Source organism: Corynebacterium sp. ES2794-CONJ1 (genome assembly GCF_025660615.1).
GTDB lineage: Bacteria > Actinomycetota > Actinomycetes > Mycobacteriales > Mycobacteriaceae > Corynebacterium.
The window spans coordinates 115,343-173,013 of the sequence record NZ_JAOTIM010000001.1 but is presented as its reverse complement, the minus strand read 5'-3'; the positions used below and the strand labels follow the sequence as shown (position 1 = coordinate 173,013).

Sequence of the window (57,671 nt, the reverse complement as noted above, 5' to 3'; positions counted from 1 at the left end):
AAAACATAGATGTCTGATTCAGTTCATTATCCTGCCACGGGTGAGCTCGCACCGGCGGCTCCTGGAACCTTATTGCTCAAAAACATACGCCCCTATGGCGAAGGCAAACCCCAAAATATTCTCATTGACAACGGGGTCATCATCGAACTCGATTCGCAACAAACCCAAGCTGATCGGATCATCGATGGTCAGGGTGCTGTTCTACTGCCTGGGCTGGTAGATATTCACGTGCACTTACGTGAACCAGGTCGAGAAGATACCGAAACCATCGCGACGGGATCGCTCGCAGCCGCCCGCGGTGGCTTCACTGCAGTATTTACTATGGCTAATACTCAACCCGTGATGGACCAGTCGATCATCGCTGAGGCCGTGTGGGCTAAAGGCCAAGACATAGGTCTGTGCGATGTTCACCCCGTCGGATCGATTACGCAGGGCCTTGAAGGCAAGGTACTGACCGAATTTGGGATGATGGCGCGTTCACAAGCCAAGGTGCGGCTATTCTCCGATGACGGAAAATGTGTGGACAATCCGTTATTGATGCGCCGGGCTATTGAATACGCTAAGGGTACGGACGTACTCCTTGCTCAGCATTGTGAGGATCCGCGACTAACAGATGGAGCGTCGGCACATGAAGGAAAACGAGCTGCCACATTAGGTTTGCAGGGCTGGCCACGTGTTGCCGAGGAGTCCATAGTGGCTCGCGATGCTCTACTCTGTCGGGATTATGGCACCCGGATGCATATTTGTCATGCTTCCACTAAGGGCACCGTTGAGTTGGTGCGCTGGGCCAAGAGTCAGGATATTCCCATATCCGCCGAGGTTACCCCGCATCACCTGTTGCTCACCGACGAGCGTTTAGAAACTTATGATGGCGTGAATAAAGTCAACCCTCCGCTACGTGAGGAATCAGATACGGTGGCGTTACGCGATGCCCTGCTGGATGGCACCATTGATATAGTTGCTACCGATCACGCTCCTCATGGTTCTGAGGAGAAATGCTGTGAGTTTGAGAACGCTCGCCCAGGAATGCTGGGGTTGGAAACCTCGCTTGCCATCATTGCTCAACTCTTTGTCTCTTCCGGCTTGGCTAACTGGCGTTTTGTCGCAAAAGTCATGTCTGAACGGCCCGCCGAACTCGTCCGGCTTCCGGGCCACGGTCGCCCCATCGCTGAAGGCGAACCCGCGAATCTCACGCTCATTGCCGAGAATCAGCCGTGGACAGTCGATCCATTGGCCCTGGCTTCGAAGTCTTCCAATACGCCCTATGCGGGGATGACTTTTGACGCTAGGGTTATTGCCACCATTTTACGCGGTACCATCACGCAGCTTAGGGCGCCCGAAGCTCAATAAGCAGGAAAATTCTCGAAAGGCTCATATAGTGAATAACCCTATGCGCACCCCAGCGCTCCTTGTTCTAGCTGACGGCAAGGTTTTCCGCGGCTTAAGCTTCGGATCTCTTGGCCGCACTTTAGGTGAAGCGGTCTTCACCACTGCGATGACCGGATATCAGGAGACCATGACAGATCCTTCTTATCATCGACAGATCGTGGTGACCACCGCCCCTCAGATTGGAAATACTGGGTGGAATGACGAAGACGGTGAATCTCGCGATGACCGCATTTGGGTCGCTGGTCTCGTGATTCGCGATCTCTCCACCACCGTTTCCAGCTGGCGTGCTCGTCGTTCCCTGGAAGAGGAAATGGTCGCTCAGAATATCGTGGGTATCCAGGGCGTCGATACCCGTGCCATAGTGCGGCATCTACGGCATTTCGGTTCATTGACGGCTGGTATCTTCTCCGGTGACGATGCCGACAAGGCACTTGACGAACTCATCCAGATCGTCAAATCCCAACCTGAGATGGTTGGGCAGAGCCTGGCGGAGCAAGTCAGTACCGATGATGTGTATACCGTGGATAGTGAGGGAGACCCCCAGTTTACGGTGGTTGCCTACGATATGGGTATCAAATCGAATACACCACGTAATTTTGCCCGCCGCGGTATTAAAACTGTTGTTGTTCCAGCTAATACTTCCTTTGCAGATATTATGGCCCATCAGCCTGACGGTATTTTTATCTCCAATGGACCAGGGGACCCTGCTACCGCAGATATCATGGTCGGAATTGTCAAAGAGATCCTCAAACACGAAATACCTCTCTTTGGCATATGTTTCGGGAATCAAATCCTCGGCCGTGCGCTGGGACTTGAGACATATAAATTGAAGTTCGGTCACCGGGGTATCAATGTTCCCGTTCTTAATCACCTCACCGGCAAGATCGATATCACCTCCCAGAATCACGGATTCGCTCTAAAGGGGTCACCGGGTGAAAGTTTCGATACCCCCTTTGGACGAGCGCAGATAACACATACGTGCTTAAACGACGGCACTGTTGAGGGTGTAGCTCTTGTCAATGGCCGCGCTTTTTCTGTGCAGTATCACCCCGAGGCCGCAGCCGGCCCCACGGATGCCCAGCCGCTTTTTGACCAATTCGTTGCCGTGATGGCAGCGCAGCAGAAAAACTAACCAGGAGGAAGCGTACAATGCCAAAACGCCAAGATATCAAGCACGTCCTGGTTATCGGATCAGGTCCAATCGTCATTGGTCAAGCCTGCGAATTTGACTACTCGGGCACCCAAGCCTGCCGCGTTTTAAAGGACGAGGGCTTGAGAGTTAGCCTGGTTAATTCTAATCCGGCCACGATTATGACCGACCCAGAGTTTGCCGATCATACCTACGTTGAGCCGATTGAACCCGAATATATAGAGGCGATCTTCGAAAAAGAGCGTGCTCAAGGACACCCCATCGATGCAGTGCTGGCGACCCTCGGAGGCCAAACTGCGCTGAATGCCGCCATCGCGCTAGATCGGCGCGGTTCCTTCGACGCATACGGTGTTGAGCTCATCGGCGCTGATATAGCAGCCATCGAACGGGGTGAAGACCGTCAGAAATTCAAAGATATTGTAGCGAAGATTGGCGGAGAGTCTGCCCGTTCACGAGTCTGCCACAATATGGAACAAGTGCATGAAACCGTTGCAGAACTTGGTCTCCCTGTCGTTGTGCGACCCTCCTTTACTATGGGTGGTTTAGGTTCTGGTTTGGCTTATAACGAGGACGATCTTGAGCGTATAGCCGGTGGCGGCCTAGCTGCATCTCCTGAGGCCAATGTGTTGATCGAAGAATCCATCCTGGGATGGAAAGAATATGAGCTCGAATTGATGCGTGACAGCGCCGATAACGTCGTTGTTGTTTGTTCGATTGAGAATGTCGATGCTCTCGGTGTGCACACAGGTGACTCCGTGACGGTGGCCCCCGCCATGACTTTGACCGACCGCGAATTCCAGAAAATGCGCGATCAGGGTATCGCAATCATCCGCGAAGTGGGTGTTGATACTGGTGGATGTAATATCCAGTTCGCGCTCAATCCAAAGGATGGGCGCCTGATCACCATCGAGATGAATCCCAGAGTGTCGCGATCCTCGGCATTGGCCTCGAAGGCAACGGGATTTCCTATTGCCAAAATAGCAGCCAAATTAGCCATTGGTTATACCCTCGATGAGATCGATAATGATATCACCAAGGTAACGCCAGCAGCTTTCGAACCTACCTTAGATTATGTGGTCGTTAAGGCTCCTCGCTTTGCATTCGAGAAATTCGTAGGATCCGACGATACGCTTACGACCACCATGAAATCCGTAGGCGAAGCCATGAGTCTCGGGCGCAATTATATCGCAGCCTTAGGAAAGGTCATGCGGTCTTTGGAAAATAAGCAGGCTGGCTTTTGGGCCGTAGACGATGAAGTATTCGCCGGCGATCGCGCCCGAGACCTCCAGGCCGTCCTCGAGGACCTCGTTCGTCCGACCGAAGGCCGTTTATATGACGCGGAATTGGCGCTTCGTCTTGGTGCCACAATCGCGCAGGTTCACGAAAAGTCCGGAATAGATCCGTGGTTCCTGGGTGAATTGAAATCACTAGTAGATTTCCGCGAAGAAATGATCGCCGCAAAAACTCTGTCAGAAGACTTGTTGCGCCGAGCTAAGTTCTATGGCCTCTCCGACCGTCAGATTGCCCAGTTGCGACCAGAATTCGCTGGTGAGGCGGGGATTCGCCGCTTGCGTTGGTCGCTAGGAATTCGTCCGGTGTTCAAAACTGTTGATACCTGCGCGGCAGAATTTGAGGCCCAGACCCCGTATTATTATTCGGCATATGAACTCGATCCAGCCGCCGAGTCCGAGGTGAGCCCACAGAGGGAAAAGCCGAAAATTATCATCTTGGGCTCCGGCCCGAACCGCATCGGCCAGGGTATTGAGTTTGACTATTCCTGTGTGCACGCGGCTCTTGAATTATCACGGGTGGGCTACGAAACCGTGATGATCAATTGCAATCCGGAGACTGTTTCCACAGACTACGATACGGCCGACCGGCTATACTTTGAGCCACTGACCTTCGAAGACGTTATGGAGGTTTACCATGCTGAGTCCCAGTCGGGCACCGTTGCAGGTGTGATCGTGCAACTGGGGGGTCAAACTCCTCTGGGTCTCGCGGCCCAACTACGCGATGCTGGGGTTCCCGTTATCGGCACCAGCCCCGAGGCTATCGATCTCGCGGAGGATCGCGGCGAGTTTGGCGAAGTCTTGCGAAAAGCGGAACTACCAGCTCCGGAATTCGGTACCGCAACCTCCTTTAAGGAAGCCCGCGCGGTAGCCGCCGAAATTGGTTATCCCGTACTTGTGCGCCCTTCGTATGTACTGGGCGGGCGAGGTATGGAAATCGTCTACGATGAAAAATCTCTCGAGAGCTATATAGACCGAGCCACGGAAATTACGAACGATCATCCTGTTCTCGTAGACCGCTTCCTAGATAATGCTATCGAAATCGACGTTGACGCTTTGTGTGATGGCGAGAATGTCTATCTAGCAGGTGTTATGGAGCATATCGAGGAGGCTGGAATTCACTCTGGTGATTCGGCCTGTGCTCTCCCGCCAATGACTTTGGGTGCCGAGGATATCGAAAATGTGCGACGTTCCACGACGGCCCTTGCCCATGGGATTGGGGTCAAGGGATTGATGAATGTTCAGTTCGCTCTGAAGGACGATATTTTGTACGTCATCGAAGCCAATCCACGTGCCTCTCGTACAGTGCCCTTCGTATCAAAAGCAACCGGGGTCCATCTAGCCAAAGCGGCGGCACGAATCATGACAGGTGCTAGCATCGCGGAGCTGCAAGAAGAGGGAATGATCCCTACCGACCATGATGGTGGATCGCTCCCCTTAGAAAGCCCAATCGCAGTGAAGGAGGCGGTGCTTCCCTTTACTCGCTTTAGGCGCCCCGATGGCACCATGCTCGATACCTTGCTCTCTCCCGAGATGAAGTCCACGGGTGAGGTGATGGGACTGGCTGATAATTTCGGTGCGGCCTACGCCAAAGCTGAGCAAGCAGCCTTCGGAGCGCTACCAACTCAGGGTACCGTTTTCGTGTCAGTTGCCAACCGCGATAAGCGAACCCTGATTTTCCCAATTCAGCGTTTAGCATCCCTCGGATTCAAACTTTTAGCCACCTCTGGTACCGCAGCCATGTTGCGCCGTAATGGCGTTGAATGCGAGCAGGTGCTCAAACGCTCCGAAGTAGACCAGCCAGGCTACGAAGGACGTAAGTCGATTGTGGACTTAATTCACGAGGGCAAGGTAGACCTTATTCTCAATACTCCAGCGGGATCCGCAGGGGCTCTTCACGATGGCTATGAGATTCGTGTCGCCGCAGTGGGTGCAGGTGTTGCATTAGTGACCACTGTTCAAGGCGTCACGGCGGCAGTGCAGGGGATAGAGGCTAGACGTCGCGGCACTCTCTCGGTGCGAGCTTTGCAAGAACTTGATCACGCAGTGGGCCGCCATGAATCCAATTGATATGGAACAAGGTGCTGGTTTTGGTTACCGGTTGCGTGAAGCGGGGCGACGGTGGGGCCGTTTATGTGTGGGGATCGACCCACACCCTGAGTTACTGAGCGCGTGGAGTTTAGAGTACTCCCCATCTGGTATCGAGAAATTCTCTGAGATCTGCGTTGAAGCCTTCGCCGGCCATGTGGCTTTGATCAAGCCTCAAGTTGCCTTCTACGAGGCTTTCGGAGCTGCTGGTATCTCGGTGCTAGAAACTGTTCTGAGTGAGCTTAGGCAGGCTGGAACTCTAGTGCTTGCCGACGCCAAACGAGGCGATATTGGTTCCACTATGGCAGGATATGCTCGGGCGTGGTTGGATCCCTCCTCGCCGCTGGGAACCGATTCCGTAACGGTCTCCCCATATCTAGGTTTTGGCTCTCTCCAGCCTGTTATCGAGCTCGCTCACCACCATAAGGGCGGCCTTTTCGTCCTGGCTGCAACAAGCAACCCAGAGGCTCGACACCTTCAAAACCACTGTGACGCCCACGGCGTTAGGGTTTCCCAACAGATCGTTAACGCGGCCGCATCAGTCAATAACCAGCACCATACTCACTCCGTGGGTGATATCGGCGTGGTTATTGGAGCAACAGTGGATAACCCTCCTGATCTCAGTGAGTTCAACGGGCCAGTTTTGCTCCCGGGAGTGGGTGCTCAGGGAGCACAGGCGAGTGATGTTGCTCGCATTACAAAGGGGGTAACCGATTTAAGTTTCCCTAATATCTCGCGGGCGATCCTCAGATATGGGCCGAGTGCTAGCAAACTCCGCGACGAGGCTCGAAAATGTGCTGAGGAATTCTCATAACACCAGTTCAGAGGGTTTATTCAGACCGCAGGTCTACACGTTGTTGACCTGCGGTTTTAACCGAGAAATAGGGTAGTACCAGAAGATTTGCAAATTACCGTGAAGCGGGCAGAACAGCATTATTAATTTCAACGTTGTAATACAAATATTTTGTGGTAGATTTTCGCATGAGCCTTTGCGTGATCTGTGCAAAGGCGCACTACAAGAATTTTAATCCAGTATTTCCCTAACGATTTGGAGGCTCCAACGTGGCACTCCCACAGTTGACCAACGAGCAGCGTAAAGAAGCCCTGGCAAAGGCTGCAGAAGCACGTAAAGCTCGCGCTAAGCTCAAGGAAGAACTCAAGCGCGGCGACATCACTTTGAAGGAAGTCCTCGAGAAGGCTTCCGAGAACGAAATTATCGGAAAGACCAAGGTTTCTGCGCTGTTGGAGTCCCTGCCCAAGGTTGGTAAGGTCAAGGCCAAGGAAATCATGGAAGAGCTCGAAATTGCTCAGACGCGTCGTCTACGTGGTCTCGGCGATCGTCAGCGCCGTGCGCTCCTGGAGCGTTTCGGATTCTCCGAGGATTAATCACATGAGTGGCGCCAGCGCCCGTGGTCGGTTGGTTGTTTTGCTCGGTCCCTCCGCAGTGGGCAAATCCACGGTGGTGAAAAGGCTGCGCGAGGAACTACCCGACCTTTATTTTTCCGTATCGATGACAACACGGGGGCCTCGCCCTGGCGAGCAGGATGGCAGGGACTACTTCTTTGTCACTGCTGAGTACTTCCAAGAGTGCATCGACAAGGGTGAAATGCTGGAGTGGGCTGATATCCATGGAGGATTGCAGCGCTCCGGGACTCCTGCTCAACCCGTCAAGAACGCGCTTGCAGCCGGACGCCCTGTTCTCATCGAGGTCGACCTCGTAGGGGCGCGCAACGTAGTGGCTATGATGCCTGAGGCTGAATCTGTATTTTTGGCCCCACCTAGTTGGGACACACTTGTTGAGCGCCTTACTAGTCGTGGCACCGAAGATGAAGCTGCCGTCAATCGGCGCTTAGAGACCGCCCGGGTAGAGATGGAAGCGCAGCACGAATTCCGCCATATTGTTGTTAACGACGACCTCGAAGAAGCGGTTACTCGGCTGGTGCGCATCTTTCGAAGCTGAGTATCATGCCTGACTGCTCAGGCTGAGTACTTTTTGTATGCAATACCCAAGCCGGCTAATCTAAGTGCAGGGCAGGGAAAATTTATCAACACAATGAAGGTGAAGAGAAACTAACGTGAGCAACGCTAACGAGAAAAATCAGGGCGTCTACGACAAGCCTACGGGCATTACGGCACCTCCTATCGATGAGCTGCTCGGACGGGTATCTTCCAAATACGCCCTTGTCATATTTGCGGCCAAACGTGCCCGCCAAATTAACTCCTACTTTCAGCAGGAAGACGAGGGAGTGTTCGAATTTGTTGGGCCTCTAGTCACTCCGGAGCACCAAGAAAAGCCACTATCAATCGCTCTGCGAGAAATTGAATCTGGACTTCTTGACCACGAGGAAGGCTAGACGATTCCGCTGTGGGGAGTTCTCAGCGGCTTCCGCCAGCTAGCACCTTCGGCAGATTTTGTCGGAGGTGCTTTCGGTTATTATTGACCACTATCGCAGCCATCTAATTTAATAGAAGATCGTGGATATCCAAGCGAGAGGATTTTAGGTGAGTACACCGCGCACCATCGTCATTGGCGTCGCCGGAGGCATAGCTGCCTATAAGGCATGTGCCTTGATTCGTCATTTCAAGGAATGTGGGGACGATGTCATCGTGGTTCCTACTGAGGCCGCTTTGCAATTTGTCGGCTCAGCCACCTTCGAGGCGCTCAGTGGTAATCCCGTAGCTACCTCAGTTTTTGAAAATGTCGCTGGTGTCCAGCATATACGCATTGGCCAGCAGGCGGATCTGATCATCGTAGCGCCAGCAACAGCTGATTTGCTGGCTCGGGTTGCTAGTGGCCGAGCTGATGATTTGCTCGCAGCTACCATTTTAGTTTCCACATGCCCAGTGGTCTTTGCTCCTGCCATGCATACCGAGATGTGGGAGAATGCCGCCACTGTCGACAATGTCGCGGTGCTGCGATCTCGTGGTTACGTCGTGCTCAATCCAGCCCATGGACGGTTGACAGGTAAGGACTCAGGTCCGGGGCGATTGCTGGAGCCGCTCCAAATCGCCGAGCTCGCACGCAGTGTTGGTGCCGGGGTTCACCTCGAGCAGAGCTTAGTTAACCGGAAAATCGTCATCACAGCGGGGGGGACTAAAGAGGCCATCGATCCAGTGCGGTTCATCAGCAACCATTCCTCCGGGCGTCAAGGCTATGCTTTGGGCGAGATTGCCGCCCAGCGCGGCGCCAACGTGGTGATCATCGCTGGCAATACCCAAGAACTACCAGTGCCCGCCGGTGCCCGCCTGATCATCGTGGAATCTGCGCTCGATATGCATCAGGCATTAACTGAAGAGTTAGCAGATGCGGATGTGCTCATCATGGCAGCGGCGGTCTCGGACTATCGCCCAGCTCAGCTGGCGACAACAAAATTAAAAAAAGACGGCTCTGCGGCCGCACGGCTAACCACCATCGAGATGGTTGAGAATCCCGATATTCTGGCCTCGGTGGTGGAGCAGCGCGACCAAGGCACCCTACCGCAATCGCTTGTTATAGTGGGTTTTGCTGCAGAAACCGGTGATAGCACATATACAGCGCTAGACTACGGGCTGCGCAAACTGGCTAAAAAAGGCTGTGACCTGATGATGCTCAACGAAGTTGGGAGCGGGAAAGTATTCGGTCAAACAACAAATGCTGGTTATATCTTGCACCGCGACGGGCATACGAGTGAGTTAGCCCAGGCATCCAAGGCCGTTATTGCCGCAGCCATTCTCGACAGCGTCGAGTCCCATCTGGAGACCAGGTCTTTGTGATTTTAGACAGCTTGGTCTATATTAGGGTGAGTTCATTCGCATCGCTGAATCTATGTGTGACGCGATCCTATGTAAAAGTAAAGGCCGACGCATAGGCCCCTAAAATTGAACTAGAGGAAAATTATATGTCTGAGACCACCGCACTTCGGTACTTCACAAGTGAATCCGTGACTGAGGGGCACCCAGATAAAATCTGTGATGCCATCTCGGATGGCATTCTCGATGCCATGCTCGCTAGCGACAAGGATTCTCGCGTTGCAGTGGAAACACTCGTCACCACTGGACAGGTCCACGTGGTGGGGGAAGTACGAACCCAGTCCTATGTTGATATTGCCACCCTAGTTCGCTCTACGCTCAGAGAGATTGGCTTCGTATCCTCTCATGTAGGCTTCGACGGAAGTACCTGCGGCGTCAATATAGCCATCGGCGAGCAAAGTCCAGAAATTGGCGGCTCGGTCTCAGTGTCACAAGAAGCGCGAAGCGGCGAAATTGAAGATCAAAATGATCAAGCTGGAGCGGGCGATCAAGGTCTGATGTTTGGATACGCCTCAGACGAAACTCCCGATTATATGCCGTTGCCGATTTACTTAGCGCATCGACTTGCGCGACGCCTTACCCAGGTGCGAAAGGAATCAATCGTAGGACACCTGAGACCCGATGGTAAGACTCAAGTAACACTCGCTTATGACGAAAACGATCGTCCAGTGGCACTTGACACGGTTGTGGTATCGGCGCAACACGATCCTGAGATTACGCAGGAATGGCTGGCCGAACAGATCACGACCCATGTCATCGACTGGGTGATTGCAGAAACCCAGCTCGATCAGTTGATCACAACCGCGGATAAGAAAGTACTGGTAAACCCCTCGGGGTCCTTTGTTATCGGCGGCCCCATGGGGGATGCAGGTCTGACGGGGCGCAAAATTATCGTTGATACCTACGGTGGCATGGCTCGCCATGGTGGTGGAGCTTTCTCGGGTAAAGATCCCAGTAAGGTTGACCGGTCTGCGGCCTATGCCATGCGATGGGTTGCTAAGAATATTGTGGCAGCGGGCTTGGCTCGACGGGCAGAAGTGCAGGTAGCCTATGCAATCGGCCGAGCTAACCCAGTAGGATTATACGTCGAGACATTCGGAACGGCTCTCAACGGACTCAGCGATGCAGATATCCAATATGCAGTAACGGAGGTTTTCGATCTCAGACCCGCCGCCATCATCCACGACCTCGATCTGCTGCGCCCAATCTACCGGCAGACAGCAGCCTACGGTCATTTCGGCCGTGAGGATCTGGATCTTCCATGGGAAAGGCTTGATCGGGTTGATCAACTCTCCGAGGTGGCAAACCGAATTCTAGCAGCCCGAGCCTAACAGCCGAGCGTCGCACCTATCGTATATATTTCTACTATGGCTAAAACTCGCGAACCAGCACCCTATGCTCCGGTGGCGCGGGTTTTGCCTTTATTGGGTCTATCTCAACTCGACCGAATATTCGAGTATCGTATCGACGCTGAACAATCCGAAGACTGCCAGCCAGGGGTCATGGTAAGGGTCCGATTTGCTCACCGCCTAGTTAACGCGGTGGTAATCGACCGCGTTTCTGACCCCGATCACCCAGGACAACTGAAATGGCTCGAGCGAGTGATTTCTCCCGAGGTTGTGTACACCGAGAAGTTGCGAGCCTTAATTGCCGCCTTAGCAGCGCGATATGGGGGGATCACCAGCGATCTCATACGTGCTGCCATTCCGAGCCGCCATGCAGCAGCTGAAACTTCTGATACCACAACAGCATGGGAAGACTGCGGTGAGGTTAGCGAGCCTGACCTGAGCGCATTCGCTAAATACTCTCACGGAACTAGTTTCGTCGATGCGGTACTCGCTCAGAAAATAGCTCGGGCAGCATGGCAATTTGCGCCCCAGGAGGACTGGGCGCTAGCTATGGCCAATCTAGCGGTAAAAGTCGCACTCGAGGGGCGAGGGGCACTCATCGTGGTGCCACACCAGCGTGACGTGGACCGCCTTGAGAAGGCTCTGCGTACCCTTGTTGGAACCAAGCAAATTACTATTCTTACGTCATCCTTAGGTAAGCAGGCGCGATACCGCCGCTTTCTCTCGGTCCTGCACGGCCAAGGCCGCTTAGTCATAGGTACTCGGAGTGCGGCTTTTGCACCGGTTAATAAATTATCGCTGATTATATTAAAGGATGATGGTGATGAGAATCTCGTCGACCCGCGTGCTCCCTATATACACGCCCGCGAAGTTTTAACTACTCGATCAGCTCAAGAAAAAGCGTCACTCATCCTCGCTGGGTGGACACGAACCGCCGAAAGCCAGTTGCTCGTGGAATCAGGCTGGGTTCACGATCTGAGTGCTCCCCGTGAAGTTATTAGGCGCTCGATGCCAAGAATACATGCCAGCGCGGATACCGATCTCGCTCTCGAACGCGACCGCTATGCCCGCAACTCTCGTCTACCCAGTAGTGCCTTCCAAGCGATCCGCTCCAGTCTAGAGAAAGGGCTTCCTGCTCTTGTTCAGGTACCTAGAAAAGGCTATATTCCTGTTCTCAGTTGCGGCAATTGTAGGCATCCCGCCCGCTGTCGAGGGTGCAACGGACCATTAGGAATTTCTAACTCTCGGATGCATCCTCGTGCCCTCACACCGTCGGACAGGCACCATCCGGTTGCTGCAGCGGTTCCGGAATGTAAGTGGTGTGGCCGCCAAGAACCGAATTATCGATGTATGGAATGTGGCAAACAACAGCTACGCGCAGTCGTCTTAGGGCAAGAAAGGACTGCTGAAGAATTCGGACTAGCTTTCCCACAGACGCCAATCCGAACGTCGGGAGGGAAAAATATACTCGCCACCGTCGTAGACAAGCCAGCCATCGTTATTGCCACACCGGGGGCGGAGCCGACCGTTGACGGTCTCGGCTATGGAGCAGCGGTGTTATTGGATACATGGTCACTCCTAGGGCGGCAAGATCTGCGGGCCACCGAGGAGGCTTTTAAATCTTGGATGTCCGCCTCCAGCTTGGTCATTCCCGGTCGGCATGGGGGAGAGGTTGTGATCGTTGCGGACCCAGGCTTAGCCGTTGTGCAGCATTTGATCAGGTGGGATGCCCCTGGGCACGCGGCTCGAGAATTAGCCGAACGCTCCGAAGTAAATTTGCCCCCTGCCGTTCATATGGCAGCCATTGATGGCGCTGCGGGTGCCGTGGAACAATTTTTGAGAATCGTCGAACTGCCACCATCCGCCGTAGTTTTAGGACCTGTGGATCTGCCACCTGGACAGAGTTTACCCGGTGAATATGATCAGGATTCCTTCGGTCCACCACAGCGGATTCTTATTCGAGCTCCTCTTTTCCCCAAGGACGAGCTTGGCAGGGCGCTCTCCAAAGCCGCATATGCGAGGGCACTCAAGAAGCAAACATTACCCCTGCGCATTCAAGTGGATCCTCTCCGGATTGGCTAAGCCTATCTCTCCTGGTGCTCTCTAGCTCGAGAGCTCACGCTATTTTTCTGCAAAGGATTTCGAGTCGCTTATAGTAGGGAGCAGAAAATACAAGCTAAATGTGGAAAAGTCCTCGCCAGTACAGAAAGAAAAACTATATGCGTCTAATTTTCGCAGGGACCCCAGAGCCCGCGGTCGGAGCCTTAGAAAAACTTATTGCCTCAGATCACGAGGTTGTGGCTGTCCTGACCCGACCTGACGCTCGCCAAGGACGAGGGCGTGCCCTTCATCCTTCACCGGTGGCGCAGCTTGCTATTGACAACGGCATAGAAGTGCTACGGCCGCATACGCTGAAAGCGGGAACCGAAGATGGAGATGAATTTCGCGCAGCGTTATCGCGACTCAATCCAGACTGTGTCCCTGTCGTTGCTTACGGAAATATGATCCCCAGTGATCTGCTGGATGCGGTACCTTTCGGTTTTATCAATCTCCACTTCTCCCTGCTACCTCGGTGGCGCGGAGCAGCCCCCGTTCAAGCTGCTATTGCTGCCGGTGATCGACTAACTGGAGCAAGCACGTTTAGGATCGATGAGGGACTTGATACTGGTGCGCTCATCGACACCGTGGAATACCCCATGATCGGTACTGAGACGGCGGGAGAGTTATTGGCTCACCTTAGCGATCTGGGAGCGGATCTCCTCGTCTCGTCGGTGGATCAGTTAGCCTCGGGTACGGCGCTGCTGAAACCCCAGGAAGGTTCTGTAACACATGCGGCCAAGATCAACGTTGCTAACGCTCGGGTCGATTGGGCACTCAGCGCTGCGCATATCGATAGACATATCCGAGCCCATCTTCCAACGCCCGGGCCTTGGACAATGCTGGGAGCCGACAGGATAAAACTTGGGCGCGTACATCTCTGCGAGGACCATGCGGCTTATTCATTGGCGCCCGGGGAGCTTCTGATCGAGAAGAGACGAGTTCTGGTAGGAACCGGTTCAGGTAGTGTGGCTTTGACTGAAGTTCAAGCGCCGGGCAAAAAAATGATGAACGCTGCTGACTGGGCGCGGGGTTTGAGTACTACAGAAGGGTTGGTTATGCAATGACATTTTCGGCTGGTGGCTTTCGCTCCCGTTCCAACGCTAAGAAGGGCATCCAAGCTGTCCCGCCCTCATCGGACTCTCAGAGCCCGCGATCACAGCGCAGCAAAACCTATGAGAAAAGCTCGTCACGTTTTTACTACACTCCCGGTGGAGACCCACATGATCTGCTGAACGTCGACCTCGCCCGCGCGGTGGCCTTCGATATTATTTACCGCGTCAACGAGGAAGGGGCATACGCGAACCTGGCTCTTCCGCAACTACTGCGTGACTACCGCTTGAAGCGCCGCGACGCCGCTTTCGCCACGGAGTTGACCTATGGATTACTCCGCGTACAAGGGGTCGTCGATGCCGTGATCGCGCATTGCTCTTCACGCCCGCTGCCAGAGATCGACAAGGGCGTTTTGGCCGCTCTGCGGCTCGGAACCTACCAACTCCTCTACACCAGGGTTGACCCCTATGCCGCAGTTGACTCCACTGTCACGCTCGTAGGGGCTATCGGGCAGGAGAAAGCCAAAGGCTTTAGTAATGCGATTTTGCGCCATATCTCCCGAAAAGATAAAGAAAAGTTGCTGGAATCGCTGACACCTCACGGCGAATTAGAGGCGATTGCTTTTCGTCATGCACATCCTGAATGGATCGCGCGAAGCTTCGCTGAAATTCTCGGTTTAGGAGAATTAGAGGAGGCGCTTCATGCTGATTCCTTGCGTCCTACAGTGCACCTTGTGGCGCGTCCCGGTGAGATCTCTGCGGAGGAATTGGCTGCTATAACTGGGGGAGAGATCGGGAAATATTCCCCCTATGCCGTTTATCTAAAATCAGGTGATCCGGGACGTCTCGAACCAGTCAGGGAAGGACTTGCAGCAGTCCAGGACGAAGGTTCGCAGCTTATTGCTAGAGCCTTGGTAGAGGCTGAATTAGAAGGCGACGACACCGGCCGGTGGGCAGACTTATGCGCCGGTCCGGGGGGAAAGACTGCACTGATCGCGAGCCTCGCACGTATGGAGGGGGCTCGTGTAGACGCAGTAGAACTACAGCCACACCGTGCCCAGTTAGTGGCCCAAACTGTGCGCAATCTACCGGTGACGGTTCATACCGCTGATGGTCGAGACTCTGGACTGCAACCAGGCTTCGATCGCATTCTCGTCGATGCTCCTTGTTCCGGTTTGGGTGCTCTCAGGCGTCGCCCCGAAGCACGGTGGCGCAAACAAGAAGCGGATATCACCCAACTTTCTACCTTGCAGTATGAGTTGCTGGAATCGGCGATTACCTTAGTGCGGCCAGGTGGAGTAGTGGTGTATTCCACTTGCTCTCCTGATCTCCGCGAAACTCGCGCCATCGTCGACAAGGCGGTAGAAAAACTCCCGGTGACAGAGTGCGATGCTCACCCGTTTGCTCTCGGTATGGAGCAGACTGGAGATGAGTTGTCTGTACAGATGTGGCCACATCGACATGGCACAGATGCCATGTTCTTCGCTGTATTAAGGAAGAACTAACGCATTCAACAGAAGCGACTACGATGGGGGCATGAGTGATTTAGAATCCCGCGCCATTATTGCCCCATCCATTCTGGCTGCTGATTTCGCCCACCTGGCCAAGGACATTAAGACGGTATCCAATGCTGACTGGATCCACGTCGATATTATGGATGGTCACTTCGTTCCTAATCTTTCGTTTGGTCCGATGGTCACAGAAACCGTGCACCAGCTCACTTCGCAAGAACTCGACGTTCACCTGATGATTGAGGAACCTGAGAAGTGGGTAGACTCCTATATCGATGCGGGCGCCGCGTGCGTCATCTTTCATGTGGAAGCAACACATGACCCTGTGGCACTAGCGCGTCATATTCGCAGCCGCGGGGTCAGGGCAGGATTTTCCCTACGCCCAGGGACGGACCTAACGCCGTATATAGACGTACTCGCCGAATTCGACCTTGTATTAGTGATGAGCGTTGAGCCAGGCTTCGGAGGCCAGTCGTTTATGCCAGAGCAATTGGAGAAGGTCCGGCAGTTAAGAAAGGAAATCACCCATCGCAATCTCTCCACACTCATAGAGATCGACGGCGGCATTGGAACCGATACGATCGAGCAGGCAGCCGCCGCAGGTTGCGATGCTTTTGTAGCCGGCTCTGCAGTTTTTGGCTCTCCAAACCCGCACGCGGTTGTAGCTCACCTCAGAGAACTAGCTACTCGAGCTGCAACCAATAGCTAAACGTGGTTAGCTGCTAAAAACCCCAAACCTGACTCGTCGATCGATTAAGGTTAGATATTTAGGGTTGTGACTTGGGTCGTGGCTATCTGCTATGGGAAGAAGAACCGTTCGTGTTCACTGGAATCATCGAAGAAGTGGGAATTGTAAAAGATATTCGCAAAGGCGACCACTGCACCGAGATTGAATTCGCCGCACAAAAGGTTCTTAGTGATGCCGATAATGGCGCGATCATCGCCGTAAATGGTGTGGGTCTAGCCATCAAATCGCTTGGGGAGAGCGGTTGGGTGAGTGATATCACCACGCACACCTTAGATCACAGCAATTTAGGGCGCCTCCTACGAGGGGCCCACGTTAACCTTGAACGCCCACTGCACGCGCATGCACGACTTGAAGGACATATAGTCGAAGGGCACATCGACACCGTGAGCACGCTGAGAACGCGGGTCAAAGGTCATAGCGGTGACATTCTGAGGTTCGGCATTCCCGTCGGCTGTGCGAAATATCTGGTTCTCAAGGGATCGGTAGCTTTGAACGGCACCAGTTTGGCCGTCGAACAGCTAGGCCCAGAATTCTTTGAGGTAGCGGTACCGACAACACCCAATAATCTGGCCAAGGTTGTCGCCGGCGATATCGTTAACGTGGAATTTAATATAGTGGGCAAGTATCTCGCGCGCTTCAAAGAGCTCCGTAGCCCCACCGTACTAGCTTCGGAGATTGCACTTGATATGGGTGGAGAGGGTTAAGCCAGTAGCCTGGGTTACCAAGCACCCTTTGAAATATCGGTATAATCCCCAGTGGAAGATATCGTCCAGGATCATTAGCTATGCTTCTATGAAACATATTGAATGGCCACTACGACGACTGTGATCAGAAAAGTAGGGGAGCAGTGGAAGAAAAAAAGCCCACCAGCATGAATGAGCGCACGCTCCAGAACTATGTGGCAGCAGATGCGGCTCTTACCACCACCAAGCCGTGGATGCTTGATATATCCAGCGGCAAAATGCGACTATACGCCATCGTATTTTCCCTGATTACCGTAGCGCTGCATACCTTTTTGGCCTTTATCGTTGCCGTCGGAGACACCGGAGCGGCCGTTACCCTCATTGATCAGATAGGATATTTTCTCGTTGGCTGCGTTTTTGCCACAGTAATCTATATCGCACTCTCACGGCCTCGGCTACGTGCAAACGAAGATGGGGTGGAGGTCCGCAATTTCATTGGCACTCAATTTTATCCGTGGGCAGTCATTTACGGTCTGGACATCCCTCAACGAGCATGGATGGCGCGTCTCGAGTTACCAGACTTCGAATACGTTCCCATTTGGGCCATTCTCAAGGCCGATGGCCTGCGTTCTGTCGACGCGGTAGAGAAGTTCCGCGCCCTTGAGGCTAAATTCATGCCGGAAGATTAAGAGTGGCAGATCCAGCTAGCTACCGCCCGGCCAAAGGGACCATCCCAAGCGAGCCGGGCGTCTATAAATTTCTCGACCCCAATCGGCGGGTGATCTACGTCGGGAAAGCTAAGAATCTCCGTAACCGTCTGAGCAACTATTTTCAAGATCTTTCTCAGCTACATCCACGTACTCGCCAAATGGTCACCACTGCAGCGGCAGTGGAATGGACAGTCGTCGGTAGCGAGGTTGAGGCGCTACAACTGGAATATACGTGGATTAAAAAATTCGACCCGCAGTTCAACATTAAGTACCGAGATGATAAGTCCTACCCAGTGTTGGCGGTCAGCGTCGGTGAACGCTTTCCCCGAGCGTTTTTCTACCGCGGCCCGCAACGAAAGGGAATTAGGTATTTCGGGCCCTTTTCCCACGCGTGGGCGGTGCGGGAAACCTTAGATCTTTTGACTCGCGTTTTTCCCATGCGCACGTGCACCAAGGGAGTGTTCCAACGCCACGAATCGCTGGGCCGTCCATGTTTGTTGGGCTATATCGATAAATGCAGTGCGCCGTGCACAGGGAAGGTCGATGAAGCGGAGCACCGTGCGATCGTTAATGGTCTAGTGAGCTTTATGTCTGGCAGTACCGACTCAGTGGTTAAACGAATAGAACGGGAGATGCTCGCAGCAGCTGAAGAGCTCGACTTTGAGAAGGCGGCCAGGTTGCGTGACGACCTGGGGGCAGTCAATAAAATCACCGAACAGCAGGCAATCGTGCTCAGCGATGGCACCGATGCCGATGTTATAGCCCTTGCACACGATCCTCTCGCCGCCGCCATTCAACTCTTCCACGTGCGCCAGGGCAGGGTGCGCGGTCAACGGGGATGGGTGGTAGACCGCACCGATGATACAGAGGCGGAGTTGCGCGAAGTTATGCAAAATTTCCTCATCCAATTTTATTCACAAGCGCTCGAGCAGGAAAGCTATACGCTCGAATCTGAGAAGAAAATCATCAGGCGCGGTGTTGATCAGCAATCGCACAATTCTGATCATGCGGCACGGCGCCCTGGAGACGTAGTACCACGCCAGGTGCTAGTACAGATTCCACCCGCGGATGTGGATCACACCCGTGCTTTTCTCGAGGATCTAAGGGGTAGTGGCGTCGATATCCGAATTCCACAACGCGGTGATAAGCGCACGTTGATGACAACAGTTGAACGCAATGCTGAGGAAGCACTGAAGCAACATAAAATCAAACGCGTCGGTGATCTCACAGCTCGATCGGCAGCCCTTCAAGAGATCCAGGATGCACTCTTCCTCGAACAAGCACCGCTACGCATTGAATGCACCGATATCTCCCATATCCAGGGCACAGATGTTGTAGCTTCTCTCGTAGTTTTCGAAGATGGTCTACCGAAGAAATCCGACTATCGACGCTATAAAATTAAAGAGGCAGCGGGGGATGGACATTCTAATGATGTCGCCTCAATAGCCGAGGTAACACGGCGTAGATTCCTGCGCTATCAAGAAGATAAGCGTGCCATGCCCGAGGACACTAGCGATGTTTTCAGCGATGAGGAATTGAACGAGGACCAGGGTCAGCGCTTTGCCTATGCGCCTCAGCTTTTCGTCGTCGACGGCGGCCTCCCTCAAGTCAACGCAGCCCAGGCTGTCCTTGATGAATTAGGGATAACCGATGTGGCAGTGATTGGAATCGCAAAACGTCTAGAAGAAGTGTGGATACCCCAGGAGGAGTACCCGCTCATTCTGCCACGAAATTCCGCAGCGCTCTTCCTCATTCAACAGTTACGCGATGAAGCCCACCGCTTCGCTATAACTTTTCACCGACAGCAGCGCAGTACTCGTATGCGCCGGAGTGAGTTGGACGATATTCCAGGGTTAGGAACCTATCGACGTTCTCAACTAGTTAAACATTTTGGCAGCGTTAAAAAATTAAAGGCTGCAACCGAAGAAGAAATCCGTGAGGTTAAGGGATTCGGCCCAGCACTTGCGGCTCAGGTTTTCCAAGCCTTGCATAAAGATTCCTGATCCCCGCATCCAGCTTTAAGCCCGCGGAAGCTTCTGAGACCGTTATAATCTTTGGTATGCACACTGACTCTATAGCTAATCCTGAGTACCCACCGGTCATTATTACGGGGATGTCGGGAGCCGGACTATCATCGGCAGCTCGAGTGCTCGAGGATATGGGCTGGTACGTCACCCAAAATATACCTCCACAATTGCTAGTCAATTTGGTGGAATTCTGCGCGCGAGATAGCTCCCCTGTCAATAAGCTCGCAATAGTTTCAGATGTGCGGTCTCTTGACTTCTCTTTTGGCCTCGATGAAGTCATCGATGAGTTGAAGAAAAAGGGACTGCAACCGCTGGTCATGTTCATGGATGCGCGTGACGATGTGCTCATCAAGCGTTTTGATAACTTGCGTCGTACCCATCCCCTCCAAGGCAGCGGCACTCTACTGGTCGGCATTGAGCGCGAACGCGAACTCATCGCCACCATCAAGGAATCCGCTGATGTCGTTATCGATACCTCTGATCTCTCAGTACATGACTTGCGCCGATCAATCGAGCCAAACTTCTCGGATTTCTCTGGCCAAAAACAGCATATTACCGTTCAATCCTTCGGCTTCAAGCACGGCACCCCACGAGATACCGATATCATGGTGGACGTCCGCTTCCTGCCCAACCCGTTCTGGGTTCCGGAGTTGCGGCCGTTCCGAGGTATCGATGCGCCAGTAGCCCGATATGTTCTGAGTCAACCGGCAGCAGAAGAATTTCTCGACAATTTTTTCCGCATGCTCGTGGATATGCGCGAGGGCTTCGCCCATGAAGGCAAGCGTTTTATCACTGTATCGATCGGATGTACTGGTGGACATCACCGCTCAGTTGCCATCGCGGAGGAGATCGGGCGGCGGCTCAGTGCTATCGACGATCTTGATATCACCGTTAGCCATCGCGATATCGATCGCCACTAGGCTGGACTAATGTTTTTTGATACTCGAGTGGCAAGTTTCGGCGGCGGCCATGGCCTCTTCCAAACCCTACGCGCGGTGCGCCAACTTAGCCCGCACCAAATCACTGCGATCGTAACCGTCGCAGACGACGGAGGATCTTCTGGTCGAATCCGCCGCGAACTTGGTCAAATACCTCCAGGGGATCTGCGGATGGCTCTCGCAGCTCTTGCTCCAAACGATGAGCGGGGAAAACTGTGGGAGGAAACTCTACAGCACCGCTTTGGAGGGCACGGAGCGTTAGCAGGACACGCAGTGGGCAATATGCTCATCTCTGGTCTTTATGACGTGCTCGGTTCCGAAGTGGCGGCTCTCGATGCCGTTGCTGAGATGATACGAGCGGAGGGTCGCGTACTACCGCTTGCTGATCAACCACTTGATATCGAGGCGGAGGTCCAAGGGCTGGAATCGGATCCAAGAATTATGCGCGAAGTGCGGGGGCAAGTAGCTGTTGCCACCACTGTGGGCCAGGTGCGCCGAGTGCGGCTTATCCCCGATAAGCCGTCGGCATGCATTGAAGCACTTTGCGCAGTGGAGCAGGCCGATGTGATTACTTTGGGACCTGGATCTTGGTTTTCCTCGGTCTTGCCGCATTTGCTTGTTCCTGAGATGGTGGAAGCCATTAATCAAAGCTCCGCGCTCCGTATCGTCATACTCAATTTGGATGCCGAACCAGGGGAGACAGCCGGCTTTAGTGCGGAACGACACTTGCATATTATGCGACAGCATGCGCAGAACTTTAGCGCCGATATCGTTATTGCTGATTCCTCTGCATTGGGTACACAAGCTGATCGCACTCACCTCGAGCGTGCTGCTGAGAGCATAGGAGCACAATTAAAATTCTACGATCTAAGAGAAGCAGACTATAGGGGGGCTTATACTTCACGTCACGACCCCCGGAAATTGGCAGCTGCACTGCGACAGGAGTATTCAGATCGGGCGGGTGAGGGGGAGGGAACTCTCCATTCTCGCCACAGCTAGTACAATATCTCCTTGGCGAGCAGCCAATCCTGATGAGTCGAGGTGAATGCTGGCCGCCCAATTATAGAGATCACTGGAAAAGAAGGTGTGTCGTATGACCGGACTAAGCGCTCAGATAAAGCAAGAACTGTGCACTGTGACGGTCACTCGGCGAAGCTCACGCATTGCCGAAATCGCAGCCGTTATACGTTTGGCGGGGACAATCGAGCACCTTCCGCATCATATCGTCGTAGAGATAGAGCTCGATGCGCTCTGCGTGGCGCGCCGCGTCAAGGAAGAGATCGAGGATCTATTTGGAAACCACGTTTCCCTGATGGAACTAGGTGCGCATTCCTCAAGGAAAGCCCCCAAATACTTGCTGAGAATAAGCGAGGATGCTGATAAGCTCATCCGGCGCGTGGGACTCGTCACTCGCTCAGGACATACCGTTGTTGGTCTACCACCCCAAGTCATTGCAGGGGCGGTCACAGACCAAGAGGCGGCATGGCGAGGAGCTTTCCTGGCTGCGGGCACGCTAGGCGACCCAGGGCGCAGCAGCGGTTTAGAGATCGCTGCCCCCGGACAAGAGGCATCCCTGGCTTTGGCTGGGTGTGCGAGGCGTTTTGGCATAACCGCAAAGACTAAAGAGTCACGGGGACAGGAGAAAGTAACTATTCGCGACGGCGAGGCCATTTCGGCACTGCTATCGCGGCTTGGCGCTCATTCCAGTCGCATCCAGTGGGACCAAAAACGTCAGCGCTTGGACGCTCGCCCAACCGGGAATAGACTGGCCAATTTCGACGATGCCAATCTCCGTCGCTCAGCGCGTGCCGCAGTGGCGGCGGCTGCCCGGGTAGAACGAGCCATGGCGATCTTAGGGGACGATGTTCCCGACCATCTTGCAGAAGCAGGCTTACTGAGGGTGAGACACCGCCAAGCTTCATTGGAGGAGCTAGGGAGGCTTGCTGATCCCCAAATGACCAAAGATGCAGTGGCCGGTCGAATCAGGCGGCTCTTATCCATGGCTGACAAACGCGCAGAGGAACTTGGTCTTCCCAATACCCTGACCGCGGTTACCGAGGAGCTACTGGACGAGCTATAGCTGTTATTGGACTATCTTTTTCACGAAGTCCGATCCTCATTCTCTTCGCATGAGATAGCGGTGTGACCATATTCACCCGGCCTCACTAAAGAAGTGGGAATCCCACATACGATTGTTATGAACTATGGGATAGGGGTGGCACCTTTGGGGGTAGACATGCCTAGCTATGTGGTTTTTGAGAACCGGATTCTCAATTTTCAGGGGTTATATCGCAGGAAAGTACCCCCAAAGATGGCAGAGAAGCCGAAATGGCCGCTATACGCTCGATGAAATCATCCGTGCGCAAAGACCCATAACTCGCTACACTGTAAAGGTGACGGCACAAAGCTTTCGAAGCATTTGCGTAAGTGAGAAATTCCCATACGGGATCTAACTCAGCTTCGAACTCATATGTCGGACAAAACAAGTATTTCTACTTTTTCAAGGAGATAATCAGTGACTATTCGTGTTGGTATTAACGGCTTCGGTCGTATTGGCCGCAACTTCTTCCGTGCCATTGAGGCGCGCGGCGCCGATATCGAGGTTGTAGCAGTTAACGACCTGACCGATAACAAGACCCTTTCTCACCTGCTCAAGAACGACTCCGTTCTAGGCCGCTTGGGTAAAGAGGTCGCTTTCGACGACGAGTCCATCACCGTAGATGGCCACAAGATCGTTGTCACTGCAGAGCGCGATCCAAAGAACCTCAAATGGGGCGACCTCAACGTTGACATCGTTATCGAGTCCACTGGTTTCTTCACCAACGCTGATGCAGCGAAGGCTCACCTCGAGGCCGGAGCGAAGAAGGTTATCATCTCCGCTCCAGCAAAGAACGAAGATGCAACCTTCGTTGTTGGTGTCAACCACACCGACTACGATCCTGCGAACCATCACATCATCTCCAACGCATCCTGCACCACTAACTGCCTGGCACCTCTTGCTAAGGCCCTTAATGATGGTCTTGGCATTGAAAAGGGTCTCATGACCACCATCCACGCTTATACCGGTGATCAGCGCATCCACGATGCACCTCACAGCGACTTGCGCCGTGCCCGCGCTGCAGCCGTGAATATCGTGCCTACCTCCACCGGTGCAGCCAAGGCTGTTGCCTTGGTTCTCCCAGAGCTCAAAGGCAAACTTGACGGCTTTGCAATGCGCGTTCCAGTTATCACTGGTTCCGCTACCGACTTGACCTTCACCGCTTCCCGCGAGACCAGCGTTGAAGAAGTCAATGAGATCGTGAAGAAGGCCGCTGAGGGCGCGCTCAAGGGTGCTCTTACCTACAGTGATGAGCCTTTGGTATCCACTGATATCGTTACCCACCCTTCCCCTTCCATCTTCGATTCCGGTCTGACCAAGGTCATCGGCGACCAGGTGAAGGTTGTTTCTTGGTACGACAACGAGTGGGGCTACTCCAACCAGCTTGTTGCTCTCACCGAGTACGTGGGCGAGCGCCTCTAAGAAACGTGATCTGAGCCGCTCGTGAGTCATCGTCATAGTACCTCTAGCGGCACAGACTAGTGAAAGTCCCGGCACTTACCTCACGGTAGGGGCTGGGGCTTTCCTCTTGTTTTCTCCTCATTACCTCTAGAAAGGCTTGTCTTAAAATGGCTGTCAAAACTCTCCAAGATCTCATCAAAGAAGGCGTGAGCGGACGCCACATCCTCGTGCGCTCTGATTTCAACGTTCCACTCAACGACGCCCGTGAAATTACCGACGCCGGTCGTATCACTGCCTCGCTGCCTACTATTAAGGCTCTTTCCGAAGCCGGTGCCCGCGTTATTCTCATGGCCCATCTGGGCCGCCCCAAGGGTGAAGTGAACGAAAAATATTCCCTCGCTCCTGTCGCAGAGGCCCTGTCTGAGGCCCTCGGACAGTACGTCGCTCTAGCAGCGGATGTCGTGGGGGAGGACGCCCACGAGCGCGCTAATGGCCTCAACGATGGAGATGTCCTGCTGCTTGAGAATGTACGCTTCGACCCTCGTGAAACTTCGAAAGACGAAGGCGAGCGTGGCAGCTTCGCCGACCAGCTCGTAGCCCTTGCTGCTGAGAAGGGGGCCTTTGTATCCGATGGATTCGGCGTTGTCCACCGTGCTCAAGCATCGGTTTATGATGTGGCCAAGCGGCTGCCCCACTATGCTGGTCATCTGGTGCAAAAGGAAATCGACGTGCTCCGCAAGATGGTGGACGCTCCCGAGCGCCCGTATACCGTCATCCTGGGGGGCGCCAAAGTCTCCGATAAACTCGGGGTAATCGAAGCACTTGCCAGCAAGGCAGATAAGATCATTATCGGCGGAGGCATGTGCTATACCTTCCTCGCAGCCAAGGGCATCAACGTTCAAGAATCCCTGCTTCAGGAGGAACAGATTGATAACTGCCGTTCTCTGATGGAAACTTTTGGAGACAAGCTCGTTCTTCCTGTTGATCTCGTTTCCGCCTCCCACTTCGCTCAAGACGCAGAAACCAAGATCGTTGAACGCGACAGCATTCCGGAGGGATGGATGTCCTTGGATGTTGGACCTGAAACTGTCAAGAAATACGCCGCTGTGATTAAGGAAGCTAAGACCATCTTCTGGAACGGACCCATGGGCGTCTTCGAATTTGAGGCTTTCTCGAAGGGCACTAAGGGAATCGCTGAAGCAATCATCGATGCTACCTCTGGCGGAGCCTTCTCCGTTGTTGGTGGCGGCGATTCCGCGGCCGCTGTCCGTAGCCTTGGCCTCAAGGAGGAGGGATTTAGCCATATCTCCACTGGTGGTGGCGCCTCCCTAGAATTCCTTGAAGGTAAAGAATTGCCTGGCGTGAAGGTACTGGAAGGCTAGAAGACTTCAACACTAGGCAAGGATACAACCTCCTTGCCTCAATGGATCGACTACCCGGCGAATCCCGTGAGGTTCGCACGGAAAGGAATGTGAAAAATATGGCACGTAAACCACTTATCGCTGGCAACTGGAAGATGAACCTCAATCACCTCGAGGCGACTGCCTGCGTTCAAAAGCTCGCTTTTGCTTTGCCCAAGGAGTACTACGAGAAGGTCGACGTCGCAGTGACTGTACCTTTTACTGATTTACGCTCGGTGCAAACCCTCGTAGAGGGTGACAAGCTACAGATCACCTACGGCGCTCAAGACGTATCCCGTCACGAATCTGGCGCCTATACTGGCGAAATTGCAGCTGGCATGCTCGAGAAACTCGGCTGCTCCTGGGTTGTTATCGGCCACTCTGAGCGTCGCGAATACCACGGGGAAAGTAATGAACTCGTCGCCGCCAAAGCTCAAGTTACGCTCAAGCATGGCATGCACCCCATAGTATGTGTCGGCGAAGAACTGCCCATCCGTGAGGCTGGACAGCACGTAGAGTATGTAGTCGAGCAAACTCGTGCATCGCTGGCCGGACTGAGCGCCGATGATCTCGCCAAGACCGTGATCGCATATGAGCCGGTCTGGGCAATCGGTACCGGCAAAGTTGCTTCCGCTGCGGATGCTCAAGAAGTATGCGCCGCAATCCGCGGTTTGCTCAAGGAACTGGCCGGCGAGGAGATCGCTCATCAGATGCGGATCCTCTATGGCGGTTCGGTAAAGGCTGAGACTGTGGCTGAGTTAGTGTCTCAGCCCGATGTAGATGGAGGCCTCGTGGGCGGTGCCTCCCTCGACGGTGAGGCATTCGCAAAACTGGCAGCTAATGCTGCTGGTGGCGCCCTATAAATAAGAGGTTAACGTTGAGGCTTCGGCGCTTGTGAAGGTCGAAGCCTCTCCTTTTTGTCCACCATCTCAGCGCTGCGTGCACTAACAACTAGGGTAGGTGGCGCATATTCAGCCGGTTGCGTTAACACAGGCGGTTTTAAAGTACTTTTCTATTGTGAGGCTGATCAGCAGTTATGACAATTTCAGTGAAAGAAGATATGCGGTATCTCGGTTCACTCCTCGGCAAGGTTATCGCAGAGCAAGAGGGTGAGGAGGTACTCGAGCGGGTCGAGGCGGCTCGGCAACTGTCCTTCAAGGTAGCCAGAAATGAGGCAGGTATCCAGGAGCTAGTTGCTATGTTCCGTGACCAAACTTCAGAAGCATTCCTGCCTGTGGTTCGCGGCTTCTACCACTTTGCTCTCCTGGCCAACGTTGTGGAGGACCTTCACGACCATTGCGAATTTGTTGCTTCGCGCGAGAAGGGGGAGCCAGCAAAAGACTCCACTTTGGAAGCAACCTGGAAAAAGCTCGTCGACTCCGAAGTAGCTGGGGAAGATATAGCGGATATGCTAGCCAATGCCGAAATCGCGCCGGTACTAACCGCGCACCCCACCGAAACTCGACGTCGCACAGTATTTGATGCCCAGAGTCATATCACTGAGCAGCTCAGACGCCGGCACCGAGTTATTCAAGCTGGAGAAAATGCCCTCACTCAATCCCGGTTGTCCCACATCGAGAATGAGATTAAGCGATGGATGAATACCCTCTGGCAGACTGCTTTGATGCGAGTAGCCCGGCCGACAATCGAAGACGAGATTGAGGTGGGTTTGCGGTACTATAAATTAGCCCTTCTGCAGGCCATCCCTGAGCTTAACCAAAGCGTGAAGCACCAACTTTTTGACCACTATGGCATCCGCGCCCGTGAAGGCGCTGCCATCAAGCCAGGCTCGTGGATCGGTGGTGATCACGACGGAAACCCCTATGTCACAGCAAAAACGCTTCATTATGCCACTACCCGTGCTGCCGAAACTGTCCTGAAATACTATATAGCGCAGCTGCATAAGCTCGAACATGAACTCAGTATCTCAGACCGGATTTCGAGCGTCACCGAAGAGCTACTAGAACTGGCCGCTCAGGGGCACAACGATATACCCGGCCGTGTGGATGAACCCTATCGACGTGCGATTCATGGAATTCGCGGTCGCATGATGGCCACTCTAGCCTCCCTCATCGAATCCGCCGCACCAGAGGACGATTGGTACCAGATCCATGAACCTTATGCCAGCGCCGAGGAAACTGCTCGTGACTTAGAGATCATTGACGCCTCGCTGCGTGCTTCAAATGATGACACAATCGCTGAAGACCGATTAGCGTTAGTGCGCACGGCCCTCATGACCTTCGGTTTCAATCTCTACTCGATGGATTTACGTCAAAATTCTGATAGCTACGAGGACGCTCTGACAGAGATCTTCGCCCACGCTCAGGTGACAGAAGATTATCGTAGCCTCGATGAGCAGTCTAAGAGAGAAATACTCTTGCGCGAATTGCGCTCGCGGCGACCACTCATTTCTAAGAGCGGAGGAGACTTCAGCGAGGCCACCCAACGCGAGCTTGATTTGCTCGAAGAAGCTAAGCGGGCGATAGATAAGTTCGGTCCTCGGATGATTCCTCACTCGATCATATCGATGGCACAATCCGTTTCCGATATCTTAGAGCCGATGGTACTACTCAAAGAGTTCGGCATTATCGAGGCCAACGGAGATCATCCCACAGGCGATATCGATATTATTCCGCTATTTGAGACTATCGATGATTTGGCCGCTGGTTCTACTATCCTCGAGGAGCTATGGGGCATCCCGCTTTACCGTTCCTACCTTCGCCAGCGCGGCGATATGCAGGAGGTCATGCTCGGATATTCAGATTCCAATAAGGACGGGGGATACTTTGCCGCGAATTGGGCGCTCTACGACGCCGAAGTGGATCTCGTTCAACTTAGCCAGCGCCATAATATCAGGCTGCGTTTATTCCATGGCCGCGGAGGTGTTGTGGGTCGAGGAGGCGGACCTTCTTACGACGCGATATTAGCCCAACCGCATGGTGCTGTTCAGGGCGCGGTGCGCATCACCGAACAGGGAGAGGTTATATCTGCCAAATATGGAACGCTGGAGACGGCCCGTCGTAATCTGGAAACACTGCTTGCTGCCACTATAGAGGCGACGCTACTGAAAAAGAAGAATCCCGCGCGAGAAGAAGCACACCAGATTATGCGAGATATCTCGGCCCTAAGCCAGGAAAAGTATGCAGCTTTAGCTCATGAGGACCCAGGTTTCATTGACTATTTCAAAGCATCGACGCCGCTGGCTGAGATTGGGTCACTGAATATAGGGTCACGCCCTGCCTCGCGCAAGCAGACTGAGGCTATCTCAGATCTACGGGCTATTCCATGGGTACTAAGCTGGACCCAATCACGCGTGATGCTGCCCGGATGGTTTGGCGTGGGAACCGCGCTGAAATGCTGGATTGAACAGGGTGAAGATCCTAACGCACGCCTAGAAAAGCTAAGGATGCTCTATAAGGAGTGGCCATTCTTCGATGCGCTGCTGTCCAATATGGCCCAGGTGATGTCGAAGACTGAAATGACTCTAGCCAAGTTGTATTCAGAATTAGTTGAAGATCAAGAAGCCGCTATTCGGATCTATGAAACGATCCAGGCAGAATACGAGCTCACTAAGGAAATGTTCTTCGCTATTTCGGGAGCCAGAGAACTGCTCTACGACAACCCGCAGCTCGCTCGATCAGTGCGTCGCCGGTATCCTTATCTGCTGCCACTCAATGTTATCCAAGCGGAATTGCTGAGACGGTATCGTGCAGATGGATCCGAGGGTGACCGAGAGGCCTCCGTCGGCTACGGGATTCGTTTAACGATGAACGGTTTAGCAACCGCACTGCGGAATTCAGGCTAGTGATAATGTGGTGTATCATGGTGAAGACGAAAAGCTGCTCCATAGGGTAGCTGTGAAAACGAATCAAAGAAGGTTTTATTAAATGGTTCTCGCCCTGCAGATTATTTTGGTGCTTTCCAGTGTTTTGATGACTCTGTTTGTTTTATTGCACCGCGGTAAAGGTGGCGGACTCTCCAGCCTTTTTGGTGGCGGCGTTCAGTCTAACCTTTCGGGATCTACCGTGGTAGAAAAGAACCTCGATCGCTTCACCATTGTTACAGGGCTCATCTGGATGACCTGTATCGTTGCTCTAAATCTCATCCAATCTTATGCAGTATAAGAAAAATCCCCTCTAACGAGGGGATTTTTTCTTAACTGAGTACATCCTGAGTCGCGTAGAGAACTGTTTCCTTTCGCCCATACGCACCAGTAGCCGGCCACTGGGTAAAATCCTCGCACCCAACCAACGCAGATGCTGCCCGGGATTTCTCTGACCCAGAGACCAAGAACCACACATAATCTGAGCGGCGAATCGCCGGGTAGGTCAAAGATACGCGCTCCCGCGGTGGCTTAGGTGAATCGAAAACGGGGAGAACTAATCGTCGACTTTCCTTTTGGATAGGAGAGTGAGGGAATATGGAATTGATATGGCCCTCGCCGCCCATTCCCAAGAGGTGAAGATCGAAACCTTGGGGAGCAAAATCGCTCAGGACAGCTTCATAGGAGTGCGCCGCGTCCTCTAAGTCGACTCCACCTAATCCGTACCCATGGATATTCGCCTCAGGAATATCAATGTGGTCTAGGAGCGCCTCCCTCGCCTGTCCTTCGTTAGAATCGCTGTGATCGACGGACACATTACGTTCATCACCGAAGAAGAGATGAACGAGTTCCCAATTGATATCCATGGTCCTCAGTTCTCTGAGGATGCCAATCCCAGCCCCACCGCCTGTCAGCACGATCCGGGCCACACCGTCGGAGTGCGCTCCACCTGTGCTGTTAATCGAGAGTATAAGACGCCTAAGGTCTCTTGCAGCCTGTTCTAGAAGCGGCTCTACGGTGTTAAAGCTGTTTATTTTTACCATTTCTCTTAGTTCCTTCAGAAATTAAACCGATGGGTAATGAACGGCGGTTAGGCCACGCAGAGCCTTGTGGTATGCGGCATCGGGATCGAGATGACGAAGTTCCTCTGCTAAGCAGTCTGCCGTTGAGCGAACATTGACCGCCACCTTGGCCTTCATATCGCCCGATTCAACACAAATTGTCTGATTTTGAGGGTCTGATCGAAGCACCAATATTTCAGATTCTCTTTCGATCTCCACCAATGCCACTGGGATCTCGTCATCGGAGTCCACCTCCAAAATCTTTCTGGTCGTGGGTACCCTTAATCGATCGACCAGCCAACCAGCTGCCAAATCGACAGAAGGTGAGTTCGCAGGACCGAAGACTGTAATTGAGCGAATGTCCTCATGTGGAGGTTGATCCAATGCCGAAGCTAATACGCCGCGCCATGGGGTGAGACGAGCCCATGCGATATCGGTATCACCTGGCGCATAGGAGTTGCGGCGGTGGTACAAAGCATCGACAAGTTTATCAAAGCGTGCATCGGTGATACGACGTTGGGCTATCTTTCCCAGCGGATCCTCGCTAGGAAAAGCGGGGGAGCTAAATGGCCACCAGACTACAATTGGGGTATCTGGAAGCAGCAACGGAGTCACCACATGAACCAGGTGGTCATTGACCTCACCGTGGAGCTTCATGATAATGAGCTCGGAAGCACCCGCATCACCTCCGATCCGCACCTCAGCATCGAGGTGATGGTCAGCGTCGGTATCGCCTTTGACAAGAACGATGACACGAGAAGGATGTTCTCGCGAAGCCATCTTAGTTGCCTCGATGATGCTCTCAAGAGGATCAGTAGCTGCGACGACTACCAGCAAAGTAAGCACTCGGGACGTGGTGCCCTGCATGCCATTATCACGCATTTTTACCAGGGTATTAGCAATCTCGCTGGTACTGGAATTATCTAGGCAAAAAATCATCAGTTTGCTACCTTCATCTATGGACGCCGCCACACACGGTGCGAACCAGCGAGGATACGATCAGCAGAAGCGGGCCCCCACGTACCTGCAGCATATTCATCGGGACGCCCGCGCCTAGCCCAATAATCGAGGATTGGGTCGAGAATCTTCCAAGAGAGTTCAACCTCCTCGTTGGTGGGGAAGAGAGACGCCTCATCGAGGAGGGCATCAAGAATGAGACGTTCGTAGGCTTCAGGAGATTCTTCTGTAAAAGCTTCGCTGTAGGAGAAGTCCATATTCACATCGCGCACTTCCATTCCCGACCCTGGGACCTTAGAGCCAAAGCGCAGCAGCATCCCTTCATCGGGCTGAACCCTAATAACAACTACATTTGGGCCCTGGGCGTGGCGTGATCCCTCGGAGAAAGGTTGATGGGGGGCATCTTTGAATATGAGAGCTATTTCAGTGACGCGACGCCCCAGTCGTTTACCTGTTCGCAAAAAGAAGGGGACCCCGGCCCATCGACGAGAATTAATTTCTAAGGTACAGGCGGCGTATGTTTCGGTTGTGGAATCTGGATCAAATCCATCTTCCTCGCGCAAACCTCGGACAAATTCAGACCCTTGCCAGCCAGCCGTGTATTGGCCTCGAGCAGTAGTTTTACCGTAGGGCTCAACAGGGCGGGTTGCGCGCAGTACTTTAATCTTTTCTGCTTGGAGTTGTTCTGGAGTGAAGTCGATCGGTTCTTCCATGGCAACGAGAGCGAGAAGTTGGATCAGGTGATTTTGAATAACATCGCGGGCAGCCCCGATGCCGTCATAGTAGCCAGCGCGCCCTCCTAGACCGATATCTTCGGCCATAGTAATTTGCACGTGGTCAATATAGTGGGAATTCCAGAGCGGATCGAAAAGCTGATTGGCAAAGCGCAGCGCCATAATATTTTGCACAGTTTCTTTGCCTAGATAGTGATCGATGCGAAAGACCGCGTGCTCTGGGAAGACGGAATTAATGATATTGTTTAGCTCTCTCGCAGTTTTCTGGTCATGCCCGAAGGGCTTTTCCACGATGACCCGTCGCCATGAGCCCTTGGGGCCCTTAGCCATTCCGGAGCGCTCTAGCTGGTGGCAGACATCGGAGAAATAGTCCGGCGGCACCGAAAGGTAAAATGCCCAGTTACCTGCGGTTCCACGGTCGCGATCCAGTTCTTCAAGCTTGGCTGCGAGCGAATCAAATGCCTGGTCATCATCAAAATTGCCTCGAACAAAGTGCATGCCCTCGGCCAATCGGTGCCAAATATTCTCATTGAAGTCAGTGCGGGCTCCAGATTTAACCGCCTTGAGAACATATTCTTCAAAATCCGTTTTTGTCCAGTCGCGGCGACCGTAGCCCACGAGGGAGAATCCAGCTGGTAATAACCCGCGGGAGGCGAGATCGTAAATGGCTGGTAAGAGTTTTTTCCGAGCCAAGTCACCAGTCACTCCGAAGATCACCATGCCAGAGGGGCCAGCTATCTGAGGTAGCCTTTTGTCGCTGGTGCTTCTTAACGGATGAAGCCACTCTTGAGGATCACTATCTATTTTTTGCACGCTTTTACTCACGTCCTCGCATCTTACTCGGCACCAGAATTAACCTCACACTCTGCACATAACCGCGATAGCCCACTGCAATGAGGGCTTCGCTATTACTGCAGCCGAGCTCCCATTGATTCCAGCAGGTCCTCCCACGCTGCCACGAATTTCTCGACCCCTTCAGCTTCCAACTTTTCGAAAACATCTGGCAGATCAATACCTAGATCTTGTAAGGTGCTGAGCACCTTGGCCGCGTCGTTCTCGGCTTCACTGAGGGTATCACCCTTGATATCTTCCGCTTCAAGCGTGGCATCAATTGTGCTCTCAGGCATTGTATTAACGGTTAGTGGGCCCGCCAGCTCGGTTACATACAGGGTGGCGGGGTAGTTGGGATTTTTGACGCCGGTCGAAGCCCACAACGGCCGCTGAATATGCGCACCTGCTGGCATATCTGCACTCTTGAATTGATCAGCGAATAGCGCGTAGGCCACTCGAGCGTTAGCTATGCCCGCTTTACCCCGCATGGCCAGAGCTTCCGGTGTGCCGATATCTTCGAGTCGCGCGTCGATTTCGGTGTCGAGTCGGGAGACAAAAAACGAAGCCACAGAGTGGATTTTTGTCACATCCAGATTGTTTCGGTAGGCGGCATTGATTCCGTCGATATAGGCCTCGATCACCTGGCCGTAGCGTTCGACGGAGAAAATGAGCGTGACATTAACGCTGATTCCTTCAGCAAGTGCTGCTGATATTGCGGGGAGCGAGCCTTCGGTGGCCGGGATCTTGATCATGAGGTTTTCCCGATCAACACGCTCCCATAGGGTCCGCGCCTGAGCTAAAGTTGCGGCCGCATCGTCTGAAATGCGCGGATCTACTTCAATCGAGACGCGGCCATCTTTCCCCTGAGTTTCGAGGTAGATATCCCGGAAAATATCGCACGCGTCGCGAACATCTTGGATACTCATTTCATAGACGGCCTCGTCTGCGGGCATTCCCTGCTCTTTAAGCGCTGCAATCTGATCATCATAGGCAGAGCCTTGCGACATTGCATGAGCAAAAATAGCGGGGTTGGTGGTCACTCCCACAACACTTTTGTCGGAGATAACTCGTCGAAGATTTCCAGAGTTAATGCGATCACGGCTGAGGTCATCTAACCAGGTGGACGTTCCAACGGCTTGGAGCTTATCTATTGCATTCATGGTTTCATCCTTGAGGTTTTTAACGAAAGTATTTAAATGCGGGCGAAACTTTCAGATCTCAGTTCCGCCCGCACTACTTCTTTACTGGTTCCTAGGCAGCCAGACTGTCTTTAGCGGCTTTCACGACGTTGTCGACCGTGAAACCAAATTCTTCAAACAGTTTGTCGGCTGGAGCCGAGGCGCCAAAATGTTCGAGCGATATAGCCCGCCCCTGCAATCCTAGGTGGCGATGCCACGGCATGGAGATTCCCGCCTCAACAGCAACGCGGGCGCGTACGTGAGGTGGCAGTACGGACTCTTGGTAGGCCTGGTCTTGCTCCTCGAACCAGTCGAGGCAGGGAACCGAAACAACGCGGGCGGCAATACCCTCCTTCTCCAATTGAGCAGCTGCCTTTACTACCAACTGAACCTCGGATCCGCTGGCCATGAGTAGGACCTCAGGCGTAGCGGCAGAGGCTTCCTTGAGTATATAAGCGCCACGACGAAGTCCCTCGCGAGCCTTCTCTTTAGTGCCGTCTAGGACCGGGAGATTCTGGCGCGAGAGCGCTAAACCCTTTGGGCCTTCCTTGTAGAGTAGCGCTGCGCGCCAAGCCGCTGCAGTCTCGTTAGCGTCGGCGGGGCGAATAAGTGATAGTCCGGGGATAGCACGAAGGCTGGCCAGTTGCTCTACTGGCTGGTGAGTGGGACCATCCTCGCCAAGTCCAATGGAATCGTGGGTCCAGACATAGTAAGCATCAGTTCCCATGAGGGCGGCTAGACGCACAGCGGGGCGCATATAGTCGGAGAAAATTAAGAAGGTTCCGCCGTACGGCCTCGTGCCCCCGTGCAGCGCGATTCCGTTCATAATCGCACTCATGGCGTGCTCGCGAATACCGAAATGGAGGTTACGGCCATCTGGTGCCGCAGTCCAGGTGGAGGTGCTAATAGACTCTGGTCCGAATGATTTTTCACTCTTCATCACGGTGTTATTGGAACCAGCTAGATCGGCGGAGCCGCCCCAAAGCTCAGGCAGGGTTTTCGCCAGTTCCTGAATGACCGACTCTGAGGCCTTGCGGGTAGCCACTGAGTCCCCGGCCTCCCACGTCGGTAGATCAGCATCGAAGTCAGCTGGTAGCTCACGCTTATTAAGACGCTCGAAGAGCTCCCGTTTTTCGGGGTGCTGTTGAGACCATTGCTCGAATTTCTGTGACCATTCGGCATGCTTATTTGCACCGCGCTCGACCAAATTGCGGGTGTGAGCTAATACCTCATCGCTGATAGGGAAGTGGATTTCAGGATCAAAGCCGAGTTCTCGCTTTGTGGCGGCGATTTCCTCTTCGCCCAGGGCAGCGCCATGGACAGCGCCGGTATTCATCATAGTTGGGGCGGGATAACCAATGATGGTACGAACCCGAATAAACGATGGACGCTGGCGGTCAGCCTGGGCCGCAGCAATAGCCTCTTCGATGGCGACGATATCCTCGCCACTCTCAACTTCTAGTACTTGCCATCCATACGCCCGATAGCGTGCGCAAACATCCTCGTCAAAGGCAATATCGGTTTCCTCTTCGATGGAGATTTTATTATCATCCCAAAAGACGATGAGGTTACCTAGCTTCTGAGTACCCGCGAGCGAACAGGCCTCAGACGTTACCCCTTCCTGCATATCGCCGTCGGAGGCGATGGTGTAGATATAGTGATCGAATGGTGACTCACCTTGGGGCGTATCCGGATCGAATAGCATGCGCTCACGGCGTGCCGCCATAGCCATACCCACCGCGGAGGCTAACCCTTGACCGAGTGGTCCGGTGGTAATTTCCACGCCTTTAGTGTGGCGGTACTCGGGGTGACCTGGGGTCTTTGCGCCCCAGGTACGCAGGGCCTTGAGGTCATCGAGTTCCAGGCCAAAACCTCCGTAAAACAGCTGGATATATTGAGTGAGCGAACTGTGACCACACGAGAGTACAAAACGGTCACGGCCTACCCATTGATCGTCCTGGGGGTCAACATTCATCGTGTGCTGATACAGGGTGTAGGCAAGCGGCGCCAGTGACATTGCGGTGCCGGGGTGCCCTGAGCCGCATTTCTGCACGGCATCTGCAGCGAGGATGCGAGCGGTGTCAATGGCTTGTGTATCCAAATCACTCCAGTGATCTGGATAATTGCGAACCGTATGCTTTTTAAGCTCAGGAGATAAGGTCACAGTGATAGTCCGTCCTTTAATATTTTTTCGTGGTCGAGGCTCGCGCAAGCGAGTTTATGCGCGAACCACATCCCACAGTTTAGCGCCATTTGGCTTCAAGGATGGCAGCGAGCTGGCTGGAGCTGGTATACGGCGAACAAAATGAACGAAGCGAGGGAGTTTTGATAAGCCAAACTCTTCAATGAGGAGTACCTTGGACTAGGTACGATAACGTTTCCCCCGCTCGATGACTGTGGCTCAAATCTTTTCGTTGAGTTTTTCCAGTATGCTGAGAAACGTACTTTCACAGAAATTATGGAGGAGATAATCCTTGGAGACGATCAAGGCCTATATTGCGTTGACGAAGCCCCGGGTCATTGAACTCCTCTTGGTAGCAACCATTCCCGCCATGCTGCAGGCTGAGCGTGGGGAGAATAATATCGCGCTCATCCTGTTGACCGTCATAGGAGGCTGGATGGGGGCAGCAGCTGCTAATACCTTCAATATGGTGGCGGATTCCGATATCGATCAGAAAATGGGGAGGACTCGTTCGCGCCCCCTTGTCAGGCACACGGTTTCCAACCGAAATGCCACCATCTTCGCGTGGGCGCTTACTGTTTTGAGCTTTCTTTTTCTCTGGCTCCTCTGCAATTCGCTTTTAGCGGCCGTATGTGTGATGCTCACCATTGCTTTTTATATCTTTGTTTACACAAAGTTTTTAAAAAGGCGCACCCATATGAATATCGTTTGGGGTGGCGCGGCGGGCTGCATGCCTGTGATAGTGGGGTGGGCCGTAATTAAAGACAATATGCCTGGAACAGACCTGGCTCACTGGTGGCAGGCCATCGTACTCTTCCTGATCATTTTCTTTTGGACGCCCCCGCATACGTGGGCCTTGGCCATGAAGTATAAGGAAGATTACAAGGCCGCTGGAGTGCCCATGCTGCCGGTAGTCCGGGAGGAAGTTGAGGTGACTCGGCAGATTGTTGGCTATACCGTTGCCACGGTTATAACCACCTTCCTTCTTATTCCCGCGGCTGGATGGATTTATGCAGTGGGATCAATCATCTCAGGAGCAGGCTTTCTATTTATGGCGATTCGGCTCCATCAAGGAGTCAAGCGTGGCGTGCCGGTCAAACCACTCAAGCTCTTCATTTTGTCGAATAACTATTTAGCTGTGCTCTTTGTAGCGCTATCGGTCGACGCTATTTTAGGCTTGGAAACTTTCGGTGCGATGCTTGATCCCTTTTTTGTGGCCTAAGAATGAGCCTCGGTCCCCGGGCGCACACTTCCTCAGACTTTCGAGCTCAAGGAAACGTAGCAAAAGCCGAGCGTATCGCTTGAAACTATACGATAGTCACATAGCCTTTCTTAGCTCATCAGCTTCATGGTTGTGGCTGCACTCTCGCCAGTTAAATGCACATCGAGATATTTTGTACACCACAAGAGAACGATTGGAGAAATCGCCAGTGCGGTTTCCGTCATCCTCATGGGGGCATCTCAAGGGTTATTGTCTATCTGCTGCCAGGCTGGAGCAGTGACAGCTGACTAAAGGGGACGTGAAACAATGATCTTTTTCTCAACGCCGAAGCGACGGCTATACACGCGAGAATGCACACCTAATCCTTTAGCCGATGATTCTATGCCTAACCGGGGTTCTCCTAATACGCGTGTGCATATATCAATGAATCAAGGTGCCTCGGGGATAGAGCACGCAGCTCCTCATGACCTACGTCAAACAGTACGATGAGTTAACGCAGGGCCCGCTAGGTCGGAACTATCCCAGAATTTGGCAGATACACGACGTATCTCGGCAAATTAGATGGTGTGAATTAGAACAATTTCCAGCTACTTAGCTGAAACTTTTGCCTCGAGAAAGCTCGTGTCCATCCGCTTGATTCTGCGAACCTTATGCCTCGAAGCTTGGTGATCGAGAAAACCTCGCCTGTATACTCCACACTTTCTGACACCACAGCATCTCCCTGCCGTTCTCGTTAGGGAGCAAAAGAGGGACAACCGAACCACAAGCCAAAGTGTGGCGAGTTGCTCAGAACAAAGAATGTCTGACTGCTCAGAAAGCTTAGACAGTTGCCTAAGGCGAGGCAGGGAAAAAACCTAGATATATCAGTGGATAGAGACGGTTTGAGCTAGCAATTAGCCCGTTGAACTGGGAAGTATCGTGGTTGTTCGTAGCGGATTGCTGGCCACAGCACACGCGTTAGTATTGAGAAATTTGTCTGCTGCATGAAATCTCGATCCGTGACTGTGGGGTCATATAGGCTGTGCCGCTTTAGTTATCACCGCACACCAGGAAGCCGATGCCGCTGAATTTAATGAACACGCTATGCCCCAAGTTTTATACGACCTGGCGGCATGGTCATAAAAGCCGAACACAACGATATGACGTGTGCGCGATTAACATTTTCTTCTCGTCCCTGTGGTTTTAGGTTTCGGCTGATATTGCACTGCCTATCGTCTATTGAGTTAGCTTGACCCTGCAGGTCTTTTATGGGGGAATTATTCGTAACTGAATATAAACTCGTGGTCAACTAATAGACCGTCGACTGTAGTCACTGCCTTAATTCCTAGCGAAGCTGGCTATCTCTCTTAGCTCGAACACATCCTGATCAACCCCAAGCGGAGCGCAATTACTGCTCAGGGCTGATCTGAGGTCACGATCTATTAATATCTGCACGATATGCATCGATGAGATCTTTTCCTGGGTTAGTCATATGCATTTGATCAGTGAATTTCACGAGTGATCGCGAGGAATCGTCCCAATCGTGATACAACGAACCCCCTAGGATCTGCTAGGGGGTTAAAAATCAGAGTTGATGATATTCCTGTTCAGGCGAGGTGTCTTCTGGGTGACGGCTCCAGCCTTGGGCATAGAGGAAGCCGAGGAGCGCCACGACGACAGAGCTGAAGCCGATATGGACAGGCACCGTCCAGCGAGGCACCCCTAAGCGGTATTGTATGACTCCAATGAGTGCCTGGAGCACTATTGTAGCGATAAGCCACAGGGTCGTTGTCTTGGTTTTGGTTGGAACGCGTTGAAAAGCTAACGATGCGGCGATAAGTGTGACCACTGCGAGCAATAGATACATTGTCCACGCGTGAATATGGGCCATCCATGCAATGTCGACCTCAAGACGCCCCTGCATTCCTGCTTCGGAGTCACCAGCGTGAGGCCCGGCTCCTGTCACCATGGTTCCAGTAGCGAGCACGAGAACTAGCAACCCAGCTGCGAAGGATACGAGGTAGCGCAGTGATTGATCGTAGGTGCGGTGGGGGATACCAGCATCGGGTTCTCCCACTCGAATATAGAAGATGGCAGCTAACCAGACGAGGAGCATGGACGGCAGGAAGTGAATGGCGACGGACCACCACTGAAGATCTAGCAGAACCGAGATTCCGCCGAGAACAGCTTGAATGATGACACCGATTCCCTGGACAATTCCGTGTATCACGAGTTCTTTGCGTCGATGAGCAGCCACAATAGAAATAAAGGCAGCGATGACTATGCCGATGAGAACAAAAGTGAGGAGCCTATTGCCAAACTCGATTGCTTGGTGAATCCACGGTGCAGCCCCCGGAACTGGCACGAGGGAGCCCTCGTGGCATAAAGGCCATGTATTACACCCGAGGCCTGATCCTGTCACCCGGACAATGGAGCCAGTCACAGTAATACCTGCCTGGGCAAGCAGCACAAATAGTACTAATCGCCGCTGGTATGGGATAAGGAATTTTGCTCGGCGCTGGATAGATTCTTGCATGCTAGACACGCGATTATTTTACCCCGCAACGCAAGGCGCTGAAAGTTATTAACACCTAACCGATGAATCTGTGAGAAATATCTTATGAATAGTACTCGACTAATCTGTGAAAGAGAAGAAACGGATCGATGCAGCGATGCCCAGGATTGTCCATACTATCAAGCTGAGCACAGCGAAACCTGGAAACTGACCGGCAAATGCTGAACCAATTCCATCAGCCAGAGCTACGGAAGGAATAATGTGGTACAGCGGGTGGATGGACTCGACGTTGAAGGTCAGGTAGCTAGCCGCCCCCACCAAAAGCACCCATATAAGGTTTGCTAAACCCAGCACCATTTCAGAGGAGAGAGTTCCACCAAGGAACATTCCCAAGGCAGTAAAACAGGCAACCCCGACAAAAAAGATGACCACACCAATGACCCCGAAGCCGAAGGTCGTCCTCCACCCGGTTATAAGTGCAACCAGGGTAAGGCACGCTACCTGCAAACTGGAGACTACAAGCAGTCCTACTACTTTTCCCAGAATAATTGTGGAGGCAGGTACACCCGAGGCGCCCGCCCTTTTCAACGCCCCATAGCGACGATCGAAAGCTAGAGAAATTGCTTGACCTGAAAAGCCCGAGCTCATCGCTGCGATAGCAAGAACCGTAGGGAAAATCGGGGAATGGGGGCTATACGTATCGAGCTGAGGGAGAAAATATGCTGCAATGATGATGCCAATCGGGATGACAAAGCTCAGCAGAAATTGCTCTCCATGACGCAAAAATAACAAGGCTTCAATTTTTCCCTGGGACTTCAGCATATGCATCACAGAGGCCCGCTGTGGTTGTGGGCTAAAGATACCTGGGGGGATATGACCAGGCTGCGGTTGAGAAATAGTCATAGAATAGCTCTTTCTAACTTCTTAAAGCGCGTCCAGTGATCTCAAGGAAAATATCCTCGAGACTTCGGGCCTCGGTCGACAATGAAATAATTAGGACGTTTTGTTCGGCAGCCAATCGGGCAAGCTGAGAAATCAAGGCTGGGGTGGGTTCAGTTGGTATCGAGTACACCAAGGGGCGAATCGCTTCAACGCCCAAGGCCGCCCACGGCGCAGCGGTTATGTCAAGGTCTCGATCCGTTTCGAATTTTAAGCCCGGAGAGGCTTCTTTACGCAGTTCGCTAGGACTACCGGCTGCGACCACGCTTCCCTGATCGATAATGACCACCTCGTCAGCTAAAGCCTGGGCTTCGTCCATTAAATGCGTGGTTAAGATGACCGTAACCCCGTCGGCGCGTAGTTGCCTTATTAATCTCCAGACTAGAACACGAGATTGTGCGTCCAATCCGGCTGTGGGTTCATCGAGAAAGACCACCTTCGGGCGCGAAATCAGGGCGAGAGCTAAAGCTAGTCTCTGCTTTTGCCCTCCGGAAAGTCGCCGATAGGTCGTTGACCTGACATTACCCAAGCCCAGCAATTCAATCAGCCAATCGGGATCAAGGGGATTAGCATTATAGGACGCCGACAACTTCAGCATTTCTTCGACCCTAATGCCCGAATAAGATCCAGATTCCTGCAACATAATGCCAATAATTGCGCGCACATCCTGAGGCCTGGTAACCGGATCGATACCGCAAACGCTGACAGCGCCGTGCGTCGGCTTCTGAAAACCTTCGCAGATATCAATCAGCGTCGTCTTACCAGCACCATTGGGGCCTAGGAGAGCCAGAACTTTTCCCTCGGGAACGCTGAAACTAACATCTTTAAGCGCCTGTATATCTCCGAAAACCTTGCTCAATCTTGAGACCCTGAGAGCAGGGGTTTTGGTGGGAGTCATCTTCACAACACCCTAGTCTATGCGACGTTTGAAATTTCTCCGGTAGGAAACGTACATGAGGCTGATAATTACTACCAATCCAACGACTGAGGCGGTATAAATCGAAAGTACCGTTTCTGGAGGCAGTGATAACCCCCGCGGAAGAACGAAAAAGCTCAGTAAGAGCGTATACGCAATGACTGCGGCTCTAAAAACCTCCCTATTAGCCCACGCGGCCAAGGGTAGAATCGCCCACAGCATATACCACGGGTGTACGACGGGAAAGAACGCCACCATTACTAGAGTTGATATCCCAAGCGCACCCACAGGGTGAATGGCGCCCTGGTAGGTGCGCAGGAGTAACCGCACCATAGCAAAACCTGCAACCGCCAACCCCGACAGTCGGGTGATGATGAGGATAGCTTCGGTGTGATCACCTAAGTAGAGAAATTTCCCCACGAATCCGAAGATTACTCCGAGGGCAGTTGATATAGACATCCAGCTGCGTACGGCTATGGCCCCGCCTTGGCCAGTGATCCACCCTGAGCCGATCCCACTGACCCACGTGACGGTGAGGATAGCAGCGATCATGCAAAAGGTCTGCAGCGCAACAGCGATCAGCCAAGCTGAGGGTGTGCTGCGGCCGCGCAGGTGAATGATTCTAGCAATAGCCATTCCGATGAAACCGAGTCCGATAAAGCCGGTAACTTTAACCATTCCTGCGAGACTAATGAGAAGGCCACTGGTTGCTAGCAAAATGACTGCTCGCCTCGAGCCCGAGCGTTCCATGTAATCCACTCCGCGTAAGCCGACTTCAATGCCTGCCATGAGTAAACCGAGCAGGATCGACTCGTTATGGATGCCACCAATGAGGTGGAGGATAGTGAGCGGGTTGAGTATCCCTAGCCATAATGCGGCCTGCGGGAGAACACCGCAGCGTTTTGCTAGGTGAGTAAGAGCCCATCCGGCTAGAGCAACCCCAAGGAGAGAGATGATGCGGTGAGCAAGAACCCCAAGCACGATGGAGTCATTGGTGAGGAATGAGATCAAGGCAGCGATTCCTAATGCTACGGGCCCGTAAGGGGAGGGGGAATGGGCCCAGATGAACGGTACCGAACGGGCCAGATCGTTGTCAGTCCCGAGGAGATCTACAGGTCCCGCGCTATATGGATCGAGACCCATCACTACAATCGCACCGTTGGCTAAGTATGAGTAAATATCTTGAGTAAACATAGGTGCGCTTGCGATCAGCGGTAAGCTCCAAGCCACGAAAGTACGCCTGGTCATCGACATGCTAATAAGACCCATACGCGTATGAGCCTCTTTCAAGGCTACCCCGGCAAACGGCGCCATAAATAGCCACGCTAGGACTAAGAGAGCTATGCCAACAAAGCACAGCACTGTTGATGCTTGGAGCATTCTAGCCATGAGAGTGCCACCAGGAAAGACAGTATAAGGTGAGTTCACTACGGGCAGGGCTCCTGCTCCCAGGGCCCCTAGGCTAAGGAGTAGGGATCCTAGTGTGCCCATCCATCTGGTGAAGGCGAAACGTTCGAGATCAATGGCCGTGAGTGGAGTGTGGATACGATCCCTGACTGTGGGTTCCATTTCCGCCTCGGTAGAATCGCCGATCAGGGTTACGCTGCCATCGCGGAGAGTCTTGATGAGATCGACGCCGCTGGTGGCCTTTACCAGCAGGGAGGTATCGTGATAGCGTTCACCGCTTTCCGTCTGTAGAGAGGGTGGAATTGATTGAATACGCAGCACGGTGCGGAGGGCTCGGTTCCACCACAAGGGTGCATTCTTGCTCACTCACTCAGCTTAACTCAATCTTTTGCAGTAACGGACTTAGGCTCAAGCTGAAACCTCGCATCGCAAGTGTTTCGCAACCGTGGAACGCACTGAGAGGAGTCTGAGAAAAAACGACCACCCTCACCCTGTTTGAGTAGCAAAACCGTTGATAGGGTGCCCTAAATACTAGAGGTGAGAGCGATAGGCACTTTTCGGGGTTGTAACAGTGCCGCCATTTAGGTAACACTAGTGTTGTCTAAAGAAATCTAGACGGTCAGCTCCATTACGATATTAGGGCGATATTAGGGCAGTACAAGGAGGTGAAGCGATGGGCCACATCAATCGCGGAGAATCGCGCTCAACTGATGGTGAAACGCGTCATGCCATCATGAGCGAAATTCTCAAGCATAATCGCATTACCGCCTCCGAATTAGCCGAACATTTGAACCTTTCTACTGCAGGAATTCGCCGCCATCTCGATATATTGGTCGGGGAAGGCCTCGCGGAAATAACATCGGTTTCCGCGCATCAACGATCCACTCGGGGGCGACCCGCCAGGGCATTTAGCCTAACCGACAGAGGTCGAGCACAGTTTGGCCACAATTATGACTCGCTAGCAGTGGCAGCTTTGAAAACATTAAGGCAACACGGCGGGGAGGAGGCTGTTAGGGCCTTCGCTCGCAAACGTGCGCTAGAACTTATCGGAGATTTTAATTGTGAAGGCGACACGATTGAGGAAGCTGTAAGCGAGCTCGTGGACGTCTTTACACAACACGGCTACGCGGCTTCTATGAACAATGCCGGACAAGGCGTTCAGATTTGTCAGCATCACTGCCCGATCTCGGAAGTGGCCGCCGATTTCCCTGAGTTATGCGAGGCCGAGCATGAGGTGATAGCGAAAGTGCTCGGCCGCCATGTTCAACTACTCGCCTCAATCGCTGATGGCCACGGTATCTGCACGACTAATATACCCATCCGCCCCGTTAATAGATCTACATCGGTCTCCTAGTAATTGCTTGAGAGGAACGTATTCAATGACCCAAGCACCCGTAAACCCCCACACTCTCCAACCCCCTACAGACGATGAGATCATCGAGTCCATTGGTCCTTATAACTACGGCTGGCATGATCGTGATGATGCAGGACAACAGGCGCGACGCGGCCTGAATGAGGATGTGGTCCGCGATATCTCTGACAAGAAACAGGAACCAGCGTGGATGCTGGAACAGCGACTCAAAGCTCTCGATCTTTTTGGCAAGAAGCCTATGCCCACCTGGGGTGCGGACCTAAGTGGAATCGATTTTGACAACATCAAATACTTCGTGCGCTCCACTGAGAGCCAGGCCACGAGCTGGGAAGAGCTTCCCGAAGATATCCGCAATACCTACGACCGTCTAGGTATCCCCGAGGCTGAAAAACAACGCCTCGTAGCAGGAGTAGCTGCACAGTATGAATCTGAAGTGGTGTATCACCAGATTCGAGAAGATTTAGAAAAACTCGGGGTCATATTCGTCGATACTGACACCGCACTTAAGGAGCACGAGGAGTTATTCCGCGAGTACTTTGGAACGGTCATTCCAGCTGGCGACAATAAGTTCTCAGCATTGAATACTGCCGTATGGTCAGGTGGTTCTTTTATCTATGTGCCTAAAGGAGTGCACGTTGATATTCCTCTGCAGGCCTATTTCCGCATCAACACTGAGAATATGGGCCAATTCGAGCGCACTCTAATTATCGTTGACGAGGATGCTTACGTGCACTATGTCGAAGGTTGTACCGCTCCGATCTACAAATCTGACTCCCTACACTCAGCTGTGGTGGAAATTATTGTGAAGAAGGGCGGGCGGTGCCGCTATACCACCATCCAAAACTGGTCTAATAACGTCTACAATCTTGTGACCAAACGCACCAAGTGTGAGGAAGGTGCGTCGATGGAGTGGGTCGATGGCAATATCGGCTCCAAGGTCACCATGAAATACCCAGCGGTGTGGATGACCGGTCCCTACGCTAAAGGAGAAGTCCTTTCCGTAGCTTTTGCCGGTGAAGGCCAATTCCAAGACACTGGCGCGAAAATGGTCCACATGGCACCTCATACATCGTCGAATATCGTCTCGAAATCGGTAGCTCGAGGAGGCGGCCGAGCAGCGTATCGTGGGCTTGTACGCATTAATGCTAATGCCAACCATTCAACATCGAATGTTGAATGCGACGCCCTGCTCGTCGACAATATCTCACGTTCGGATACCTATCCTTATAACGATATTCGCAATGACCATGTCTCGCTAGGTCATGAAGCGACTGTCTCTCAGGTATCCCAGGAACAGCTCTTCTACCTTATGTCTCGAGGTATTGCTGAGGACGAGGCTATGGCTATGATTGTGCGCGGATTCGTCGAGCCTATTGCCAAGGAATTGCCCATGGAATACGCCCTCGAACTCAACCGTCTCATCGAATTGCAAATGGAAGGATCGGTGGGCTAACCCACATGGCTAGTACTACAGAAAAAAATTCAACCGTCCATGGTAACAAGGGCGACATATTCTCTTCCACGGATGTTAACGAATTCGAAATCCCACGGGGAAAGGACGAGGTGTGGCGGTTCGTTCCGCTGCGTCGCCTCAAAGGGCTTCACGACGGGAGCTTCGCACCCGTAACGGACACCCTCATCGACATTGCGGTTCCTGAAACGGCAACACACGTGGAGGCCGAGAAGGTCACCATGGATTCGCCCTTGATTGGACGCGCGGGTAAACCTATCGATCGAATAAGCGCCCAAGCTTTTACCTCGACCTCTCATGCCACCGTGGTTCAGATTGCAGACGCGGCGATAAATCCAGAACCCATCTCCATCACTATTACCGGTGCTGGCCATGACGTGACCACGTTTAGTCATGTGGTCATCGAGGTAGGCGAAGCGGCAGAAGCCACCATTAATCTTCGCTATAAAGGGTCCGGAGTACACGCTGACAATATCGAGTTCATTGTAGGCGACAATGCGAAATTGAATGTTATCGTCGACGACTCATGGGATGACGATGCTGTCCACTGCGGTTCGCAGATGGCTGTAGTTGGTCGCGATGCCACCCTACGCCATTATGCTGCCCTGTTCGGTGGAGATCTCGTGCGCATTGTACCTCGCGTCCGATTCACCGCTCCTGGCGGGGACGCCGAGTTATTGGGCGTCTACTTTGCGGACTCTGGACAATTTTTTGAGCAGCGACTTCTCGTCGATCACGCGCAGCCGAACTGCACGTCAAATGTGTTGTACAAAGGGGCCTTGCAATCCCATTCAGCAGAGAAGAGGGCTGAGGCCCACACCGCATGGGTAGGCGACGTCCTCATCCGCCCGAACGCACAAGGAACCAGCACGTACGAAGCGAACCGGAATCTTGTTCTTACGGAAGGTGGACGAGCCGACTCTGTGCCAAACCTGGAAATCGAAACTGGTGAAATTCAAGGCGCAGGTCACGCAGCTACAGTCGGACGATTTGATGATGAGCAGGAGTTTTACCTACGATCCCGGGGAATACCGGCGGATGAAGCTCGACGGCTCATCGTGCGAGGCTTCTTCTCTGAAGTGATCGGAAAAATTCCGTTTGATCCCATTCGTGAGGACCTCGAAAACAGAATTCTGCAAGAGCTAGAAACCCTGCGCACGCTTAAAAAAGCCACATCTTAAACCCCTCTTAACTCATAAGGAATATTAATGAGCACCCTTGAAATCCGAGATCTCCATGCCCAAGTCATCCCCACAGATGAAAACGCTGGGCCGAAAGAGATCCTCAAAGGAGTAAATCTCACCATCAAATCTGGTGAAACGCACGCTATTATGGGCCCCAACGGCTCCGGTAAATCCACACTTTCCTATACCATAGCGGGGCATCCGCGCTACCACGTCACCCAGGGGGAGGTTCTCCTCGATGGCGTCAATATCTTGGATATGGACGTCGATGAGCGTGCTCGCGCCGGAATGTTTGTGGCGATGCAGTACCCAACCGAAATTCCCGGGGTTTCCATGGCAAATTTCCTGCGAACCGCCGCCACAGCTGTTCGCGGTGAAGCGCCAAAGCTACGGACATGGATCAAAGAGGTAAAAACTGAGCAAGAGAATTTGCTCATCGATAAAAGCTTTAGCGAACGCAGTGTCAATGACGGATTCTCTGGAGGTGAAAAAAAGCGCCATGAGGTTCTTCAGTTAGGTTTGCTCAAGCCCAAATTCGCCATTATGGACGAGACAGACTCAGGCCTCGATGTTGACGCATTGCGAGTTGTTTCCGATGGTATTAACCGCTACCAGCAGGACAACGATGGCGGTATCCTCATGATCACGCACTATAAGCGCATCCTCACCTACGTTAACCCGCAGTTCGTGCACGTTTTTGCCGACGGCAAAATTGTAAAGTCTGGTGGTGCTGAATTAGCAGATGAGCTGGAAGCTAATGGATACGATCAGTTCCTCAACTAACCTTTCCCCAATATTGAAAAAGTAGCGAGGAACTTATGTTTCATACACCGTCGGGCACCCTTGATATCGAGCGTATCCGCCAGGAATTCCCCGTATTTTCCCGATCTGTTCGAGGCGGACACCGCCTGGTTTACCTCGATTCTGGGGCAACCTCGCAGCGCCCGTTGCCGGTGTGGCGCGCGGAGGAGGAGTTTGTCCTCTACACGAACGCCCCAGTACACCGCGGAGCCTATCAGCTTGCTGAAGAAGCTACCGACGCCTATGAGGGTGCACGCGGGCGTATCGCGCAATTTATAGGGGCGCAGCCAAACGAATTGGTATTTACTAAAAACGCGACCGAAGCACTCAACCTCCTTGCCTATACCCTTGGGGATCCCCGCGCAGGGGAGTGGGCCGTTGGTGCCGGCGACACCGTAGTAGTCACCGAGCTGGAGCATCATGCCAACCTCGTGCCATGGCAAGAACTCTGTCGCCGTACGGGGGCCACGCTCGCCTGGCTCGACATGGATGAAACGGGTCGTATCGATCTCGACTCCTTGCGATTCGATGACTCAGTAAAGGTCGTTGCCTGTACCCATCAGTCAAATGTGACAGGCGCTATTTCTGATATTCCCGCCCTGGTCAGCAAGGCTAGAGCGGTAGGTGCACTCATCGTTCTCGATGCGTGTCAATCAGTTCCGCATATGCCAGTTGACGTGGTGGAGCTCGACGTTGATTTTGCGGCCTTTTCCGGCCATAAGATGCTTGGTCCTACGGGAGTCGGAGCACTATATGGTAAAAGTGAGCTGCTCAACCAGTTGCCGCCATTTCTAACTGGGGGTTCCATGATCGAGGTCGTGCACATGGATCATTCCACCTATGCGCCGGCCCCGCAGCGCTTTGAAGCAGGTACGCAAATGGCCTCACAGGTAGTGGGACTAGGTGCGGCGTGTGACTTTCTCAACGCTATTGGGATGGAAGCAATTCATCACCATGAGCAAGAGCTCACCCGCTATGGTTTGGAGCAATTATCCTCCATCCCAGGGTTAGAAATCGCCGGCCCCACTAAGGCTGACAACCGTGGCTCGGTCATTAGTTTCGATGTCGAGGGAATTCATCCCCATGACTTAGGGCAAATTCTCGATGATCAGGGTGTGTGCATCAGAGTTGGACACCACTGCGCATGGCCAGCACATCGAAAGCTGCAGATGCAGTCCACGGCACGCGCCTCCTTCTACCTTTATAATGACAAGGCAGATATAGACGCGTTAGTTGGGGCTATCGCTACAGCTCAGAACTTTTTCGGGACGCGCTAAGAAAAAAAGGAAGCCACAATGAATATGGAATCCATGTATCAAGAAGTTATCCTTGATCATTACAAGAACCCAAAGTTCTCTGGGTTGCGCGAAGGCCATGATGCCGAGGTTCACCATGTAAATCCCTCGTGCGGGGACGAACTGACTCTTCGGCTTGCTCTTGGATCCAACGGCGAAGTAAAAGATATTTCGTACCAAGCGGAAGGATGTTCAATTTCCCAAGCTTCCACCTCAGTAATGGCGGAGGAATTGATGGGATTAACAGTCGAGCAAGCGCGCGCGAAAATAGCCGAATTTGAGAAAATGATTACCTCGCGAGGCACCTATGAGGGCGACGACGACATGATCGGTGACGGTGTGGCCTTCGCAGGAGTCTCCCAATACCCCGCTCGGGTAAAATGCGCACTTCTGGGATGGAAAGCCTTCGAAGCGGCCTTGAGCGAATCTCTCGATCGTAATAATTAACGGAAAGTGACTAATAATGACCGATAACCACGATGTAGAACCACCGCACGCCGACCCTCATACCGGAATCATTGACCGCACTCATATCATCCCCGAACAAAGCGAGGCGGATGAAGCCAAAGCATTCGACATCGAAGAGTATATGCGCGACGTTATCGATCCCGAGTTAGGCATCAACGTGGTGGATTTAGGTTTGGTTTATGATATCTGGATCGAAAATGAGAATGAAGCCCATATCAATATGACGCTCACGTCACCAGCCTGCCCGCTGACCGATGTTCTCGAAGACCAAGCGCAGAGTGCGGTAGTCGGTAACGGCGGAATTGAAAAACTGCAGCTCAATTGGGTGTGGAATCCTCCATGGGGTCCGCATATGATCACTGAGGAAGGCCGGGAGCAACTGCGTGCGCTAGGATTCTCGGTGTAGTCCAGGCTTTCCCCAAGGGAGGAATTTCTCCCTTTGCTCTCGGGTGCTAGGATGGCGCTTTGTGATTGTGACCAATGACTTTGAAGTCCGAGTGGGTGCGCGCACCCTGCTTGACGCCACGCGGCAGCATTTACGAGTCCAGCCAGGCGATAGAATTGGCCTAGTAGGCCGTAACGGGGCGGGTAAAACCACCACTATGCGAATCCTAGCGGGAGAAACCGAACCCTATGGAGGATCCGTAGTCAGGTCAGGCACTATTGGTTATCTACCTCAAGACTCACGTGAGGGAAATATTGAGCAGACCGCACGTGAGCGGGTGCTCAGCGCTCGTGGCCTCGATGCTATTAATCGCAATATGGCCAAGCAACAGTCGATTATGGAAACCGCTGGCAGTGATGCTAAACGCGACAAAGCAATTAGGCAGTATACAAAATTAGAGGAACGTTACCATGCCCTCGGAGGCTACGAAGCCAACGCAGAGTGCGCACGCATCTGCGATAATCTGGGCCTAGAGGCGCGGATTCTCGATCAATCCCTTAAAACCCTATCCGGAGGGCAACGCAGACGTGTAGAGCTTGCCCAGATACTGTTCGCAGCTTCGGCTGGAAGCGGTAAATCCGAGACCACCCTTCTTCTCGATGAGCCGACAAACCACCTTGATGCTGATTCGATCCTATGGTTGCGTGGCTTTCTCTCAAAGCACGAGGGTGGTTTGATTATGATTAGCCACGATGTGGAACTCCTCGAGGCCGTATGTAATAAGATCTGGTTTCTCGACGCCGTTCGAGCAGAAGCTGATATTTATAATATGGGCTATAAGAAGTATATCGACGCTCGTGCTACTGATGAAGCTAGGCGCCGCCGCGAGCGCGCAAATGCTGAGAAAAAAGCCTCCGCACTCAAGGACCAGGCAGCTCGCCTGGGTGCCAAAGCCACTAAAGCAGCCGCTGCAAAGCAGATGTTGGCAAGGGCGGAGAAGATGGTCGCACAAACCGATGAGATTAGAGCAGGCGACCGCGTGGCCCATATCAAATTTCCGGCTCCAGCTCCCTGTGGAAAAACTCCTCTCAATGGTCGTGGTCTGACCAAGATGTACGGCTCGCTCGAAGTATTCTCTGGAGTCGATCTCGCAGTTGACAAAGGGAGCCGGGTGGTCGTTCTGGGTTTCAACGGCGCTGGCAAGACCACGCTGTTGAAGTTACTTGCGGGGGTAGAACGTACCGATGGTGAGGGGGGAGTAGTCACTGGCCACGGCCTGAAAATTGGCTACTTTGCCCAAGAACACGACACCATCGATCCGGATCAAACGGTGTGGGAAAACACCATCGCCGCTTGCCCCGAAGCAGGGGAGCAGGATTTGCGTGGACTACTAGGAGCATTCATGTTCTCCGGGGAGCAACTAGACCAGCCAGCCGGGACCCTTTCGGGCGGTGAAAAAACCCGTCTTGCGCTAGCTAGCCTCGTTTCCTCTCGGGCTAATGTACTTCTACTCGATGAACCGACGAATAACTTAGATCCGATCTCCCGCGAACAGGTTCTCGACGCCCTGGCCACCTACGAGGGTGCTGTGGTGTTGGTGACTCACGATCCAGGCGCTGTGCGAGCACTCAATCCAGAGCGTGTTATCGTCCTCCCTGATGGCGATGAAGATCTGTGGAGCGACGAATATATGGAGATCGTGGAGCTATCTTAACCAACCATCACGTACTATGGTGAGATGTCGAAGAAACTCTTGGCGCTCCTTGGAATAGATCTATGTGCTGCCCTCACAGCATGGCACTTTCTCTATTACACTCCGCATGACAGAATCCGCGGATCAAAAAGACGCTGGTTTTTTATTACGCTCATCGACATCATCGGACCCATGCTTTTTCTCAGCCGTGGCCTAAAAAAATGAACCTCCCATGATAAGAAGGAGGTTCATTGCGAGACGGTGAGAACGATCGTTTAGTTTCTTAGTCCGTGCAGCGGGGCGGGAATAAAACCGCCACGTGAAATAAACTGAGAGTTATCTACTTGAGACACTGGAATAACGGGCGCATAGCCTAGCAGCCCGCCGAAATTAACTTCGTCGCCAGGCTTGGTCCCAGGGACTGGTATAACGCGCACAGCGGTGGTTTTGTGGTTCATCACGCCGATAGCTGATTCATCTGCAATCATCCCAGAAATGAGAGATGCTGAAGTTTCGCCCGGGATCGCCACCATATCGAGACCTACCGAACAGATTGAGGTCATCGCCTCTAATTTATCGATACTGATATTCCCGGCCCGAACTGCGTCAATCATGCCCTTATCTTCAGATACTGGGATAAAGGAGCCGGACAGCCCTCCAACGCGTGAGCACGCCATCATACCGCCTTTTTTTACAGCGTCATTGAGTAGAGCAAGCGCAGCTGTTGTGCCGTGAGTCCCCACCTGATCCAGCCCCATATTTTCCATGATGAGAGCCACAGAATCGCCGATCTCAGCGGTAGGGGCTAAGGACAGATCGACAATTCCGAACGGGATACCAAGCCGCTGCGCTGCCATGGTACCTACTAGCTGACCCGTACGAGTAATCTTGAATGCAGCCTTTTTAATGGCTTCAGCCACGTCGTTAAGGCTAGCGCCCTTGAGATCTCCCAGAGCCCGATTAACCACGCCAGGGCCGGATACACCTACGGAGACCACGCAATCTGGTTCTTCGACACCATGGAAAGCGCCAGCCATAAAGGGGTTATCCCCCACAGCATTGGCAAAGACTACGAGCTTGGCGCAGGCGATAGCGGAGCGCTCTTTGGTCAGCTCCGCTGCCTCTTTGATAACTCTGCCCATCAAGGCCACCGCATCCATATTGATCCCGGCACGCGATGAGGCGATATTTACACTCGAACACACCAGATCGGTTTCTGTGAGCGCTTGTGGGATGGACTCGATTAGGCGCCGATCCCCAGCGGTCATGCCTTTTTCTACAAGGGCTGAATAACCACCTACAAAATCCACACCTACCGTCTTGGCTGAGCGATCGAGTGCATGGGCCAGTGGCAGGGGAGATTCTTTGTGGGCTTGAGCAATCAGAGCAATGGGGGTGACAGAGATACGTTTGTTAACTATCGGGATACCAAGTTCGCGCTCGATACCTACGCAGGTCTCTACCAAGTGTGCTGCTTGGGTTGTTATTTTTTCATAAACAGCATCGCAGGTTTCTTGCATGGATCCGCGCACGCAGTCGAGCAGTGAAATTCCCATGGTTACCGTGCGGATATCGAGCCGGTACTGCTCGATCATGGCGATTGTTTCTAGTACAGCATCGGAAGAATGTTGAATAGTCATCTCGATCTTTCTTTAAATGAGATTCATAGCATCGAAGATGGCCTGCGATTGGATTCTGATAACCAGCTTTTCCCGCTTTTCAATCGCTTCCATGCGTTCTTGAATCATTTTGAGATCAATGGAGTCTTCATCGAAGGCAACATGAAGAATCATGGTGAAGTAGTCTTCCATGAGTGTCTGCGACACATTGTGAATATTTACATTGAGTTCAGCTAGGGCTGTCGATACTGCGGCAATAATCCCCGTATGATCTATACCGGTAACGGTCATAATGGCAAACATAGGGAGTATGTTACAGGGTTTTGAGAATATTCATCGACCCCAGAAGAACCCGGCGTTGGGTAGCACAATTAACGGGGGCCTGTAGCGGTGAGGCTGCGCGAGTGGGCGATAAAATTGCACAGGACGTGTCTCGCCCAGCGTGGGTCAAAGTTTTCGACAGACTGGAGAATCTTGTCAAAATCCTGTGGATCAAAATACCCACTGTGCATATAGAAGCTCATGCGAGCCCTGACCCCTTCGTAGTCCATCTCTCCGTGAAACTGGGAGGCCCAGACGTGGTCGCGGAAACGGATCAGCTGGTACGGGCAACTAGGTCCAGAAGCTAGCACCTCAACCTCTGGGCCGACAGTCTCGATGGCTTCCGTATGGCCGGTAAGCGCCTGGAATCTCGCTGGCAGGCCTTGCATGATGGGGTCGGTTTGAGAGGCGGGGACAACAACGGTAATACCGGTTTCTTCGGGGTGCTTACGGGCGACAGTTCCACCAGTGGCGTGCGCCAAGTAGCCAGCGCCAAAGCATATTAAAAAGACAGGTTTATCGCCATAGATCAGCATATCGAGCTGACGGTGCACGTGTTGTTGGTATACAGAATACGGTTCAGGATAGACGTGGAGAGGACTTCCCCCGACTATTATGCCTGCGTACTGCGAGGTGTCCCCAATTGTGTCGCGCTCGGATTCTAAAATTATATGGTCGATGTCAGAGGCTCCCAGGTTGCTCGCCCGCCGAAAGTCAGCAAACTCGGATAAGGCGACTGGGTGTCCACTTTTACCTTGGCGCAAGGATACAAAAAGAAAATCAGCCATAAGAAGTCTTATTGTAGGTTATGAAGAACTACTTCGTACACTACCTTCTACAATTTGTAGGATAGCTTGCAGGTCGGTGGTGTCGGCTCCTGACGATAGCCTCGTTATGAGCCCATCGAATACCGTTTCCAAATATGTATGTAAAACCTCCAAGCTCACGTCAGTACGCAAGCCGCCCTTTTCCAGGTTGAGGCGCAGCCGCTCGCGCAGGGCATCGTCTAGAGTGCGTTGGTGTTCAATCCACCGTTGCCGAAAACTAGAGTCAGTGCGTAGCATAGTTGAAATTTCGAGCCGCGTGGATAACCACGAATAGTCTTTGGGATTCTCCAAAATACTGCGCATCACCTCGACTAATCCGTCTTTGCTTACAACCTCCGCCATCCGTTCGGCATCTTCGCGAGCAAGAGCGAGGAAGAGGTTTTCCTTATCCTTAAAATGATGGAAGATCGCTCCACGTGATTTGCCAATTGATCGCTCCAATCGACGCACGGTGGCCCCTTCGTAGCCGTATTCGGCAAAGCAGCGCCTGGCGCCATCGAGGATATCTTGGCGTCGCGAGATGAGTTCGCTATCGGACACAATAGGCATCGCGAAGTCCTTTATTTTTCAGTGCGTTAAAGCTCGAAATTTATGGGAGGCTGAGGGAAGCCATCTGGCTTCCCTCAGGATTGGGATCGTCCTCAATCCCACAGCGAACTGACTCCTATGACTTAGCCATATTGCGAAGCACGTACTGCAAGATGCCGCCGTTGAGGTAGTATGCGAGCTCCCCTGGAGTGTCGATGCGTACGATCGCGTCGAATTCTGCGACAACCTCGCCATCTAAGCGGGCTGTGACCTTGACGGTATCAGGGGTAACCCCCGAATTCATGGCTGCGATTCCCTCAATGTCAAAAATTTCGTGACCAGTCAGACCGAGACTCTCGTGCGACTCACCCTCCGGGAACTGCAGGGGGATCACGCCCATTCCGATCAAATTGGAGCGATGAATCCTTTCGAAAGATTCTGTGATCACGGCTTTTACGCCAAGAAGACTAGTACCTTTAGCAGCCCAGTCTCGCGACGACCCGGTTCCGTATTCTTTGCCTCCGAGCACAACCAGAGGAATATCTTGAGCCTTATAATTTTGGCAAGCATCGAAGATAAACGCTTGAGGGTTACCGTCCTGTGTGAAGTCGAGGGTGTAGCCACCCGCGATGTCGACGAGCTGATTCTGGAGGCGGATATTGGCAAAGGTTCCGCGCATCATGACCTCATGGTTTCCACGGCGTGATCCGAGGGAATTATAGTCCTCTCGGGCGACACCGTGCTCGTCCAAGTACTGGGCTGCGGGAGTGCCTGGCTTGATTGAAGAAGCAGGGGAGATGTGATCTGTGGTCACTGAGTCGCCAAGTTTAGCTAGGACGCGGGCGCCTGCAATATCAGTAACAGGTTCAGGCTCTACAGTCATATTGTCGAAATATGGAGCCTTGCGAATATAGGTGGAGTCGTCGTCCCACTCGAAGGTGGTCCCAGTGGGGATATCGAGTGCTTGCCACTGCTTGTCCCCCTTGAAGACGTCTGCATAATCTGCTTCGTAAAGTTCGCGGCTGATCGATTGCGCGATCGTCTCCTCGATCTCTTCGGTAGAGGGCCAGATATCTTTGAGGAATACCTCGGCTCCGTCCTGATCGACTCCAAGAGGTTGGGTCTCGAAATCAAAGTCCATCGTGCCAGCGATAGCATAGGCAATAACCATGATCGGGGACGTCAGATAGTTCATCTTCACGTCAGGAGAGATGCGGCCCTCGAAGTTGCGGTTTCCAGACAAGACAGCTGTGGCAGCCAAATCGTATTCGTTAATTGCAGCTGAAATCTCTTCCGGTAGGGGGCCCGAATTTCCAATGCAGGTGGTACACCCAAAACCGGATAGATAAAATCCTAAGGCCTCGAGGTCCTTCCAGAGATCTGCTAGCTGGTAATAACCGTCTACAACCTGGGATCCAGGAGCGCAGATGGTCTTTACCCATGGTTTTGCTTTGAGCCCCTTGGCTGCCGCTTTACGGGCGATGAGGCCGGCCCCGATCATCACTGATGGGTTTGAGGTATTGGTGCACGACGTGATGGAGGCGATAGCGACCATGCCGTGGTCAACAGTGAACTCGCCGCCATTTGGTGAGGTAACAACCACGGGTCGAGATGGGCGACCTGTATTCGCTAAAGCGGCGCTCTCTCCGTTGCCGGAACGAGAGGAATTAGCAGTGCGCTCGAACGCGCCCTCAAGGCGGACCGGCTCGAGGGTGTCGGTATCGGCAGTATAGGTCGGTAGGTCTGCGCGGAACTGTTGCTTTGAGTCAGATAGCAGAATTCGGTCCTGAGGGCGTTTCGGACCGGCGAGTGAAGGTACTACGGTACTCAAATCTAGCTCGAGGTACTCGGAATAGAGGGCTTCCGGGGCGTCTTTTTCAAGCCACATCCCTTGAGCTTTTGCATAGGCTTCGACGAGGGCTACCTGCTCTTCGGAGCGGCCTGTTAGATGCAGGTATTTGGTGGTCTCTTCGTCGATAGGAAAAATTGCGCACGTGGAGCCAAACTCTGGCGACATATTGCCAATAGTTGCGCGGTTAGCCAGCGGGATAGATTTGACCCCGTTCCCATAAAATTCTACGAATTTCTGCACAACTCCGTGCTCGCGCAACATCTCGGTGATGGTGAGAACTACGTCGGTAGCGGTTACTCCTGCTGGGATCTCTCCGGTGAGTTTGAAGCCTACAACCTTTGGAATGAGCATGGAGACTGGTTGTCCGAGCATAGCGGCTTCGGCTTCAATAC

47 protein-coding genes (1 of these 47 cut by a window edge) are annotated in these 57,671 nt (G+C 52.9%); 33 read left to right on the top strand and 14 right to left on the bottom strand.

The window, feature by feature from the left end; translation table 11 throughout:
* The first annotated feature begins 9 nt into the window (after window positions 1-9).
* From N7326_RS00775 to secG, 24 genes are all read left to right on the top strand, one after another.
* The gene (locus N7326_RS00775; RefSeq protein ID WP_259076719.1) at window positions 10-1,350 is read left to right on the top strand and encodes a dihydroorotase; all 1,341 of its coding nucleotides are present in this window, start codon (window positions 10-12) and stop codon (window positions 1,348-1,350) included.
* A gap of 40 nt (window positions 1,351-1,390) precedes the next feature.
* Entirely contained in the window at window positions 1,391-2,521 is a 1,131-nt protein-coding gene (carA, locus tag N7326_RS00770; RefSeq protein ID WP_263088094.1) for a glutamine-hydrolyzing carbamoyl-phosphate synthase small subunit, read from the top strand.
* 17 nt (window positions 2,522-2,538) lie between these two features.
* Entirely contained in the window at window positions 2,539-5,898 is a 3,360-nt protein-coding gene (gene carB / locus N7326_RS00765) for a carbamoyl-phosphate synthase large subunit (RefSeq protein ID WP_259076726.1), read from the top strand.
* On the top strand, window positions 5,885-6,730 hold the full coding sequence (pyrF, locus tag N7326_RS00760; RefSeq protein WP_396124691.1) for an orotidine-5'-phosphate decarboxylase: 846 nt from the start codon (window positions 5,885-5,887) through the stop codon (window positions 6,728-6,730). The genes carB and pyrF overlap by 14 nt, the downstream gene beginning before the upstream one ends.
* 248 nt (window positions 6,731-6,978) lie before the next feature.
* Window positions 6,979-7,302 (top strand): integration host factor, actinobacterial type, encoded by a 324-nt coding sequence (gene mihF / locus N7326_RS00755; RefSeq protein WP_259076728.1) that lies wholly within the window; start codon window positions 6,979-6,981, stop codon window positions 7,300-7,302.
* A gap of 4 nt (window positions 7,303-7,306) precedes the next feature.
* Window positions 7,307-7,876 carry a guanylate kinase gene (gmk, locus tag N7326_RS00750; RefSeq protein WP_259076730.1) on the top strand — a complete coding sequence of 190 codons (570 nt, stop codon included), beginning with the start codon at window positions 7,307-7,309 and terminating at the stop codon, window positions 7,874-7,876.
* A gap of 115 nt (window positions 7,877-7,991) precedes the next feature.
* Window positions 7,992-8,270, top strand: a complete 279-nt coding sequence (gene rpoZ / locus N7326_RS00745) for a DNA-directed RNA polymerase subunit omega (RefSeq protein WP_259076734.1) — start codon at window positions 7,992-7,994, stop codon at window positions 8,268-8,270.
* 148 nt (window positions 8,271-8,418) lie between these two features.
* On the top strand, window positions 8,419-9,669 hold the full coding sequence (gene coaBC, locus N7326_RS00740) for a bifunctional phosphopantothenoylcysteine decarboxylase/phosphopantothenate--cysteine ligase CoaBC (protein ID WP_259157776.1): 1,251 nt from the start codon (window positions 8,419-8,421) through the stop codon (window positions 9,667-9,669).
* A 125-nt stretch (window positions 9,670-9,794) separates the two neighbouring features.
* The gene (gene metK / locus N7326_RS00735) at window positions 9,795-11,036 is read left to right on the top strand and encodes a methionine adenosyltransferase (RefSeq protein WP_259076739.1); all 1,242 of its coding nucleotides are present in this window, start codon (window positions 9,795-9,797) and stop codon (window positions 11,034-11,036) included.
* Between the two features lie 36 nt (window positions 11,037-11,072).
* On the top strand, window positions 11,073-13,136 hold the full coding sequence (locus tag N7326_RS00730) for a primosomal protein N' (protein ID WP_263088007.1): 2,064 nt from the start codon (window positions 11,073-11,075) through the stop codon (window positions 13,134-13,136).
* 137 nt (window positions 13,137-13,273) lie between these two features.
* Window positions 13,274-14,218, top strand: coding sequence for a methionyl-tRNA formyltransferase (gene fmt / locus N7326_RS00725; protein ID WP_263088006.1), 945 nt, complete (start codon window positions 13,274-13,276; stop codon window positions 14,216-14,218).
* The gene (locus tag N7326_RS00720; protein ID WP_259076747.1) at window positions 14,215-15,708 is read left to right on the top strand and encodes an RsmB/NOP family class I SAM-dependent RNA methyltransferase; all 1,494 of its coding nucleotides are present in this window, start codon (window positions 14,215-14,217) and stop codon (window positions 15,706-15,708) included. The genes fmt and N7326_RS00720 overlap by 4 nt, the downstream gene beginning before the upstream one ends.
* A gap of 31 nt (window positions 15,709-15,739) precedes the next feature.
* Window positions 15,740-16,423 (top strand): ribulose-phosphate 3-epimerase, encoded by a 684-nt coding sequence (rpe, locus tag N7326_RS00715; RefSeq protein WP_259076749.1) that lies wholly within the window; start codon window positions 15,740-15,742, stop codon window positions 16,421-16,423.
* A gap of 110 nt (window positions 16,424-16,533) precedes the next feature.
* Window positions 16,534-17,166, top strand: a complete 633-nt coding sequence (locus N7326_RS00710; protein ID WP_259076759.1) for a riboflavin synthase — start codon at window positions 16,534-16,536, stop codon at window positions 17,164-17,166.
* 167 nt (window positions 17,167-17,333) lie between these two features.
* Entirely contained in the window at window positions 17,334-17,834 is a 501-nt protein-coding gene (locus tag N7326_RS00705; RefSeq protein WP_259076772.1) for a PH domain-containing protein, read from the top strand.
* Between the two features lie 2 nt (window positions 17,835-17,836).
* Window positions 17,837-19,858, top strand: coding sequence for an excinuclease ABC subunit UvrC (gene uvrC / locus N7326_RS00700; protein WP_259076776.1), 2,022 nt, complete (start codon window positions 17,837-17,839; stop codon window positions 19,856-19,858).
* A gap of 56 nt (window positions 19,859-19,914) precedes the next feature.
* On the top strand, window positions 19,915-20,802 hold the full coding sequence (rapZ, locus tag N7326_RS00695; protein WP_259157778.1) for an RNase adapter RapZ: 888 nt from the start codon (window positions 19,915-19,917) through the stop codon (window positions 20,800-20,802).
* A 9-nt stretch (window positions 20,803-20,811) separates the two neighbouring features.
* Window positions 20,812-21,819, top strand: a complete 1,008-nt coding sequence (locus N7326_RS00690; protein ID WP_259076781.1) for a gluconeogenesis factor YvcK family protein — start codon at window positions 20,812-20,814, stop codon at window positions 21,817-21,819.
* Window positions 21,820-21,913: 94 nt separating this feature from the next.
* A complete protein-coding gene (gene whiA / locus N7326_RS00685; protein WP_259076796.1) occupies window positions 21,914-22,900 on the top strand; it encodes a DNA-binding protein WhiA in 987 nt (328 codons plus the stop codon).
* Between the two features lie 435 nt (window positions 22,901-23,335).
* Complete coding sequence (gene gap / locus N7326_RS00680; RefSeq protein ID WP_259076798.1) at window positions 23,336-24,340, top strand: type I glyceraldehyde-3-phosphate dehydrogenase; 1,005 nt, start codon at window positions 23,336-23,338, stop codon at window positions 24,338-24,340.
* 146 nt (window positions 24,341-24,486) lie between these two features.
* Window positions 24,487-25,701, top strand: a complete 1,215-nt coding sequence (locus N7326_RS00675; protein WP_259076801.1) for a phosphoglycerate kinase — start codon at window positions 24,487-24,489, stop codon at window positions 25,699-25,701.
* A 98-nt stretch (window positions 25,702-25,799) separates the two neighbouring features.
* On the top strand, window positions 25,800-26,582 hold the full coding sequence (tpiA, locus tag N7326_RS00670) for a triose-phosphate isomerase (RefSeq protein ID WP_259076803.1): 783 nt from the start codon (window positions 25,800-25,802) through the stop codon (window positions 26,580-26,582).
* Between the two features lie 173 nt (window positions 26,583-26,755).
* Entirely contained in the window at window positions 26,756-29,524 is a 2,769-nt protein-coding gene (gene ppc, locus N7326_RS00665; protein ID WP_263088005.1) for a phosphoenolpyruvate carboxylase, read from the top strand.
* Between the two features lie 82 nt (window positions 29,525-29,606).
* A complete protein-coding gene (gene secG / locus N7326_RS00660) occupies window positions 29,607-29,843 on the top strand; it encodes a preprotein translocase subunit SecG (RefSeq protein WP_259076808.1) in 237 nt (78 codons plus the stop codon).
* A 31-nt stretch (window positions 29,844-29,874) separates the two neighbouring features.
* On the opposite strand, the gene pgl is transcribed toward secG, so the two are convergent.
* The 5 genes from pgl to tkt form a co-directional block, all read right to left on the bottom strand.
* Window positions 29,875-30,585, bottom strand: a complete 711-nt coding sequence (gene pgl / locus N7326_RS00655; protein ID WP_259076810.1) for a 6-phosphogluconolactonase — start codon at window positions 30,583-30,585, stop codon at window positions 29,875-29,877.
* 21 nt (window positions 30,586-30,606) lie between these two features.
* Entirely contained in the window at window positions 30,607-31,542 is a 936-nt protein-coding gene (locus N7326_RS00650) for a glucose-6-phosphate dehydrogenase assembly protein OpcA (protein WP_259076812.1), read from the bottom strand.
* Window positions 31,543-31,559: 17 nt separating this feature from the next.
* Window positions 31,560-33,119 carry a glucose-6-phosphate dehydrogenase gene (gene zwf / locus N7326_RS00645; protein ID WP_259076814.1) on the bottom strand — a complete coding sequence of 520 codons (1,560 nt, stop codon included), beginning with the start codon at window positions 33,117-33,119 and terminating at the stop codon, window positions 31,560-31,562.
* Between the two features lie 83 nt (window positions 33,120-33,202).
* On the bottom strand, window positions 33,203-34,285 hold the full coding sequence (gene tal / locus N7326_RS00640) for a transaldolase (protein ID WP_259076815.1): 1,083 nt from the start codon (window positions 34,283-34,285) through the stop codon (window positions 33,203-33,205).
* A 91-nt stretch (window positions 34,286-34,376) separates the two neighbouring features.
* Window positions 34,377-36,467, bottom strand: a complete 2,091-nt coding sequence (gene tkt, locus N7326_RS00635) for a transketolase (RefSeq protein ID WP_259076826.1) — start codon at window positions 36,465-36,467, stop codon at window positions 34,377-34,379.
* A 310-nt stretch (window positions 36,468-36,777) separates the two neighbouring features.
* Here tkt and N7326_RS00630 point away from each other — a divergent pair, with 310 nt between their 5' ends.
* Complete coding sequence (locus N7326_RS00630; protein WP_259076828.1) at window positions 36,778-37,707, top strand: heme o synthase; 930 nt, start codon at window positions 36,778-36,780, stop codon at window positions 37,705-37,707.
* A gap of 1,564 nt (window positions 37,708-39,271) precedes the next feature.
* Here the strand turns inward: N7326_RS00630 and N7326_RS00625 are convergent.
* From N7326_RS00625 to mptB, 4 genes are all read right to left on the bottom strand, one after another.
* On the bottom strand, window positions 39,272-40,222 hold the full coding sequence (locus N7326_RS00625; RefSeq protein WP_259077101.1) for a COX15/CtaA family protein: 951 nt from the start codon (window positions 40,220-40,222) through the stop codon (window positions 39,272-39,274).
* 99 nt (window positions 40,223-40,321) lie between these two features.
* The gene (locus N7326_RS00620) at window positions 40,322-41,104 is read right to left on the bottom strand and encodes an ABC transporter permease (RefSeq protein ID WP_259289226.1); all 783 of its coding nucleotides are present in this window, start codon (window positions 41,102-41,104) and stop codon (window positions 40,322-40,324) included.
* A gap of 13 nt (window positions 41,105-41,117) precedes the next feature.
* Entirely contained in the window at window positions 41,118-42,038 is a 921-nt protein-coding gene (locus N7326_RS00615) for an ABC transporter ATP-binding protein (protein WP_259077102.1), read from the bottom strand.
* 12 nt (window positions 42,039-42,050) lie between these two features.
* Complete coding sequence (mptB, locus tag N7326_RS00610; protein ID WP_411512284.1) at window positions 42,051-43,784, bottom strand: polyprenol phosphomannose-dependent alpha 1,6 mannosyltransferase MptB; 1,734 nt, start codon at window positions 43,782-43,784, stop codon at window positions 42,051-42,053.
* Window positions 43,785-44,136: 352 nt separating this feature from the next.
* Between mptB and N7326_RS00605 the strand changes: the two genes are divergently transcribed.
* From N7326_RS00605 to N7326_RS00570, 8 genes are all read left to right on the top strand, one after another.
* A complete protein-coding gene (locus N7326_RS00605) occupies window positions 44,137-44,817 on the top strand; it encodes a helix-turn-helix transcriptional regulator (RefSeq protein ID WP_259157779.1) in 681 nt (226 codons plus the stop codon).
* 25 nt (window positions 44,818-44,842) lie between these two features.
* Complete coding sequence (gene sufB, locus N7326_RS00600) at window positions 44,843-46,288, top strand: Fe-S cluster assembly protein SufB (protein WP_259076835.1); 1,446 nt, start codon at window positions 44,843-44,845, stop codon at window positions 46,286-46,288.
* Window positions 46,289-46,293: 5 nt separating this feature from the next.
* Window positions 46,294-47,487, top strand: coding sequence for a Fe-S cluster assembly protein SufD (sufD, locus tag N7326_RS00595; RefSeq protein WP_263088004.1), 1,194 nt, complete (start codon window positions 46,294-46,296; stop codon window positions 47,485-47,487).
* A 27-nt stretch (window positions 47,488-47,514) separates the two neighbouring features.
* On the top strand, window positions 47,515-48,273 hold the full coding sequence (sufC, locus tag N7326_RS00590; protein WP_259076846.1) for a Fe-S cluster assembly ATPase SufC: 759 nt from the start codon (window positions 47,515-47,517) through the stop codon (window positions 48,271-48,273).
* Between the two features lie 35 nt (window positions 48,274-48,308).
* Complete coding sequence (locus N7326_RS00585; protein WP_259076848.1) at window positions 48,309-49,568, top strand: cysteine desulfurase; 1,260 nt, start codon at window positions 48,309-48,311, stop codon at window positions 49,566-49,568.
* Window positions 49,569-49,586: 18 nt separating this feature from the next.
* Window positions 49,587-50,033, top strand: a complete 447-nt coding sequence (gene sufU / locus N7326_RS00580) for a Fe-S cluster assembly sulfur transfer protein SufU (protein ID WP_259157780.1) — start codon at window positions 49,587-49,589, stop codon at window positions 50,031-50,033.
* Window positions 50,034-50,049: 16 nt separating this feature from the next.
* Window positions 50,050-50,460 (top strand): metal-sulfur cluster assembly factor, encoded by a 411-nt coding sequence (locus N7326_RS00575; protein WP_259076854.1) that lies wholly within the window; start codon window positions 50,050-50,052, stop codon window positions 50,458-50,460.
* A 61-nt stretch (window positions 50,461-50,521) separates the two neighbouring features.
* Window positions 50,522-52,153 (top strand): ABC-F family ATP-binding cassette domain-containing protein, encoded by a 1,632-nt coding sequence (locus N7326_RS00570; RefSeq protein ID WP_259076856.1) that lies wholly within the window; start codon window positions 50,522-50,524, stop codon window positions 52,151-52,153.
* Window positions 52,154-52,407: 254 nt separating this feature from the next.
* On the opposite strand, the gene N7326_RS00565 is transcribed toward N7326_RS00570, so the two are convergent.
* From N7326_RS00565 to acnA, 5 genes are all read right to left on the bottom strand, one after another.
* Window positions 52,408-53,772, bottom strand: a complete 1,365-nt coding sequence (locus N7326_RS00565; protein ID WP_259076858.1) for a PFL family protein — start codon at window positions 53,770-53,772, stop codon at window positions 52,408-52,410.
* 12 nt (window positions 53,773-53,784) lie between these two features.
* Window positions 53,785-54,054: an ACT domain-containing protein gene (locus N7326_RS00560; protein ID WP_259076869.1), complete on the bottom strand. Its 270-nt coding sequence runs from the start codon at window positions 54,052-54,054 to the stop codon at window positions 53,785-53,787.
* 68 nt (window positions 54,055-54,122) lie between these two features.
* The gene (locus N7326_RS00555) at window positions 54,123-54,860 is read right to left on the bottom strand and encodes a glutamine amidotransferase-related protein (RefSeq protein WP_259157781.1); all 738 of its coding nucleotides are present in this window, start codon (window positions 54,858-54,860) and stop codon (window positions 54,123-54,125) included.
* An 18-nt stretch (window positions 54,861-54,878) separates the two neighbouring features.
* The gene (locus tag N7326_RS00550) at window positions 54,879-55,448 is read right to left on the bottom strand and encodes a TetR/AcrR family transcriptional regulator (protein WP_259076874.1); all 570 of its coding nucleotides are present in this window, start codon (window positions 55,446-55,448) and stop codon (window positions 54,879-54,881) included.
* A gap of 115 nt (window positions 55,449-55,563) precedes the next feature.
* Window positions 55,564-57,671, bottom strand: the 3' portion of a protein-coding gene (acnA, locus tag N7326_RS00545; protein WP_263088002.1) for an aconitate hydratase AcnA. The gene runs 667 nt beyond the window's last position; 2,108 of the gene's 2,775 nt are visible here — the last part of the coding sequence; its start codon lies off the right edge, out of view — the gene reads right to left on this strand; the stop codon is at window positions 55,564-55,566.

What these genes read in the sequence shown, in the direction of transcription:
- N7326_RS00775 (WP_259076719.1), top strand. Translation starts at nt 10, where the DNA reads ATGTCTGATTCAGTTCATTATCCTGCCACGGGTGAGCTCGCACCGGCG.
- carA (WP_263088094.1), top strand. Translation starts at nt 1,391, where the DNA reads ATGCGCACCCCAGCGCTCCTTGTTCTAGCTGACGGCAAGGTTTTCCGC.
- carB (WP_259076726.1), top strand. Translation starts at nt 2,539, where the DNA reads ATGCCAAAACGCCAAGATATCAAGCACGTCCTGGTTATCGGATCAGGT.
- pyrF (WP_396124691.1), top strand. Translation starts at nt 5,885, where the DNA reads ATGAATCCAATTGATATGGAACAAGGTGCTGGTTTTGGTTACCGGTTG.
- gmk (WP_259076730.1), top strand. Translation starts at nt 7,307, where the DNA reads ATGAGTGGCGCCAGCGCCCGTGGTCGGTTGGTTGTTTTGCTCGGTCCC.
- metK (WP_259076739.1), top strand. Translation starts at nt 9,795, where the DNA reads ATGTCTGAGACCACCGCACTTCGGTACTTCACAAGTGAATCCGTGACT.
- N7326_RS00730 (WP_263088007.1), top strand. Translation starts at nt 11,073, where the DNA reads ATGGCTAAAACTCGCGAACCAGCACCCTATGCTCCGGTGGCGCGGGTT.
- fmt (WP_263088006.1), top strand. Translation starts at nt 13,274, where the DNA reads ATGCGTCTAATTTTCGCAGGGACCCCAGAGCCCGCGGTCGGAGCCTTA.
- N7326_RS00720 (WP_259076747.1), top strand. Translation starts at nt 14,215, where the DNA reads ATGACATTTTCGGCTGGTGGCTTTCGCTCCCGTTCCAACGCTAAGAAG.
- rpe (WP_259076749.1), top strand. Translation starts at nt 15,740, where the DNA reads ATGAGTGATTTAGAATCCCGCGCCATTATTGCCCCATCCATTCTGGCT.
- N7326_RS00705 (WP_259076772.1), top strand. Translation starts at nt 17,334, where the DNA reads ATGAATGAGCGCACGCTCCAGAACTATGTGGCAGCAGATGCGGCTCTT.
- rapZ (WP_259157778.1), top strand. Translation starts at nt 19,915, where the DNA reads ATGCACACTGACTCTATAGCTAATCCTGAGTACCCACCGGTCATTATT.
- N7326_RS00690 (WP_259076781.1), top strand. Translation starts at nt 20,812, where the DNA reads ATGTTTTTTGATACTCGAGTGGCAAGTTTCGGCGGCGGCCATGGCCTC.
- whiA (WP_259076796.1), top strand. Translation starts at nt 21,914, where the DNA reads ATGACCGGACTAAGCGCTCAGATAAAGCAAGAACTGTGCACTGTGACG.
- N7326_RS00675 (WP_259076801.1), top strand. Translation starts at nt 24,487, where the DNA reads ATGGCTGTCAAAACTCTCCAAGATCTCATCAAAGAAGGCGTGAGCGGA.
- tpiA (WP_259076803.1), top strand. Translation starts at nt 25,800, where the DNA reads ATGGCACGTAAACCACTTATCGCTGGCAACTGGAAGATGAACCTCAAT.
- ppc (WP_263088005.1), top strand. Translation starts at nt 26,756, where the DNA reads ATGACAATTTCAGTGAAAGAAGATATGCGGTATCTCGGTTCACTCCTC.
- secG (WP_259076808.1), top strand. Translation starts at nt 29,607, where the DNA reads ATGGTTCTCGCCCTGCAGATTATTTTGGTGCTTTCCAGTGTTTTGATG.
- pgl (WP_259076810.1), bottom strand. Translation starts at nt 30,585, where the DNA reads ATGGTAAAAATAAACAGCTTTAACACCGTAGAGCCGCTTCTAGAACAG.
- N7326_RS00650 (WP_259076812.1), bottom strand. Translation starts at nt 31,542, where the DNA reads ATGATTTTTTGCCTAGATAATTCCAGTACCAGCGAGATTGCTAATACC.
- tal (WP_259076815.1), bottom strand. Translation starts at nt 34,285, where the DNA reads ATGAATGCAATAGATAAGCTCCAAGCCGTTGGAACGTCCACCTGGTTA.
- N7326_RS00625 (WP_259077101.1), bottom strand. Translation starts at nt 40,222, where the DNA reads ATGCAAGAATCTATCCAGCGCCGAGCAAAATTCCTTATCCCATACCAG.
- N7326_RS00620 (WP_259289226.1), bottom strand. Translation starts at nt 41,104, where the DNA reads ATGACTATTTCTCAACCGCAGCCTGGTCATATCCCCCCAGGTATCTTT.
- N7326_RS00615 (WP_259077102.1), bottom strand. Translation starts at nt 42,038, where the DNA reads ATGACTCCCACCAAAACCCCTGCTCTCAGGGTCTCAAGATTGAGCAAG.
- N7326_RS00605 (WP_259157779.1), top strand. Translation starts at nt 44,137, where the DNA reads ATGGGCCACATCAATCGCGGAGAATCGCGCTCAACTGATGGTGAAACG.
- sufB (WP_259076835.1), top strand. Translation starts at nt 44,843, where the DNA reads ATGACCCAAGCACCCGTAAACCCCCACACTCTCCAACCCCCTACAGAC.
- sufD (WP_263088004.1), top strand. Translation starts at nt 46,294, where the DNA reads ATGGCTAGTACTACAGAAAAAAATTCAACCGTCCATGGTAACAAGGGC.
- sufC (WP_259076846.1), top strand. Translation starts at nt 47,515, where the DNA reads ATGAGCACCCTTGAAATCCGAGATCTCCATGCCCAAGTCATCCCCACA.
- N7326_RS00585 (WP_259076848.1), top strand. Translation starts at nt 48,309, where the DNA reads ATGTTTCATACACCGTCGGGCACCCTTGATATCGAGCGTATCCGCCAG.
- sufU (WP_259157780.1), top strand. Translation starts at nt 49,587, where the DNA reads ATGAATATGGAATCCATGTATCAAGAAGTTATCCTTGATCATTACAAG.
- N7326_RS00575 (WP_259076854.1), top strand. Translation starts at nt 50,050, where the DNA reads ATGACCGATAACCACGATGTAGAACCACCGCACGCCGACCCTCATACC.
- N7326_RS00565 (WP_259076858.1), bottom strand. Translation starts at nt 53,772, where the DNA reads ATGACTATTCAACATTCTTCCGATGCTGTACTAGAAACAATCGCCATG.
- N7326_RS00560 (WP_259076869.1), bottom strand. Translation starts at nt 54,054, where the DNA reads ATGTTTGCCATTATGACCGTTACCGGTATAGATCATACGGGGATTATT.
- N7326_RS00555 (WP_259157781.1), bottom strand. Translation starts at nt 54,860, where the DNA reads ATGGCTGATTTTCTTTTTGTATCCTTGCGCCAAGGTAAAAGTGGACAC.
- N7326_RS00550 (WP_259076874.1), bottom strand. Translation starts at nt 55,448, where the DNA reads ATGCCTATTGTGTCCGATAGCGAACTCATCTCGCGACGCCAAGATATC.